The organism is Variovorax endophyticus (genome assembly GCF_025376855.1).
GTDB lineage: Bacteria > Pseudomonadota > Gammaproteobacteria > Burkholderiales > Burkholderiaceae_C > Variovorax.
Window position 1 is genome coordinate 1 of the sequence record NZ_JAHUTH010000014.1, and the last position, 56915, is coordinate 56915.

The following is a 56915-nucleotide window of genomic DNA, read 5'->3' on the forward strand; positions in this document are numbered from 1 at the left end:
CTACAGCACCATCGTGCGCAACTTCGAGGGCAACGGCATCCACAACATCGCCGTGCAGCGCCATGAACGGCTCAAGGCCATGCCCCAGGTCGGCACGACGGGCGAGCAGGGCTACGCGGAGATGGACGACAACGAGCAGCTCGTGACCCTGTCGGCGCCCGCGGGCACGCCGGCACCGGTGATCGCCAAGCTCGAGTCCGCGCTGCAGACCACGATGAAGGACCCCGAGATCGTGAAGAAGCTCAACGACCTCGACGTGCAGCCCACCTTCGTGGGCTCCGCCGAGGCGCGCAAGTGGCTCGAGAAGGACGTCACCAAGTTCAGCAAGGTGATCAAGGCAGCCGGCCTGGCCGTGCAGCAGTAACGAGGAAGGATGACGAGGCCGCATCCGATGCGGCCCCGAACGGACATGCAGCAAACGACCACCGACACCCCCTCGCAGGCCGACGCGCTCCTGCGGGTTCAGGTGAGCGCCATGCGCCTGGAATCGCCCGACGTGCTCAGCATGGAGCTGAGCGGCGTCGATGGCCTGGCACTCCCTCCGGCGTCACCGGGCTCCCACGTCGACGTGCGCCTGCGCGACGGACTGACCCGTCCTTACTCCGTCGTGCGTGGCGACGAAGGCATCTACGTGCTGGCCGTGAAGCGCGAGCCATCCGGCCAGGGTGGATCCGCCCATGTGCACGAGCGGCTTCGTGTCGGCGACGTGATCCGGGTCTCGGCGCCGCGCAATCATTTCGCCCTGGCCGACGACACGGGTCCCGCCGTGCTGATCGCGGGAGGCATCGGCATCACGCCGCTGCTTCCGATGGCGCGTGCGCTCGAGCGCGCGGGCCGTTCCTGGCGCCTGCACTATGCCGCGCGCGGTACCGCGGCGGCCCCTTTCGTGCGCGAGCTTCGACAACTGGGCGACCGGGTCTGCCTGCACGACAGCGAGACCGCCGGACGCCTCGACCTGGCCGCGCTCGTGGCGAAGGCGGAGCCCGGAGCGCATTTCTATTGCTGCGGTCCCGCGGGCATGCTGGATGCCTTCGCCGAGGCGACGCGGGATCTCGATCCGGCGCGCGTGCATATGGAACGCTTCGGCGCCGCCGCACCGCCCGCGGATGCGGGCAGCTTCGAGGTCCGGCTCGCGAAGAGCAATCGACGCGTGCTCGTGAAACCGGACATGAGCACCCTCGACGCATTGCTCGAGGCCGGCGTGGACGTGGACTACTCCTGCCGACAGGGCATCTGCGGTGCCTGTGAAGTCCGCGTGCTGGAGGGCATCCCGGACCATCGGGACGAGATCCTGACCGAAGCAGAGCGGGCGAGCAACAGAACAATGATGGTCTGCTGCTCGCGAGCATGCAGTCCGACACTGGTACTCGACCTCTAACCGCCAGCCGTTTCGGCCGCCGTTACAACAAGCAGCTAGCCCACGCTGAATCACCTGTCGGTCTGATCACCGGTCGACGGAATCAAATTTGAACCAAAGGAACTGCAATGTCGATCGAGAGTCGGCGCTAGAAAAAGTCGAAGAAACGGCGCAGATCGGATCGGTCTGTCGAGGCCGGCCTCCTCGAAATACATCGTGATTTTTTGACCATTGGGGTCGGCCAGTAGTAGAAATCGATCATTGCCTGGTCCTAGGTTGAACGCGTTCGTTGCCTTCCAGCAGGGTCATCACCGGCCGCACCAGCCCTCGGAGCAGTTCCGGCTCGGGTCGGGAGCGCGCGAGAACGCGCAAGCCCATCAGCACGCTGAGCAACATGCGGGCAAGGTCCACTGCTGGCACGCCCGAATTGATCGTCCTTAGCGCCTGCCCCGCCCTCACGCAGCGAAGAAAGAAGCCCTCCATGTCGCGCAGGACGTCGGCCAGGACGGCCTGGAACTCCGGGTCGTGCGGTGCGAGTTCGAGCGCCGAATTCACGATCAGGCAGCCCTTTCGTTGCGGATCGGCGAGCGACAGCTCGATGATCTCGTCGTAGAAGGCGGCGATCGCGTCTAGCGGTGCGAGCTGCGACTCGAAGCGCCTCACACGGTCACAGAAGCCTCGCTCAACATAGTGATCGAGTGCGCGCCGATAGAGAGTGCGCTTGTCGCCGAATGCGTTGTAAAGGCTCGGACCGGAGATGCCCATCGCATCGGCCAAGTCGCGCACGGAGGTTGCTTCGTAGCCTCGCGACCAGAAGCACTGGATGGCCACGTCGAGCGCGGCGGATTCATCGAATTCGCGAGGACGTGCCATAAGCAAGCAGCAGGTTTCGTGTTCGTGATGGAAAGGTATGCGTCGAGGATCGGGCTTCGTAGGCGGCAAGCACCATGTCGCGCCGATGCCCTCACAGTGCGCTGTGATCCTTTACAGACTCCTCCAGCGCAGCCTTGAGCGAAAGAAACCGTGCGTCGACCGCTGCAGGGTCGTCGCGATTGAGCGCGATCATCTTCGCGCGGGCCTCGCCGCCTCGCACGACCTCGAGCGCGTTCGACATCATGCCCTCGACGATGGCGTCGGCCACGGCCGAGGCGGGTTCGCGCGAGAAGCCCAGCTCGGGACCTGCGCGGTTGGTCTTCATCATCGGTGTGTCGGTTCCGCCCGGGTAGGCCGTCAGAACGTGGATTCGTTCGCCCTTGAGTTCGCGCCGCATGGCTTCGCCGAAACGCGCCAAGCCGGATTTCACCGCTGCATAGGTGGCATAGAACGGCGCACCGACGAGTGCGATGCCCGAGGCGACGTTCACGACCATCGCGTCGCCGCTCGCGCGCAGCGCCGGCATCGCCGCGCGCGTGAGCAGGATGGGCGCCAGCAGGTCCACGGTGACCATCGCCTCGATGTCGGCCTCGGCGGTATTCTCCAGCCGTCCGGCACGAACGCCACCGGCGTTGTTCACGAGGATGTCCAGTCCACCGAGGGCTGCCAGCGCCTGGGCCAGCGTGGCCTCTCGCCCCTGGGGCGTGGCGACATCCGCGCATCCGCCGCTCGCCGAACCGAGGACGCCAAGTGCCTTGTCGAGCGCTTCGCGACGCCGGCCGGTGATGAATACACGAGCGCCCTGGGCAAGCAGCGCCTGCGAAAGGGCCAGGCCAATTCCGCTCGAACCGCCGGTGACGAGCACGCGCTTGTTCTTTAATTCCATTTCAATGCTCCGATGGTTCTTCAGGCGTTGGCCGGATAGTTGGACGGGAACAGTGCCCGCTTGGTCTCGTCGTCGTTCACGGACTTGAAGACATGGCTCTTGGACAGTGCACGCGCACGTGCCACCGCAGACCGGGCATCCACGCTCGCGAACCAGCGCTTGAGCGCGGGATAGGCCGCGAGCGGATCTTCCGGCGTCTTGAGGACGCGGGAAGCCCGGTCGATCCAGCCCCACGCTGAGATGTCCGCGATGGTGAAGCCGTTACCGACGATATAGTCGCGCCCCGCGAGATGGTCTTCCAGCACCTGGTAGTGCCGCTGTGCTTCGCGTCGATACCGGTTCACCGCGTAGTCCAGCCCCTCGGGCGCCGCATGCTGAAAGTGCACTGCCTGTCCCGAGAACGGTCCGAGTCCCGACGCGATGAACATCAGCCACGACAGCAATTCCGGCCGATCCTCGGGTGCACCAAGCAACTGGCCGCTCTTTTCTGCGAGGTAGATCAGGATCGCCGTCGAATCGAAGACGCGAGCCTCTCTGCCGCCGGGCCCTTGCGTATCGACGATCGCCGGCACCTTTCCATTCGGGTTGATGGCCCGGAAGGCCGCGGCATGCTGCTCGCCCTTGCTGGTGTCCACCGGGATCGCCTCGTAGGCAAGGCCGGTCTCCTCGAGAAGGAGCGCGACTTTCGCGGGATTGGGAGTGGGATGGAAGTAGAAACGGATCATGCGGGACGGTCTCCTTGGATGGGTGTGGCGGGTGGGGGGCCCAGAGAAGCCGGGGCATTCGAACGCGCTGGGCGAGCGGCCAGGAAGACGCCTGCAACCACCGCAGCCATCGCAATGCATTCCGCGATCGAAGGAAGCTCCCCGAGGACGGGGATGCCGAGCAGCAGTGCCGACACCGGTATCAGGGCGATGAGCGCCGTGGCGGCGGAGGGACCGAGCAGCGCCACGGAGCGGTTGAAGGACACGAGCGCCACGCCGCTCATGAGGATGCCCTGGTAGAAGGCCTGAAGCGCGATCTCGGGCCACGAGGCCAGCGCCAGCCGGCTGAGGCCGCACAGCAGATACACAGGAATGAAGACGAGCGCGGACCACACGCAGATCAGCGCCGCCGACTGGACCGCAGAAAGGCTGCTGCGGCGGAAAAGCACCGTATAGATGGCCCACATCGAGGCAGCGCACACCAGCGCGACGATACCGGCCGGACTGGGCGCGCCGGAGGCCGTGCCCCCGAAAGCCAGCATACAGGCAAGGCCCGCCACGATCGACGCGTAGCCCCAAAGGCGGACTTGGTCCGGCTTTTCCTTCAAGAACGACCACGCCAGCAAGCCGGCGAACACCGGCATGAGAGTCGGCGCGACCGCAGCCGCCTGCGCCGCCGATGTTTGCTGCAGGCCGAGAGCGACTAGCAACACGAAAGGCACACCCCACAGGAAGGCGTACAGAAGACCCTCGCGCCATCGGGCAGCCGGCAACTGTCGTCCACGCAGCAAAAGCGAAGGCGCCAGCACGAGCGCGCCGATGCCGTACCGCAAGGCGGTGACATCCCACAGGCGGAGTTCGCGCGTCACGCTGAATCGCGTCACGACGAACCAGCCGGAGAAAATCGCGACCGTCAGAGCCGCCCACATCAAACCCATCAACAGTGGTCGCGACGCGCGTGTCGACACTGCATCTGTTGACCCTGTTCGCGGCAACAGGGCCTGATTGTCTGGCTTGCCATTCACTTTGACCGCACCCCTCGCAGCGAGTTCGTGAGGTATTCGGAAGTGAGACGATGTCGATAGCCGATACCTACCAAGGCCATCGCGATCCGCCGGCCGCCCGCGACGACGTAAGTGGCCGGCAAAGGCAACTCCCAGCCTTCATCGCTCTTGATGTCCGACAACGCCTTGTTGCTGGGGCGCAGAGCATCATGCAAGAGCTCGGAAAGCGTACGAACAATTGCAACGCTTCGTGCGACAGCATTGCCGATGTCGCTCAACACGTCGAACCCGATCGCGTTGCACCAGCCCGCCGACAAAGAGCCATCGAGGCGTTGAGGCGAGATGGCTAGCAAGCGCGCGCCGAAAAGCAGCAGGTTAGGCGGCCGCACTCGGAGTGCGCGCAACTGCCGCTTGCAGTTGGGACAACATCCGCGGCGGTAGAAGGTAACCACGGCGGGATCGCTCTGGAGGACTTCGACCAACCAGATTAATCGACCACCATGATTCGCGAGCGTGACTTTCGGCGCCCGAACACTCTCACCGAGCATGGCGTCATACGTGAAGCTCGCGCGCAGTTGCTCGATGCTGGCTTCATAGAGCGCAGCGCGCCCTGGGGGCGCGCTCCACGAGAACGCCTCTCGACGTGCGCGGGGCTGGAGTTCGGTGGCGAACATGAGTACTTGCTGGCATCGCTACCTGAGGGAGCGCATGCGTGAATGCAGAGCGAAGATTTTGTATCGAGTGCTCTAATACTACTCGAAAAGCTCACCAATGCAAATCGGTATACCTTGGAGCGCGACTTGTTGATTTCCATGGAGTCCTGCCCCCAACTGGCGGATGATCGGGCATATGCGGCCCAAGTTGGCCAGCGTCGCGCGCAGAGCAACCTTTCAGGCGTGTGCACCGAGTGGGTCAAAGCGCAAGTGGACTGCTCCCGGTCCGGTAGACAAACCCCTGCCTCAAGCCGAGGCGCGTTCGAACGCCTCGGGGCTGATGCCGCCCAGATGGCTGTGGCGGCGGGTTCGGTTGTAGAACGCCTCGATGTAGTCGAAGACATCGGCGCGCGCTAGATCCCGGGTCTTGTAGATGCGCTCCTTTTTCAGGCTGCTGAAGAAGGACTCGGCGATGGCATTGTCCCAGCAGTTGCCCCGTCGGCTCATGCTCGGCTCGAGGTTGTGGGCTGCGCAGAAGCGCTTGAAGTCGTCGCTTCCATATTGGCTGCCCTGGTCGCTATGCACCAGGACCCGTTGCTGCGGTTTGCGGCGCCACACAGCCATCAGCAATGCGTCCAGTGCCAGCTCCCTGCCCAGCGTCGGCTTCATGGACCATCCCACGACCTTTCGGGCGTAGAGGTCCAGCACCACCGCCAGATACAGCCAGCCTTGCCAGGTCCGGATGTAGGTGATGTCGGTGACCCGCACCTTGTTGGGCACATCGACCATGAACTCGCGCTGCAGATGGTTGAGCGCGATGATGGACGGGCGACCGGCAATGGCGCGGGGCTTTTTGTAGCCTCGTATGGCTTTGATTTTGTGGCGCTGCATGAGTCGCTCCACACGATGCAGGCCACAGCTCTCACCGGCTTCGCGGAGGTCGCCAAAGACGCGACGAGCACCATAGACACCATGGCTGGCGGCGTATGAGTGGCGGATGAGTTCCAGCAGCCGCTTATCGTCCTTGGCCCGGTCAGACACGGGGCATTGCAACCACGCATAAAAACCAGCCCGTGCCACCTGCAGAACCCGGCACATCATGGCCAGCGGGTATTCATGACGGTGCTAGTTCATGAAGCGGTACTTCACTCGGGCTCCCTGGCAAAGTACCGCGCGGCTTTTTTTAGCAGGTCACGCTCCTCTTCGACTCGACGCATTTTGCGCGCGTAGCCGAAGGATCTCGCTCTTGGGTTCCAGCAGTTCCTTGGACTGTTGTTCAGATTTATCCGGCGCAACCGCCTTGACCCACTTGTACAGGCTATGGGCCGAGACGCCTAAGCGCGCTGCGACATCTGGCACTGAGGACCCGCGCTCGATGAACTGCTTGACCGCCTCTTCCTTGAATTCCGGCGTAACCTCTGGGTGCTCATGGCACTCCCTCCTATGCTCAAAGGATAGGCGGGGTTTGTCTATCGGACCAGGGGCAGTCCAGTCTTTGAAACCGGCAGCAGCCCAACCCCTTGTGCTGTACTCGGAGGCACGCGCAAACCGAAGCGCGAGCCTTGGATTCCCTCAGGACTCGCCTACGCCAAAAGCGGTCGTGGCGAACCGCCCCGGCGCCAGCAGCGCCGTGGGAGCGCGCTACGTCGCTCAGGCCAAGACCTGCCCGAACTGGCGAAGCTGTCGCACGAAAGGCCCGACAGCCTGAGCTTCTGCACGACGGGCGTCAGCGGGCTGAACCACCTCCCGCTCGAGATGTTCAAGAGCCTGGTGGTCAAGATGAAGACCGGGACCGCGCTCAACGTGATCCACCTCCCCTACAACGGCGTGGCACAAGCCCTCACCGCGCTGAAGGCCGGCGAGGTGCAGGCCTGCGCGCTGCCCTACAGCACCTTTGAACTGCATCTTCTTTCATCCGGAAGTCCTTTTCGTTTGCTCACAAGTGAGTGGGAGGTGAACGGCAATGGTTGCCCAGACATGCGCGAAGGATCGCAAACACCGCAGCAGGGCCTCGCGGCGCAGTGACATTTGGGAACGTTCTTCACCGTCGCGATGTGCGCAGTATCGGGTCGCCGTCCGTTGGAAGCGCATCAGGGCGATCCCCGCCCTCTGGAGTTGACAAAATGATTCTCTCGCGAGCCGTCTTCAAGCTTGCCGCCGCAGGCCTTGTTGCCGCCGGCGCCCTGACCGTCGCCGCAACGGCCAACGCCGGCACCAGTTGGTCCGTTGGCATCAACGTCCCCGGCGTGGTCGTGAGCGAGCCGGCCCCCGCCTATACCTATCCGGCGCCGACCTACTACCAGGCTCCGCGGCCGGTCTACTCTGTTCCGCCGCCCGTCTACTACGACCCGGCCGCGCGCTGGGAGGAACGTCGCGCCGAACGCTGGGAAGAGCGCCGTGCCGAGCGTCGCGAATGGCGCCGCCGCCAGTGGGAGCGCGAGCAGTACCGCCGCTACTACGAGGATCGCGACTGAGGCCGGCGGCCTCGCGTGCAGGGCCGCATCCTCGGCACCTGCGCTTCAGCCCTGCGCGGGCAACGGCTTCGTGAGCGCTGCGGGCGCAACCTGTCGACCGACCAGCCCGCCCACCGCCAGCAGCGCGAGCACGTAGGGCAAGGCGATCAGCAAGGCGCTGGGCACCTCGATGCCCATCGCAGGAAGCTGGAACTGCAGCGCAGTGGCGGCTCCGAAGAGACAGCAGGCCATCACGGTCCGGCCGAGGCGCCAGTTGCCGAAGATCACCGCCGCGATCGCCAGGTAGCCGGCGCCGCCGGTCATGCCTTCCGTGAAGGTGTGGATGTCACCGATCGACAGGAAGCAGCCCGCCAGCGCGGACATGAAGCCGGTGAACAGCACAGCGCCGTACCGGATGCGGCTCACCTTCAACCCCGAATGGCTCGCCGCCTGCGGCGACGTGCCCGCAGCATGGATCGCCAGGCCGAGCGCAGTGGCGCGCATCACCCAGCCCACCAACACGATCAGCACGATGGCGGCATAGAGCAGCCATGCCTGCCGGAAGACCTGCTCGCCCAGGTGCGGGATCTCCGACAGGCCGGGTGGCGCCCACTTGTCCAGGCCCGGGATCTCGGCGCGCGAGCGGCTGCCGAAGATCGCCCGGTAACCCAGGGTGGTCGCGCCGAGCACCAGGATGTTGATGCCGATGCCGGTGACGATCTGGTTGGCGCGCAGCGTGATGCTCAGAAAGGCCTGCAGCCACGCGATGGGCAGCACGCACAGCACGCCGCAGAGCAGGCCGAGCAACGGCGAGCCGGTGGCCCACGAGGCGGTGGCGCCTGCAAAGGCGCCGGCCAGCATGAGGCCCTCCACGCTCATGTTGAGCACGCCGGCCCGTTCGCTCACGAGCTCTCCGGTGGCGGCGAGCAGCAGCGGCGCGGCGAGCCGGATGCTCGAGCCGACGAAGACGGCGGCCAGTTCGGGATCGATCATTTGCGTCGCGCCTCCATGCGCTGGATGCCGATGGCTGCCCCGGCGAGCGTCACGATGATGAGACCCTGGATCACCACGACCAGGGCGGTGGGCACTTGCGCCACCATTTCCATGTTGATCCCGCCCGAACGCAGGAAGCCGAAGAGCAGCGAGCCCGCAACCACGCCGGTCGCGCTGCCGCGTGCGAGCAGGCCCACCACCAGGCCGTCGAAGCCGTAGCCCGACGAGAAACCGGCCTTGAGCGTGTACTGCTCGCCCTGCAGCATGAAGGCGCCGGCAAGTCCGCCGAAGGCGCCGGCTGCGCAGAGCGCGCCGATGGCGAGGCGGTCGATGGGCATGCCGGCGCGGCGAGCCGCGCGCGGGTTCAGGCCGGTCGCGCGCAGCTGCAGTCCCGTCACCGTGCGGTTGAGCAGCAGCGCCACCGCCACCGCCAGCACCACCCCGATCACCAGGCCGACATGCAGCGGCGTGCCTGCATCGCCGGTGAGCAGCGGCAGCTGGGTCGCCACCGGAATCTCCAGCGACTCGGGCAGCGTCGCGCTGCTCGTCATCGGCCGGCGCAGCAGGTGCTCGGACTGCACGCTGCCGTACACCATCCAGATGGCGATGAAGGAAAGCAGCAAGGTCGCGATGACCTCGTTGGTGCCCATCTTGACGCGCAGGACGCCGGCGATGCCGCCCCAGAACGCGCCCGCCGCGCAGGCGCCGAGCATCGGAACGATGAAGGCCAGCCCCCACGGCAGCTGCGCCACTGGTGGCCACAGCGCGAGCGCCGTGGCCGTGATGCCGCCGACGGCAATCTGCCCTTCTCCGCCCACGTTCGTGAGGTTCGCGCGCTCGGCCAGGATGAAACCCAAGCCGACCAGCATGAGCACCAGCGCACGGTTGATCGAGGCGGCCAGCGCATAGGAAGAGCCCCAGGCGCCGTCCGCGAACGCGGCGAGCGCATCGCCCACGGGCACGCCGAGCGCGGCGATCAGCAAGGCACCGACGCCAAAGGCCAGCAGCACGGCGGCTGCCGAAACCTGCAGCGCAGGGGTCGGCCTGAGCCGCGACCAAGCAAGTACAGGACCGCTCATGAGGCGACCTCCTCTGCAACATCTTCCTTGTCACGGTGCCCGGCCATCCAGGCACCGATGCGCGCGCGGTCCGCGTCCGCCGTGGGGCATGCGCCCATCACCCGGCCCCGGTAGAGCACCAGCACGCGGTCGGCGACGCTCAGCAGTTCGTCGAGCTCCGACGAGATGAGCAGCACGCCGACCCCGCGGTCCGCGGCGGCCCGGATGTGGCCGTAGACGGCCTCGACCGCGCCGACATCCAGGCCGCGCGTGGGCTGCGCCGCCAGCAGGAAGCGCAGGCCCTCGAGCGTGAGCTCGCGCGCGAGCACCGCCTTCTGCTGGTTGCCGCCCGAAAGGCCTCCGAACGGCACGTCGGGGCTGGCAGCGCGCACGTCGTAGCGCTGCATGAGGTCGAGCGCCTCGCGGCGCATGGCCGCGCGGTCGAGGAGGCCGAAGCGCCGGAACCGGTCCAGGCGGTCGAGCATGATGTTCTCTGCGACGTTCATGCCTGTCACGCAGGCCAGCGCATGCCGGTCTTCGGGCACCACGCCGCAGCCCGCAGCGCTGAGCTGGCGCGGCGTGACGCGCGTCATGTCCTCGCCGCAGACGAAATAGCGCCCTTCGGTGGGACGCAGCATTCCCGAAAGCACCGCGCCCAGCTCGCTCTGGCCATTGCCCTCGACGCCGGCGATGGCCACGATCTCGCCCGGCTCCACCAGCAGGGTAAAGTTGTCCAGGCGCACCACGCCATCGGCGTCGCGCACGGAGAGGCCGTCGGCCAGCAGCGCCGCCTCGCGCGCCGGGCTGCCCGGTGCCGGCCGGAATGCACGAGACCCCCGTACCGGCGTGGCGGCAGGCGCCTGCAGGTCGCGCTGGATCATCGCGCGCACCAGCGCGTCGATGTCCTGTGCGGGCGCGTCCGAGCGCGCCACCACGCGGCCGCCGCGCAGGACGGTCGCACGCCGCGCAACGCGCTGGATCTCGGCCAGCTTGTGGGTGACCAGCACGACGCCGCAGCCCTGCTGCGCCACGCGCGTACACACCGAGAGCAATGCCTCGATCTCCTGCGGCAGCAACACGGCGGTCGGTTCGTCGAGCACCAGCAGGCGCGGCTCGCGCACCAGGCACTTCACGATTTCCACGCGCTGGCGCTCGCCCACCGACAGGTCCTGCACCTTCGCATGCGGATCGAGCGCGAGCCCGTAGCGCTCCCGCATCGCGGCGATACGCGCCGCGCCGGCCTTGCGGTCGAGCACGCCGCGCACCTGGCCGAGCAGCAGGTTGTCGAGCACCGTCATGTCGGGCACGAGGCTGAAGTGCTGGTGGACCATCGCGATGCCGTGCGAAAGGGCATCCGCCGGCGAGCGCGGGCGAAACGCTCCGCCGGCCAGCGTCATCTCGCCCGCGTCCGCGGCGTGCACGCCGAAGATGAGATTGCACAGCGTGGACTTGCCGGCGCCGTTCTCGCCCAGCAGGCAGTGGACCTCGCCGGGATGGAGCGCCAGCGAGACGTCCTGCAGCGCCTGCAGCGCGCCGAAGCGCTTGGACAGCCCCTCCAGCTTCAGCAGCGGCGCGGCGGCCGGCGTTGCGGCGAACCCCGGGCCGCCGTCGCTGATGCCGTCACCGAGGCCGATGGCGTGGCGCTCGCGCATCAACCCTCCAGCACCCTGATCTTGCCGGACAGGATGTCCTTCTTGATCTGCTCGAGCTTGGCCTTCTGTTCGTCGGTCGCCCCGCAGATGACCATGTCCGATGCGTTCGGCCCCATGGCCAGTCCGAAGGGCTTGTAGCCGGCCTTCCAGGTACCGCCGACGGCCTCCTTGATGGCGTACTGCACCTGATAGCCGACGCCGGTGATGCTGTAGGCGGGATAGAGCGGATCGGTGCCGCAGCGGTTGGTGTAGCTGCCGACGATCTTCGTGCCCTTCTCCTTGGCCGCCTGTTCCATGCCGCGCAGGCCGAGGTTCAGGATGTGATAGTGCACATCGGCGCCCTGCGCGATGGCCGCCAGCGTGGCTTCCTTGGCCTTGGCCACGTTGTCGAAGTCGCCGGTGTAGTTCTCGAAGTACTTGATGCCGGGCTTGATGTACCTGGCGCCGTTGCCGAACTCCTTGCCGGCGTTGACGATGGAAGGGATCTCCATGCCGCCCACGTAGCTCACGGCCCCGTTCTTCGAGAGCATCGCGGCGGCGGCGCCCGCGACGAAGGCGATCTCGGCCTGCTTCACGTCGTAGCCGGCCACGTTGGCCGTCTCCTCGGCCTTGTTGCCGCCGACGATCGAGAAGTGCGTCTTGGGGAAGCGCTTGGCCACCTTGAGCACGGCGGCCTGGGTCTGGCCGCCGACGCCGATCACGAGCGCGTTCTTGCTGGCCAGGTTGGTCAGCGCCTGCTCCATGTCGGCGTAGTTGATGTTCTCGATCATCTGCACCTTGATCCTGGCGCCGTACTCCTTCTGTGCGGCCACGAGGCCGTCGTAGCCGGACTCCATCCATCCCTTGTCCGACTTGGATCCGGGAATGAGGATGCCGACCGCGATCGGATCGGCGGCCGAGGCCGGCAGGCTCAGCACGAGGGCGGTGAGGGCGGTGAAGGCGCTGACGCCTGCGAGGACGGCGGCGCGGCGGGAGGGAGACGGAATCTGCATGGCATGCCTTTCGCTAGTTGGGGGGTTAAGTAACTAATCAATTACTTACCGACAACGCATCGCAATAACAGTGCCAGTGAATTCGCCGACTTTTTGCCGCATATCGGTGCGGCGACCGCAACGAATGCACCAGCCTGCGGCGATGCGCCCTTCGCCCGCACACCACCGGAGCCTTTGATGAAACGCCACCCCTATCTTCCCGATGCCCGGCCCGACGGCGCCCTGGGCCTGGGCCAGCAGTACTACTGGGTCGCCAGCGAGCGCGAGGTCGATATGTCCGTGGAGCCGCCCGCGCCGCTGCGCGCCCGGGTGCAGGCGCAGCCGCAGAACGTGGTGCTCGACCTGCGCCGCACGGCCATCGTCATCATCGACCTGCAGAACGACTTCTGCACCGAGGGCGGATGGGTCGACCACATCGGCGGCAACTATGCGGCGGACCGCACGCCGATCGCCCCGCTGCAGAAGCTGCTGCCCGGGCTGCGCCGCGCCGGCGTGCCGGTCGTCTGGGTCAACTGGGGCAACCGCCCGGACCTGGCCAACATGCCGCCCAACCAGATCCATCTGTACAAGAACAGCGGCACGGGCGTCGGCCTGGGCGACCCGCTGCCCGGCGGCAAGGGCCACGTGCTGCAGAAGGACTCGTGGGCCGCGGCCATCGTGGACGAGCTCGCACCGCACGAAGGCGACTTTCTGGTCGACAAGCACCGCATCAGCGGCTTCTGGGACACGCCGCTGGACAGCATCCTGCGCAACCTCGGGGTGCGCAGCATCCTCTTCGCGGGCTGCAACACCGACCAGTGCGTGCTGCACACGCTCACCGACGCCAACTTCCTGGGCTACGGCTGCGTGATGCTGAGCGACTGCTGCGCCACGAGCTCGCCGGACTTCTGCACCGAGGCGACGATCTGGAACGTCAAGAAGTGCTTCGGCTTCGTGACCGACTCGGCCGCCGTGCTCGCGGCGCTGCCCGCCTGATGCACACGGAGACAGCGCACGGATCAGGCGGCTGGATGCCCGGCCCCCGCTGCGAGCGGCCCGCCACCGGCGTTGGCGCGCTGAATGGGGTGCGCCTGGGCGTGAAGGACCTCATCGACATCGCAGGCGCCGTCACCGGCGGCGGTAACCCGGACTGGGCCACAAGCCACGCGCCGGCCGTGCACGACGCGCCCTGCGTGGCCGCGCTGCGCGGCGCAGGCGCGCAGGTCGTCGGCAAGACGATCAGCGACGAACTCGCCTTCAGCCTGGAGGGCGAGAACGCCCACTACGGCGCGCCGCGCCATCCGCGCGACCCCGATCGGCTGCCCGGTGGGTCGTCCAGCGGCAGCGCCGCCGCGGTCGCATGGGCGGAGGTCGACCTGGCGCTGGGCACCGACACAGGCGGCTCGGTGCGCGTACCGGCGGCGTTCTGCGGGGTCGCCGCGATGCGGCCCACGCACGGCCGGATCCCGCTCGACGGGGTCCTGCCCTTCGCACCGAGCTACGACACGGTGGGGTGGTTCGCGCGCGATGCCGACCTGCTGCGCCGCGCCGGCCATGCGCTGCTCGGCATCGAAGCCCGCATCGGCAGCGACCGACCCGCGCCGCCCCTGCGCCTGTGCGTAGCCACGGACGCGCTGGCGCTGGCGGAGCCCGCGGTGCGCGAGCCGCTGGCCGCGTGGGCCCGTCTGATGCGCATCGACAGCGAGCGCAGCGCCTATGGCGGCAGCGACTGGCGAGACTGGTTCGAAGCCTATGCCGTGCTCCAGGGCCTGGAGATCCAGGCCCACGTCGGCCCGTGGATCCGGCGACAGCGGCCGCGCTTCGGCGCCGCCATCGCGCCGCGTTTCGAGGCGGCGCTGGCGCTCGATGCCGCACAGGGAATGCGCTGGAGCGACTGGCGCGCGCAGGCCGCCGCGCGGCTGGCGCAGAGGATGGACCCCGACGAGGCGTGGCTGATTCCCGCTGCACCCTGCTTCGCGCTGTCGCGCCGGGCCGATGCGGCTCAGCGCGGGGCCTTCTACGAGCGCGCACTGGCGCTCGGCGCGGTGGCCGGCCATGCGGGGCTGCCGCAGGTGGTGTTTGCGCTGCCGGCTGCCGAGGGCCTGCCGCCTTGCGCATCCTTCATCTCGGCCAGGGGCAATGACGAACGGCTGCTCGAACTTGCCGCGACACTAGCGCCTGCATCCCCATCCACACGATGAGCAAACTTTCCCCACGGCAGGCGCCGGCCCAGGAGACGATCGCGCGGCGCGACGCCGCACTCACGCGCGCGAAGCTCCTGGAAGCGGCGATCGACGAGTTCTCGAACGAGGGCTACAGCGGCGCGCGCACCGAACGCATCGCACGGCTCGCCGGCACGAACATCCGCATGCTGTACCACTACTTCGGGAGCAAGGACGACCTGTACGTCGCCGTGCTCGAGGCGGTGATGGCCGACCTGCGGCACGAAGAACTCCGGCTGGACCCGGAGGCCGAGGAGCCGCTGACCGGCCTGCTGCACATCGCCGATTTCGTGGACCACCACTTCGCGACGCACCCGCAGCTGCGCAAACTGCTGGCCTTCGAGAACCTCAACGAGGCACGGCATCTCGCGCGCTCGAACCGGATCCCGGAGATGTCGTCGCCGGTGATCGCGCTGATCCGCCGCCTGCTGGTGCGCGGGGTGGCGGCAGGCGTCGTGCGCAGTGGCATCGATGCGCTGCACCTCTACGTAGCGATGGTGAGCCTGTCGTACTACGGCCGCGCCCATGCGTTCACGCTGTCACGCATCTTCAACAAGGACCTGCAGGCCGCGGCCTGGCAGAAGGCGCACCAGAAGATGACCCGCCAGATGGTGGCGGCCTTCCTGACGCAGGCGCCATGAACGAACTTCCGCATGACTGCTTCCATGTCCGCTGAGCCCACACACCAGCCCGCCGCACCTGCTTCGGCCACCTCCCGGCGAGGCCTGGTGACGAGCCCCCATCCGCTGGCCAGTGCGGCGGGCCTGGAGGTGCTGGCCGATGGCGGCAATGCCATCGAGGCCGCCATCGCCATGGCGGCCGTGCTGTGCGTCGTGTGCCCGCACTTCACCGGGCTCGGAGGCGACGGTTTCTGGCTCATCACGCAGCCCGGTGCGCCGGTGCGCGGCATCTCCGGCGTCGGGCAGGCCGCCGCAGCGCTCCCGCCGCTGTGGGGGCCAGTCCCGCTGCGCGGCGGCGCGTCGGCATTGACCACGGCCGCGGCGGTGGACAGCTGGGCCCGGGCCTTCGACATCTCGGCGCGCAACTGGCAGGGCCGCCAGCGCTGGGCGTCGCTGCTGTCTTGCGCGATCGAGCATGCGCAGGAGGGCTTCGCCGTGTCGGCCTCGCAGCGCTTCTGGCACGAGATGCGGGCTGCGGAGGCGCAGCACTGGCACGGCTTCGACGCGGCGTTTCCCGTCGGGCCTTCGCACCAGCGCCAGCCCGGGCTGGCGCACACGCTGTCGCGGCTCGCGGCGCAGGGCCCGCGCGAGTTCTACGAAGGCGAAGTCGCGCACCGCCTCGCGGCCGGCCTGCAGGCTGCGGGTTCGCCGCTCACGCTGGACGACATGCGCAGCACCCGTGCCCGGGAAGTGACGCCGCTGGCCGTGCCCTACCGCGGCGGCACGCTGCTGAGCCTGCCGCCGCCGACGCAGGGCTTCGCCACGCTGGAAGCCATGGGCATCCTCGGCGAGCAGGATTTCTCCGGTATCGCGGAAGGCAGCGCCGAGCACTTCCACCGGATGGTCGAGGCGATCAAGCTGGCCTTCGTCGACCGCGACCGCTTCCTGGCCGACCCCGATTTCACCGAGGTGCCCGTGCAGCGGCTGCTCGACGCCGCCTACATCCAACAGCAGGCGGCGCGGGCGCAAGCCGGCGCACGGGCGATGCCCTGGCCCCAACGATTCCGCCACGGCGACACCGTGTTCTTCGCGGCCGCGGACGCCTCGGGCCGTGGTGCGGGCGTGCTCCAGAGCATCTACTACGACTGGGGCAGCGGTGTCGTGGCTGGCGACACCGGTGTGCTGTGGCACAACCGCGGCGCGGCCTTCCACCACGATGCGAGCCATCCCAACGGGCTGCGCGGCGGCAAGCGGCCCTTCCATACGCTGAACCCTGTCGCCTTCATGCGCGACGGTCGGCCCGAGCTGCTGCTGGGCACGCAGGGCGCGGACGGGCAGCCGCAGACCCTGGTGGCGCTGCTCACCCGGCTGATCGACTTCGGCCTGGACCCCGCGCAGGCACTGGCAAGGCCGCGCTTTTTGCTCGGACGGACCTTCTCCGACAGCCGCGACAGCCTGAAGCTGGAGCAAGACGTGGGGCCCGAGGTGATGGCATCGTTGATCGCGCGCGGCCACGAGGTCGCGCCCATCGCCGCGCACAGCCCACTGGCAGGGCTGCCCGGCGTGATCCGCTTCGAAGCCGACGGTAGCCTGGCGGGCGCGCACGACCCTCGCGGTGACGGGGTCGCACTGGGTCTTTGAATGCCGGGCTGCCGGCGGCCCGGCACTCAGGCCTTCTTCGCCCAGGCGCTGCACCACCCCTGGCGTTGACCTGCTTGCCGGAGAACAGCGCGCAGTTACCCTGCGGGTCGGTCGGCTTCGATTGCCACAGTGCGCAGCCGTTGCACAGCTGGGCGTTGTCGTGCTTCGGGATTTCTTCGTATCGGCCCTGGCCGAATCTGCGACATAGCCGAGCGCCACGGCTTGCGGCTCTTTCTCGTTGAGCTGGGCCTGCGCGAACGCATCGGAGGCGCAGGCGGCAGCGCCCGTCGGGGCGAGGGTCAGGATGAAGATGCGGCGGCTGGATGTCATCGCAACGCGCCTGCAACACCGATCAACAACAACGCCCGGTCGCGCGCCGCGCTCAACCGGCTTCTGTAGGTTGACCAGAACCAACATCTCCAGAAGGTCTGCCTTCACTAGCTGTGAAGTGTCAAGAGGTTCTTTCGAGACATCGAGAGACGTGAGACGGGCACGGCGAGGTTGATGCCGTAGTGCGGCCGATGCCAGTTGTAGAAGTGGTTCCACACAGGCAGGGCCTCGCAGCGCTGGTCTGAGTTCGCGTAGGCGTGCCCGTAGGCCCACTCGCGCAGAGCCGACTGGATGAAGCGCTCGGCCTTGCCGTTGGTCTGCGGGCGATACGCCCTGGTGAACTTCTGCCCGATGCCCAGCTCGAGGCACGCTTCGGCGAACAGCCCAGAGCGAAACGACATGCCGTTGTCGGTCAACACCCGCTGGATCTGCACACCCATGCTTGCGAAGTAGCCCACCGCGGCCCGCAGGAATGCTTCGGCGCTGAACTCGGTCTCGTCGGGATGCACCTGCGTAAAGGCCAAGCGGCTGTGGTCCTCTCCGTCGCTTCGCAGACTCCGCCACCCATCGATACCCTCCGGACTTGTCATGCCACCTCTCTCACCATCGCAAACATGGTCGATCGCGCCCAAGGCAAGGTTGATCCCCGCCGCCACTCATCGGCTCGAACTCATCGAGGCCCTGCGTGGCTTTGCGCTGTTCGGCGTGCTGCTGGTGAACCTGCGCAGTTTCTCGCTCTTCGAATTCATGGGCAGCGCCGACGGCGCCCTGCTGCCGACGGCCGAGCGCCGCGATGGACCGTTTTCGCGCGCGTTGCAGCCGATGCGGCTCCTGCCCCGCAGACTCCTAGGCATCGCCCGCGGCGTTGCACGCCCGCCACCGGGATGCGGTACAGCCGAAGGACTGCTGGAACCAGCGGCTGAAAGTGCTGAGGCTCTCGAAGCCGGTCTCGTCCGCGATCATCGACAGCGGTGAATCGGAGCCGGCCAGGGCGCGGCAGGCGACTTCCATCCGGATGCGTTGCAGGATGCCGGAGAACGTCTCCCCATCGTTCGCCAGCCTGCGGCTCAAGGTCCGGCGATCGATCTGGAAGTAGTCCGCCACGGACTGCGAATCGTAGTTCCCATCGTCGAGCAGGGTCCGCAGCAGGCGCTCGACCCGCGTCGAGAATCCGCCCGGCGAGCGCTTGATCAGAGGCTCGAGCTGCTGCCGCGCGAGCTTTCGCAGGAAGGGCGCCGATGTGACGGGCCGCCGTTGCAACACGCTTCGGTTAAGCACCAATCCGGATATGAGCTGCCTGAACTGGACCGGGCATTTGAAGAAGCGCTCGACCGTCGGCATTCTTTGAGGCTTGGCGAACGAAAAGGACACCAGATCCGGCTGAAAGGCCTCCCCGATCAGCCATCGAATCTGCATGGTGATTCCCACCAGGCAGAACTGGGTGGCCTGGAAGGACTCCTCCCTGGTCCGGGCCTGGAGCTCCGTGACGATCAGCGGCGACTGGAATCGCTGGTCCAGCTGGATCAGCGTTCCATCGGCATGCAAGGCAAGGTGCGTGGTGTAGAAATGGATGGCCTCTTCCACCGTTTCCGCCTCGCGCATCAGCAGGCTGACCGCCCCCAGGTTGGGCACGCCACGCTCGATGGCGGCGCGCATGCCGAAGTCGGGACAGTTCCCCAGTCGAGCCGACTCGGACAGCAGGCGCCAGAAGGAATCCAGCGAGATCTGCGTCTCGAGATCGTCCATGCAGGAAGGGTCCAATCCCACACGGCACAGCATCCGTTCGGGATCGAGCCCCGCCGCGCGAGCCGCCTCGAAGTAACCGATGAGCGTCGCGCTCCGGATCGATCTGGGTGCTGGCTTCCCTCTCATGGGCTGCGATCTCCAATGGACATGGGCAGAAGGCTCGTGCGTGCCTACTTCAGCGTCTCGAATGCGGTTTCCCTGATCGCGAGCGTGAAGAGGCCCGAAAGTATCGCGCCGAAGATCAGGTAGTAGACCGGTGCGATCGGGTTCTGGAACGTCTGGATCAACCACACCGCGATGAATGGCGCGAAGCCGCCGAACACCGAAGCGGTCAACCCGTAGCCTATGCTCATCCAGGTCGTCCGGTTGCGCGTGGGAAACATCTCCACGATGGTCGTGGGCTGCACTCCATAGATCGACGCGAGGATGATCGCAAAAATGCACTGGACCAGGACGACGTCCTTCAAGGTCGCCGATTCGAGTGCGAGAAGATGGCCGAAGGCCGGGTAGGCCACGAGAAGAACGGCCGCGCACGAGAACAGTAGCACCTTCTTCCTGCCGATCAGGTCTGAGAGAAGACCGAAGCAGGGCGTGAGCACGAAAACGCAGACGAGGCCGACGGTGTTCGCCCACAGCGCATCGGCCATGGACAGCTTCAGGTTCGTCGTGACCCATGTCGGCATGTACAGCAACATCACATAGAAGCTGATGTTGGAGAGCACGGAGACACCCCCGGCCTTGATCGCCAGCTTGCTGCCCTCCTTGTCCTCGAGCATGGGAATGGGCGCCACGCGTTCGGCCACGGCTTTCTCGAACGCCGGTGTTTCGGCCACCGCGCGCCGCATCCACAGGGCGACGGGGCCGATCAGGCAACCGATGACGAAAGGCACTCGCCAGCCCCAATCCGCCATCTCCTGCGCGCTCAGCACCGAGTTGACGAGCGCAGCCACGCCCGACCCCAGCAGGAACCCGCCGATCACGCCGAACACATGCAGGCTGCCGAACAGCCCCCGCCGGCGCTCTGGCGACCATTCGACGATGTAACTGACCGATCCACCCCACTCTCCGCCGGCCGAGAAGCCTTGCAGCAGGCGCGCGACCACGAGCAGGGCCGGGGCGATGACCCCCGCCGTCGCGTAGGTTGGCAGGATTGCAAGCAGCAGCGTGCCTCCCGTCATCAGGTACATCGTGAGCAGCAAGGCGCTCCTTCGGCCACGCACATCGCCGATGCGGCCGATCACGAGGCTGCCCAGGGGACGTGCCAGAAAGCCGACGCCAAACACCGCGAACGAACTCAACAGCGCCGTTGCGGGCGCCGAGGTCGGAAAGAAGTTCTTGGCGATGTATGCCGCGATGAAAGCGTAGACGGCGAAGTCATACCACTCGAGAACGTTTCCCATCAGCGGCGCGGCCACTGCTCTGAACCTCGCCAGCCTGGAGCGGGGCCCTTTCGCGGGAAGCGAATGCCCTGGCGCGGCAACTGCAATGAAGGGGGGCGTGGACATCTTGTCTTTCCGCCAGATTGAATCTGGTCATGCTTGTGGTGGGTCGGGACGAGCGCCTCTTGCAAGGCGGTCGCCGTCTCTTGTCTCGACATCGAAGCGGCCGATCGGCCGATCGACAGCAGCGAGATTGCTCGCTTTGCCAGCTTTCGATTGACCTTTTGGGGCGCCGATTTTGCCGAATGGGGCATGTCCGGGGAACCTTCGACGCGCGGCGCCATGCGATCGCACGCCGCATCCGCCGCCATCGCCAGCGAGATCGGCTCATTGTTGGCGAAGAAAAAGCGCCACGCCCCAAAGCGCACATTCGCCGCCTCAAATGGCCAAGCATCGCCAGTGCGACTGGCTACCTTCCGTGTACCCCCAGCAGCGTCACACGCAAAGGAAGCAGACATGCCAATCGATCAGGAAAAGATGCAGCCATGGCAATGGCCGGAAGAGGAATGGCGCCGCCGCGTTTATCGCGTGCGCGCCGGCCGGCGACTTCGCCCCCGCGCATGGAAGGACGGTGCCAGGTTCGCCGTGGCGCTGGCTTTCGATTCCGACCACGAGACCAACGAACTGCGCGATGGCGCCAAGTCGGTCAACCGACTGGCGTGGGGCCAGTATGGCAACCGTGTCGGCGTGCCGCGCATCCTGTCGATGCTCGAGCGGCATGGCGTCCCCGCGAGCTTCTATGTGCCGGCCGTCAGCGCGCTCCTCTATCCGGACGAGCAACGAACCATCGTGAAGGCGGGACACGAAATCGGTGTGCACGGCTGGATTCACGAACTCAATTCCGGCCTTGCCTTGCCGGACGAGCGCGATCTGATTCGGCGCTCGCTCGATGCCCTCGAGGGCATCACGGGCGTTCGACCCACGGGCTACCGCTCGCCGTCGGGAGACTTCTCCCCGAACACGCTGCAGTTGCTGCGCGAGCTCGGGTTCGCCTACGACTCGTCGATGGCCGCGGACGACGATTGCTACGAACTCATGATGGACGGCGAACCGACCGGGCTGGTCGAGCTGCCGTTCGATTGGGTGCGCGACGACGCGGTCTACTTTCTGATGCACCGCTTCCAGGGCCTGCGTCCGTACACCCCGCCCTCGGATGTCTTCGACATCTTCAGGCGTGAACTCGAGGGAGCGCACGCCGAAGGCGGCCTCTTCGAACTCACCATGCACCCGCACGTGATCACCAACCGTTCCCGGCTCTGGATCGTGGAAGAGATCATCAAGCATGCCAGGACACTTCCCGGCGGCGTGTGGTTCGCCCGGCATGACGAGATCGCGCGCTTCGCGTTGGAACACACCGGCACGGAGGCCGAATGACAACCGCCGAATCCGATCCCGCACGGCGCGGCGTGGCCCGGCTCTTCTGCACCGAGTCCGGCACAGGCTCGAATGTCTTGCTCCTGCACGGATGGACTTGCGACTCCCACGACTGGAGCTGGCAATTGCCCGCGCTCGAAGCCCGGCATCGGGTCGTCGCCGTGGACCTGCGGGGACACGGCCGGTCCGACGTACCGGCCTCCGGCGGCTACAGCCCCGACCACTACCTGAGCGACCTGGAATCCTTGCTCGCCACGCGCCATGCCGGCCAGACCTTCGTGGTGATCGGCCACTCGATGGGCGCGCAGATCGCGGCGCGGCTTGCCGCGAAGAGACCCGACCTGGTCACCGCCGTGGTGTCCGTCGATGGCGCGCTCGGTTTCTCGCCGGAAGCGGCGTCCTTCTTCCTGAAGACGGCCGAAGCACTGGAGGCTGGAGATCCCGCGACTGTCGTGCCTGCGCTATTCGAAACAGCCTACCACCCGTCGACCGCGCCCGCTTTCAGACGATGGCACGCCAGACGCGTGCAAGGAATGGCCGCGCATGTCATCCGGGAGTCGTTCGCGCCGCTCTTCTTCGGCGCGGGCCAGGTCGGCGCGGGCGATGCGAGCGAGATCTTCCTGCGCGGTATCCGCCAGCCTTTCTTTCACCTCTGCCGAGACCCCGAGCAGGGATCGCGCATGAGCTCGTGGTTCTCGAACCCCAGGTCCAGGGTCGAGACCTGGCCGGAGGTCGGCCACTGGATCATGCAGGACCGCCCGGACGCCTTGAACGCCGCAATCACCGACTGGATCGCCGCGCTCTAGCGTCCTCTCGCCGCGACAGGCGGGTGCCTCGCCTTCTTTTCCCTTTTCCCCCTTCCCTACGGAACCCTCTCGTGAGTCATCTTTTTTCTCCTTGGCAGGTCGGACAGCTCGATCTGGACAACCGGGTCGTCATCGCGCCCATGGCCCAGTACGCGGCCAGGGACGGCAGCGCTGGCGACTGGCATGCCCTGCATCTGGGCCGGCTCGCGCTGGCGGGCGCGGGCCTCCTGATACTGGAGGCCACCGCGGTGCTGCCGGAGGGCCGCGTCACCCCGGCGGACCTTGGCCTCTACTGCGACGACAACGAAGCAGCGCTGGGCCGCGTGCTCAAGATGGCGCGCGCCTATTCGCCGGTCAAGGTTGCCATCCAGCTGGGACATGGCGGGCGCAAGGCGTCGAGCCAGGTGCCCTGGCAGGGCGGCCAACAGATTCGGTCGAACCAGCCCGAAGGCTGGCGCGGCGTGGCGCCCTCGCCCTTGCCGCACGGGCCTGAAGAAGAAGCTCCGATCGAGCTGGACAGCCAGGGCATGGCCCGTGTGATCGACGGTTTCGTCGCGGCGGCCCGGCGCGCGGCTCGTCTCGGCATCGATGGCATCGAGATTCACGCGGCGCATGGCTACCTGCTGCATGAGTACCTGTCCCCGCTGGCGAACCAGCGCACCGATGCGTACGGAGGCAGCCTGGAGAATCGGATGCGCTTCCCGCTCGAAGTCTTCGATGCCGTGCGCGCTGGGTTCCCCGAGGAGCGGCCGGTCTGGGTCCGCGTTTCGGCCACGGACTGGGTCGATGGCGGCTGGAACATCGAATCCACGATTCGATTCGCCCAGGCCCTGAAGGCACGCGGTTGCGCCGCCATTCATGTCTCCACGGGCGGCGTGTCGCCCTTGCAGAAGATCGCGCCCGCCCCGGGCTACCAGGTCGGGTTCGCCGAGAAGATCCGGGCCGAGTCGGGCTTGCCGACCATTGCCGTCGGGCTGATCACCGAGCCCGAACAGGCCGAGGCCATCGTGGCCCAGGGACAGGCCGATGCGGTGGCACTGGGCCGCGGCGTGCTCTACGACCCGCACTGGCCGTGGCACGCGGCGGCCGTCCTCGGTGCCCAGGTCGACGCACCGCCCCAGTACTGGCGCTCCCAGCCATCGCGCTACAAGGCCCTCTTCCGGGGCGCCCGAATCGGCATGCGCTGACAAGCCCACGCTACCGCCCCACATCTTCACCTCGACTCGAGACCCAACCATGACCCGTCCCTACGCACCCATAAATCCCGAACTCTTCGACCAAGGGCTTGCCACGCGCCGCGCCGTCCTCGGGGCCGACTATGTCGACACGTCCCTCCAGAACGCCACCGACTTCAACATCGACATGCAGGAGCTGGTCACCCAATACTGCTGGGGCGATGTCTGGAACCGGCCCGGGCTGGACCGCCGCACGCGTTCGCTTCTCAACCTCGCGATGATCACGGCACTCAACAGACCGCACGAGCTGCGGCTCCATGTGCGAGGCGCGATCAACAACGGCTTGAGCAGGAACGAGATCAAGGAAGTCTTCCTGCAAGCGGCCATCTATTGCGGCGTTCCGGCCGCGATCGATTCCTTCCGCGTCGCCGCCGATGTCTTCAAGGACATGGAAAGCTCGGGGCAGCAGCCATGACGCGCGTGGGATTCATCGGCCTCGGCATGATGGGCACACCGATGGCCCAGCGCCTTCTCGCCGCCGGCTGCTCGTTGACGATCCAGGATGCGAACCCGGTACGAGAAGAGGCCTTGCTCGCGCTGCAGCCCGCCGTTCGACGCGCGGACAGTCCGGGCGATTTCTCCGGATGTTCCTGCATCTTCACGATGCTCCCCGACTCGGACATCGTCGATCGGGTCGTCCTGGCGTTGCTGCCACACCTCGCACCGGGGTCGACGGTGGTCGACATGAGTTCCGCCGATCCAGCCCGAACACGGCTTCTCGGCGAAAGGCTGAAAGACGCGCACGTCGATCTGCTCGACGCACCGGTCTCCGGAGGCGTGAAGAAGGCCGCGGTCGGCAAGCTCGCGATCATGGTCGGAGGAGCAGCCGATGTGCTGGCGCGCGTGAAGCCCTTGCTGAAGGCAATGGGCGAAGCCATCACGCACGTGGGCCCGATCGGCGCCGGGCATGCCGCCAAGGCGCTGAACAACTATGTGTCGGCCGCCGCGCTCATTGCCACCGCGGAGGCCATCCATGTCGCCGCCGCATTCGGCATCGATCGCGAAGTCCTGGTCGAAGTCCTCGACGCATCGACAGGCAGGAACAACACCACACAGAACAAGGCGCGCCAGTTCATGCTGAACGGTGCCTTCGACTCGGGGTTCTCGCTGGCCTTGCAGGCCAAGGACGTGGCCATCGCGGCATCGCTCGGGCGCCGGCTGGAGATGCCGATGCGCCTGGCGGAACAGGTCGACGAGATCACCCGGGCCGCGGCCCGGAGCCTGGGGCCGACCGCGGACCACACCGAGCTCTATCGCCATCTCGGCCAGCGATAAGGACCCTCATGGGCCTCGGATTCATCCTCTCTTCGGACCACCCGGTCCATCCGTCCTCATCGGGAACTTGAAAGAAAGCCATGCGCGTACTGTCAGCAGGGTTCAAGCACGAAACCAACAGCTTCGCCTCTCACCGCGCCGATTGGCCGGCGTTCGAGCGCGGTGACGCCTTCCCGAAGGCCGTTCGGGGCAAGGCGATGCTGGACATGATTTCCTCGGTGGACGTGTCCGCCACCGGTTTCGCGAGCTACGCCAGAAAGAAGGGGTGGGAACTCGTTCCAAGCCTGTGGTGCGGGGCGGTTCCGTCGTCGTATGTGACGGACGACGCCTTCGAGAAGATCTGCGAAGCCATCACCGCCGATGCGCGCAAGCTCGATTTCGATGCGATCTATCTCGAACTGCACGGGGCGGCCATGTCCGAAAGCTGCGACGACGCGGAAGGCGAACTGCTCGCGCGGCTGCGCACGATCGTCGGACCGTCGATGCCGATCGTCGCGAGCCTCGATCTCCATGCCAACGTCACGCGCGCCATGCTGGCCCATGCGGATGGGTTGGTCGCCTTTCGGACCTATCCGCATATTGACTACGTAAAGACCGGCGAACGCGCCGCGGTCCTGCTCGACCGATTGCTGCAGGGTGGAGGAAGGGAGCCACAGGCTTCGAGCCGCCTACCGTTCCTCATCTCGATCAACGTTCAGGGCACGGCAAGCGAGCCGGCCAGGGGGTGCTACAGGCTGATCGAAGAAGTCGATGCGCGTCTTGGCACGGTCTCCAGTTTCTGCATGGGATTTCCGGCCTCGGACTTCGAGGAATGCGGACCGGTCGTGTGGTCTCATGGAGCGCGCGCGCGGGAGGCCGTCTCGTTCCTCGTCGATTCGATCGCCGAACCTTCGCAGTGGCGGCTGTCCGCCAGATCGGCGCGCGAGACGGTGGACACGGCATTGACCCGGGCGACGTCGAGCCAACGGGCCATCGTCATCGCGGACACGCAAGACAACCCCGGCGTCGGTGGAACGAGTTCCACGACTGGCGTGCTGCACGCCTTGCTTCAAGCTGGCGCGGGGCGCGCTTTTCCCGAACGGGTGGCGCTGGGCGTGCTCTATGACCCAAAGGCCGCGGCATCCGCGCACCGCGCGGGTGTCGGGAAAACCATCCGATCCACCCTCGGCGAGTCGGTGCAAACGCCCAAGGGTCCCAGCGAACCGCCTGTCGTCGGCGACTTCAAGGTTCTTGCCCTGTCCGACGGCATCACCACCTTCAAGGGCCCGAAGATGACGGGCTTTCAGACCCGTCTCGGTCCCACCGCATGCCTCAAGGTCGATGGCGTCCTGGTCGTCGTCGCCAGTGCCAGGATCGGCGCTCAGGATCGCGAGCTCTTCCGGATGGTTGGTATCGATCCGGAGACCATGAAGATCATCGTCGTCAAGAGCTCGCACCACTTCCGCGCGGATTTCGAGTGTGTCGTGGAGAGCCCCGAAGAAGACATTCTTTTCGCGATCGCACCGGGCATGTTCCCCATCGATCCGGCCGATCTTCCGTGGAAGAAGTTGGCCGCTGCCACCCGGCTTTCTCCCTGAAGATCGATGGCTGCCACACGCTCTCGCCGGCGCCGAAGGATGGATGGTGTTCCCGTGCGAAGGGGGCGGCATCCCGCGCCCTGGGTTAACGGCTGGCTATCTGAACGCACTCAAGGCCTTCGAGGCCGCGGCGCCCCACCAGAGGTTTGAAGGCCGGCGCGGGGCGCGTGGAGTTTGGAGGCCGTGACATCGGCGCGCTTTCCGTGGAGCAGATCGTCGCATCGGGCATTGCCTGCGTGCCCCATCGGCGGCGGATCTTCTCGACACTGAGCGTCAAGGAGAACTTGGAGGTCGGCGCTTATGTGCGTCGGCGCGACAAGGGCGCGGTCAGCGCCACGCTGGACGAGATCTACGAGCTGTTCCCGGTGCTTAAGCACAAGGCTGGGGAAATGGGCGGCGTGCTGTCCGGCGGCGAACAGCAGATGCTGGCGATCGCACGCGGCCTGATGGCCGGTCCCCGCATCCTGCTGCTGGACGAACCGTCGATGGGCCTGTCGCCCAAACTCACGACCGAGATGTTCCTCGACATCCGCCGCATCGCGCGCGCCGGGCGCACTGTCGTGATCGTCGAGCAGAACGCATTCGCTGCGCTGAGCGTTGCCGACCACGGCTATGTGCTCGAAGGCGGGCGAATCGCACTCGAAGGCTCCGCCGCGCAGCTGCTGCACGACGACCATGTGCGGGACGCTTACCTCGGGGCCTGACGCGACCACCCACAACAGACCATGGCCTTCCACCAGACACTTGCCCAGACCGCTGCCGCGGTCGAATCCCTCATGCCCGAGTTCCGGGCGATCTTTGAAAATCGCGCCGTCACGTCCGCGGCGGTACGCGCACACCACAGCCATGGTGAGGGCCTACCGGACCCCGGCCAGCCCGACGTGGTCCTGTTCCCCCTGAACAACGAGGAAGTGGCGGCCGCCCTGAAGCTGTGCCACCGTGAGGCGGTCCCGGTCATCGCTTTCGGCAGCGGCACATCGATGGAGGGCCACGTCGCGGCGATTCACGGCGGCGTCTGCATCGACGTCTCGCGCATGGACCGCGTGCTCGAAGTCTCCACCGAATCGATGGACTGCCGAGTGCAGGCGGGCGTGACGCGCGAGCAGCTCAACGAGCACCTGCGCGCCAGCGGACCTTTCTTCGCGGTGGACCCCGGCGCCAACGCATCGCTGGGCGGCATGGCCTCGACGCGGGCCTCCGGCACTGCCGCGGTGCGCTACGGCACCATGCGTGAAACCGTCATCGGCCTGACGGTAGTCACACCCGACGGACGCATCGTGCGTACCGGCACGCGCGCGCGCAAGTCGGCATCGGGCCTCGACCTGACACGGCTGTACGTCGGAAGCGAAGGATTGCTGGGAATCATCACCGAGGTGCAGCTGCGCCTTTTCGGCCTGCCGGAGCACGTCACAGCGGCCGTGTGCCAGTTCGACAGCCTGCGCGCCGCCATGGACACCGTGATCGCCACGCTGCAGCTGGGCGTGCCGGTCGCGCGCATCGAGCTTCTCAACGAAGTACAGATGGACGCCTGCATCCGCTACTCGAAGCTCGACGAATTCGAGCCCCGCCCCACCCTGTTCATCGAGTTCCACGGCAGCGAAAGCGCCGTGACGGAACAGGTCGCGACAGTGGAATCACTTGCGCTCAACAATGGCGGCAGCGGGTTTCGTTACGCCCACCGACCCGAAGACCGCTCCAGGCTGTGGAAGGCGCGGCACTCCTGCTACCACGCCAACCTCGCGATGCACCCCGGCTGGAGCTCCATGGGTACGGACGCATGCGTACCTATCTCTGCGCTGGTGGAATGCATCACCGAAACCGAGGTCGCCATCCGTGAGAGCGGCCTGTACGCGCCCATCGTCGGTCACGTGGGCGATGGCAACTTCCATCTGGGCATCATTTACGACGACACCGATCCTGCGGCACGGGGCAAGGCAGAGGCCCTGGCCGAGGACGTGGCGCTGCGCGCGATCCGCCTTGGCGGCACCCGCACCGGCGAGCACGGCGTCGGCCTGCACCGCATCGGGCAAATCGAGATCGAGCATGGCGACGCCATCGACCTCATGCGCGACATCAAGCGCGCACTCGATCCGCTCGGCATCATGAACCCGGGGAAGATGCTGAGGATGTAGCCACCTTGAACGCCCAACCGCGGCTAGTGTGCTCTCCCTCTGGTAGGCCAGCAAAGTCGAGGCGGTTTCTCAAGGATCGAGTCACCTGTGGCAGTCCATGCAAAGGGCCCGGTCGATGCGGCGCAGGATGGTTTCTCGGTAGCACATGGAACGCGCATTTCCTCTGCGTACACGCTTGATGGATCACGCATGATCGGTACGCGATCACCCGTAGTTTGGCTCACCACCGACCATGATCGCAAGCTGAGGCCGTTCTTGCTGCCTGAGGACTGCCGAGATGCCGGGCGCTGAGCAAGCTTCCGCCTGGCGTGTGCAATAGCACACTGTAATAACTCACCCTGCACATGGTCTGGTAGCAACCACACGCCGCGGCCGCGCAGCAGATCTTCGCCACTCTCGGACTTTGGGCGGTCGAATTCCAGCCAGCGCTGAGTTCGTGGCAAGCTATCTGGTCGCTCACGCAGAGATTCCTAAGCCGGGTGCTGATGATCGGCTGGGGCGTCGCAGGCGGGATCGGGGCAGTCGCGGGCCTGCTGGCCGCACCGGTGGTTTTCCTCCCGCAGATGATGGCCGGCATCATGATCTACCGCTTCGCCGCCGCGGTCGTGGGCGATGTCGACAGCCCGCCCGGCGCCATCCTGGGAGGCCTCGTGCTGGGGATCGGCGAGAACCTGCTGGGTGCCTACGTGACCGGCAATGAGCGCAAGCTGACGATCGCGCTGGTACTGATGTTTGCCATCCTTGTCGTGCGGCCCCAAGGCCTGCTCGGCGGAAAGGCGATTCAGCGTGTCTGAATCCACCCACATCTCTTCCACGCCGAGCGTGCGACCCCTGCGCCTACCTGATGCGCCGGCAACGACATGGGTGGCCGTGCTCGCCGATGCCTCCGTGGCAGTCGCTTTGCTGCTCCCCAGCTATTGGGCCTTCAAGCTATCGAGCGCGCTGATCCTGGCGCTGGCCGTGCGCAACTGCTGATCTGTTCCAGAGGGCAAATCTCGCTGGGCCACGGCGCGTTCTTTGCCGTCGGCGCTGACACCGCGGGCGTCTTGCTCTCCCATCAGTGGCTGCCTTTCTATGTCACCGTGCCCGCGGCTATGGCAGGCTGCGGCCTCTTCGGCTTCCTCTTCGGTCTGCCAACGACCCGACTGGCGGGCCCCTATCTCGCCTTGGCCACCGCCACACTCGCTGTCGCACTGCCGCAGCTTCTGAAGCATCCGCTGCTGGAGCCCTGGACTGGCGGCGTCAGTGGGCTGAGCCTGGACCCGCCGGCTGCACCTTTTGGCATCGAGTTCCTGCAACCCGATGCGTGGAACCTGCTCGTGACGGCTGCCTGGACCGCACTGATTTACGGCGTGCTGCGTCGACTGCTCAACGGCCCGGCGGGCCTTGCCTGGATCACCTTGCGCGACCATCCGACAGCCGCCTTGGCCGTCGGCGTCGACGTCCGCAAGTGGCGAGCGACCGCGTTCGCGGTCAGTGCTGCCACCGTCGGTGCGGCCGGCGCACTCAACACGGGCCTGACTCACTTCGTCTCCCCGGACAGCTTCCCGATCTTCCTCTCACTGAGCCTGCTGGTCGGCGTGGCGCTTGCTGGTCCGAGCTCGAGCGTGGGTACCTTTGTGGCCGCGGTCTTTCTCTCCTTCGTGCCCGACGTCGCCGAAAGGCTGTCGCAAGAGTTCACGGGCGTTCTCTAAGGCGCCGTGATGCTCGGGGCCGTGTTTGTGCTGTCGCTGCTTTCCAAGTGGCACGGACGCATGGCTGCGTCCGATCGTGCTGCGGCACCACCCCTGAATCCCATCGATATGAAGGAGAAATGAAACATGCTGAATCGCAACAGGCCACTCGAAGGCCAGGTGACCGTGGTGACGGGCGCAACGCGAGGCGTCGGTAAGGGCATCGCGCTGGCACTCGGTGAAGCGGGTGCGTTGGTCTACGCGACCGGGCGCACACTCGAGGCCGGCGCGTCGAACTGGCCAGGGTCCCTTCAAGAAACCGCCGGTGAAATCGCCCAGCGTGGCGGCCGATGCATCCCGATCGTCTGCGACCATGGCGACGACGCCAGTGTGAAGCGCGTCTTCGAGCGTGTGCACGATGAGCAGAACGCAGCGATCGACACCCTGGTGAACAACGTGTTTGCGGCCCCGTCTCATATGCCGGTCAACGTACCCTTCTGGGAGCTCGAAGACGGTCTCTGGGAAGACCTTCTGCGCGTAGGGCTGCGCTCGCACTACATCGCCAGCCGCTGCGCGGCGCCGAAGATGGTTGCCCGCCGCAAGGGACTGATCGTCAAAACTTCCTCGGGCGGCGCTGTGCGCTACACCTTCAACGTGCCTTTTGGTGTCCAGAAGGCCGGCGTCGACAAGATGGCCAAGGACATGGCTCACGACCTCAAGCCCTTCAGCGTGGCCGCGGTCGTGATCTGGCCAGGCTTTATCAAGAGCGAGAAGTTCCTCGCTCAGCCGGACCGGATCCCACCACCACTCGCCAAGCGGATCATGGAAAGCGGGGAGTCGTCCGAGTTCGCGGGGCGGGCGGTGGTTGGCTTGGCGGCCGATCCAGCGATCATGGAAAAGATCGGTCGACGGCATCTGGTTGCGGAACTGGCACAAGAGTACGGGTTCACAGACATCGATGGCAGGATACCCGCTGCCCCATCGCGGGTCTGATTACCGAGGGAGGCATGATGGGCGGCTCGGGTTGGGGCAAGCCACAGAAAGCCTTCGAGGGCCGATCAGGCCAGATTTCCGGGGCGGGCTTGGCTGTCTTTTGGCTGAGCACAGGACCGCGCAGCGCTGAGGTGGACGGCGGCGGAAATCGGCACGAGTCTCGCTCATCCGAAAGATTTAAGAGGGTGGGTTCCATCGGACCGACGATCAGGCGGTCATCGGGGAGCGTGAGCGATGAGCAGTCAAGCCACGCTGGCGTCGGGACTTTGGTGTGATGCTGTGGCCCGCCTCATAGGACTTTCAGCTCGCGACTGCCTGGAGCCTGCGGGCCGCAGTCCAGCCGTGCTACGGCCCTCTCACCATCCGCGCCAGAGATGCCGACCGCTGGCAACCTAGTGGGCGGATAGATCGTGCGGAAAAGCTATGGTCCGCCGGCCCGTCCTTTGGCAGGATCGTAGCTCGATCAACCACGGAGAAAACACTTTGCGTCTCATCCTCGCCATTCTTCTTCCCTTCGTCGCCTTTTTCACGATCGGACGCCCGATCGCGGGCATCATCTGTTTGATTTTGCAGGTCACCCTCATTGGCTGGCTTCCGGCTGCGATCTGGGCCGTGTATGCGCTCAGTCAGTACAAGACGGATCGCAAGATCGAGAAGGCGCTGAGCGCTCGCAGGAGCACCTGAGCATCACACGTGAGGATCATGCGGATCCATCGCTAGAAGGGCGTTCTCCGCGACGCCAGATCCCTCGATCATCAGACCTCAAACCGAGTAGGAGTTCGAGACGGCCCGAACATGCTACATCCTCCACTGTCTGGCGAGCCCAGCTCGCCGCTGGGCAGCCACCACCGCTGCCTGACACGGCAGTTCGGCATGCCGAACTCCTCGGCCACGTAACACTCGTGGCTCGCGCGTGATTTCAAATTTTTCGATTGATACTCGGCATTCAGACTACGACCAAGACCGGCGCACAAAAACGGCGGCATGCGGCGCTGAGCGGAGATGTGACGTGTGCTCACCGTTGCCGGCAAGTTTGGCCCCGTTGACTGGCACCAACAGGTGAACTGCACCGATCCAGGGCGACTGCGTTTAGTTTTAGTCTCATTCGGACTTCATCCAGACGAGCGCCGTGACTCACCTCCCCGCACATTCGCCGAATAAATTAACGACGTGCTGCCTTGGCGCGTCTCGAAAACGTCGAACTGCCTCTTCTCCTTGGAAGTTTGGCGCAAGGCGGCGAGTGAGCTCAAATTCAGTCGCGCAGCGCCAGCACCACAGACAGGTACGAAACCGGCTGATGCTGGAACGCCTCGATCCCGTGCTGCACATTGGCATCGAACAAGACTGAGTCCCCTGCCCTTACCGAAACCGCCTTGCTGCCATAGCGATACGTGACCTCGCCAGAGAGGAAGTACAGAAACTTCACACCAGGGTGCTGGGAGGTCACGAAGGGCTCGGCGCTAGGCAAAACTGTGACCAGATGCGGTTCCACTAGGATGTGGCCCGAAAGTAGGTGACCCAGCAGCTCATGACGATAGTCCAACGCCGCGCCGCCTCGGTCGACCACTAGGCCCTGCCCAGCGCGCACATGGCAAAAATCAGCCTCACTGCCTTTTTCCGCGAAAAGACGAGACACCGGCACCCGCAGGCTGACAGCGAGCCGGTCCAAGGTGTCCACTGACGGCGACACTAATCCCCGTTCGATGCGCGAGAGCAGCGAGGCTGAAATGCCTGAAATTTGAGCGAGCTTCGAGCCTGAGATATGCGTTGCCATCCGGAGCGAGCGGACCTGTGCGCCGACGCGTGATGCGCACGAGTTGCGCTTTGGTACGGCTTCACGGGGTGTTGAACGCTCCAATGAAACGGGGAGTTGAAAGGAACGAGCTGTCGGGAGTGGCGAAGCAACTTTTTGATTAGACATCTGGACCGCACGAGCAACTGTCAAAATTTGATAAGCATCACAACTGCGAGCTCCAAGGAGCCAACATCGGCCATCCAAGCAAGATGGTGCTAGATGATTATGTACCATACAAGCGGGTGCATAAAAGAGTGCATGCGGCGAAATTCGCGGCATGCGATCGGCACAAGATCCCGCGTTGTTGAAAGCTTTCGCGTCTGAGCTCAAAGCCCGGCGGTCAGCGCTCGGGTTTAATCAAGAGGATTTAGGTTTTGCATCCGGCCTCAATCGCACGTTTATCGCAAAGCTGGAGACGGCCACAACCAGCCCTTCACTGACGAGTCTAGTTGCGCTATGCAAGGGGCTCGCAGTGGAACCATCGGAGCTCATGCAATCTTTGATGAAGCGCTACAAGAAAGAGATTCGAGCCAATCCCACGTAGGGACAAGTTCTTGGACCCCGGCGGCTCTTAAGACAAAAACAGTTGGCCAGTCTTTGCGAGGTTTCTTTCTGCCTCTCGCATCGTAGCTTTCGATTTGCACCGCCTGGTGCCAGTTCAATCGAGCGCAGCGATTAGTGCTTGATATGAGCGCTGACCGCCGAAAACTAACTGTTATCGGTGGTTGGTGCAGCGGTGCTCGTCAAGCTCACCCTGCTGTCGGACCAAGACACCCCCAAGCAATCTCCGGCATGCCCGCGGCGTGCCGCCCTTCCCCGCATGAGTTCCAAGCAGTCAGGCGACAAGCCAAACAGGCTCACCACACGCTGGCAACCCTCACGCCAGGCGAAGCGCGGATTCGTCGCCGGACAACGCGCCTTCGACCACAGTGCTGTACCAAACCGCCACCTGCGTGTGCCGCGGCAACCCGGAGAACACGTCCATCACTGTGGATTCCACGTCCTCAAGTGTCCGCTGGTAGAGCAGTGACGGGGTGGCCGCTTCCGCACCAATCTCCATCCACCGAGGCTCGCCTTCGTCTGCGCGCAACCCAAATGAATCCTCGGCCTTCAGCCGCTCGACCGTCGGCGCGACCAGGTCGACCGAGGATGCGATTTGTTCCGAAAGGTGCGTGGCGACATCGCGAAAGAAGCGAATCCGCGAGAGGTGTTCATGCTTCAGCCAGTCCTCTTGGGTCTCGTGGGCATCCTCCTGGATGCGTCGCATCATGTCGAACGCAGCCGGCTCGAAGATTCCGAGGGTATCTTGCAAAGTCACCATCCGGTCGGTTTGAAGTACCGTTCGCAGGACGTCGCCCGGATACTCTTCAAGAGGCCAATCGCTGAAGTCGTAGCCATCCCCCCGGTCTTGAGTGACTGGCATCGCAGGTGTCGCCCTATCAGAGGAGTCCTTGCTACGACGAGCCACCAGTCTGAACCTCCACGAGGGCGGCGGTTCACCAGCTGCACTCCCAATACGGAGTCGTTGATGCAGTTCGTGTAGTGCATCCGAAGCGCGGGAAGGATATCAATGGGTGTGCCAGGAATCCAGTCGCTGGGCCTCTATCCAGGCAACATGCATCGCTCAAAATTCAAAGGAATGTTCCTGTCTTGATGGAGGGGTTTGGGGGTTGGCGTAGCTCACTATGGCGCCGCAGCTGAACGCGCTCGCAGCGATTCGTACAACTGTGCTGGGCCCAGCAGGATGTCCTTGAGGCCGTCACGCACGCGCTCCGACCCCAAGGCCTGGGAGCTCATGGCCTGGTGGGCTTCGAAGGCGTCGATGATGGCGTCCATCAGCGCTTTGCCCAAGTCGGGGGAGTTGGCGAACTGCTCCTTGCTGTTGCTGGCCGCCTGCTGCATCAGGGTTTCGTTCTCCAGCAGCTTGCCCTTCAGCACGCCATTCACGTAGACGAGTTGGTCATCGTCGGTAAGCTGGCCCTCGAACAGGCCGTTGACCTTTTCGATGATTTCAGCCAGGTAGGCCTGCTGCTTCTCCTGCACGCTGCCGCTGCCCACTGCATCCATCGGCGGGAGCTTGTAGCTGCCGTCGGCGTTCAATCCCATGGGCTGCTTGCCCCGGCTCTTCAGCGTGTGATGGGTCAGCACCACCTTTGACAGGTCTACCGTGTCGCGCTCGCGGCCGAAGTCCAGTAGCGGGATGAGGCGCTTGTAGAACAGGAACCGCTTTTCGATGTCGGTGTTCCCGTAATCAAAGATTTGGCTCAGGAATGCGTAGAGGCGCACATAGGCGCCCATGTCGTTCTTGAACAGCAGCAACGCGTCCAGTTGGTCCTTGGCCGCTTGGGCGGCTTTGTCATCGTGCTTTTCCTCGGCCGCAGCCATATCCTGCTGCGCGGCCTTGTAGCGCTTGAGCAGCCGGTCGGCCACCGGCGCGATGGCGACATCGAGCTGCCTCTGCGTGCCCTTCGGGTCCAAGTCGACTTTGGCCACGCGGTCCACCTCGTACTCGTCGTAGTAGCCGCTGGCGTCCAGTTTTGCGCGCAGGTCGTAAACCTGATGCGGGTCGGTCACGGCTTCCAGTTCGGCGGTCTCGTAGTAGGTCTTGAAGGCCTTGAGTACCTCGGCCGGTTCGTTGACGAAGTCCAGTACATATGTCGTGTCCTTGCCTGGGTGGGCACGGTTCAGGCGCGAGAGCGTCTGCACCGCCTGGATGCCGCCCAGCATCTTGTCCACGTACATGCCGCACAGCAGCGGTTGGTCGAAGCCGGTCTGGAACTTGTTGGCCACGAGGAGTAGGTGGTAGTCGGGCCCCTTGAACACCTCGCGGATGTCGCGGCCACGCAGCCCCGGATTCAGGACGTCGCTGGTCTCGGTGACGGCATCGGGGAAGCTCTCCGTGTCGTTCACCTCGCCCGAGAAGGCGACCAGCACGCCCAGCGGATAGTTCTGCCGTGCGATATAGGCGCGGATGGCCTTCTGCCAGCGCACGGCCTCCTTGCGGCTGCCGACGACCACCATGGCCTTTGCTCTGCCCTCCAGCAGCGGCTGAACATTCTCGCGGTAGTGCTCCACGACGATTTGAACCTTGCTCGCGATGTTGTAGGGATGCAGGCGCACCCACTGCATCAGGCCCTTCATCGCCGTGTTGCGTTCGACCTGCTTGTCGTCCCATTCCTGCCCGTCGTGGGCCAGCCTGAAGGCGAGCTTGTAGCTGGTGTAGTTCTTCAGCACGTCAAGGATGAAGCTCTCCTCGATGGCCTGGCGCATCGAGTAGACGTGGAAGGCCTGCGGCAGTCCATCCGGCCCCTTGCGGCCGAACAGTTCCAGCGTCTTGGCCTTGGGCGTGGCGGTGAAGGCCACGTAGGTGAGGCCCTTCACCCCTGCGCGTGCTTCCATCTGCGCGGCCAGCAGCGCCTCGGTGTCCACCTCGCCGCCGTCCTGCAACTCGGCCCACTCCTGTGCCGACAAGAGCTGTTTGAGCTTGGCTGCTGCATCGCCGGTCTGCGAGCTGTGCGCTTCGTCGGCAATCACCGCGAAGCGCTTGCCCTCGGTCGCCGCCAGTTCCTGCACGGCTTGCAACGCGAACGGGAAGGTCTGGATGGTACAGACGATAATTTTCTTGCCGTCCTTCAGTGCTTGGCCGAGTTGAGCACTCTTGCTGCCGTGCTCGTTGGTGATGCTGGCGACCACGCCGGTGGTGCGCTCGAAGTCGAAGATGGCCTCCTGCAACTGCGCGTCGAGTACGGTGCGGTCGCTGACTACCAGCACGCTGTCGAAGAGCTTTTGGTGCTGCGCATCGTGCAGGTCGGCGAGGAAGTGCGCCGTCCAGGCAATCGAGTTCGTCTTCCCCGAGCCAGCCGAATGCTGAATCAGGTAGCGCTCGCCCGGGCCCTTCTCGAGCACATCGGCCACCAGGGCGCGCGTCGCGTCGAGCTGGTGGTAACGCGGAAAGATGATGTCCTGCGGCTGCTTCTTATCGTTGCGCTTGCAGATGAGGTAGCGGTGCAGGATGTCTAGCCAGCTTTCGCGTGCCCAGACCTCTTCCCATAGGTAGGCCGTGGCGAAGCCATCCGGGTTTGGCTCATTGCCGGCGCCGCCGTCGTTGCCGCGGTTGAACGGCAAGAAGGTCGTCGCCGGTCCCGCCAGCCGCGTGGTCATCATCACCTCGCTCTGACTCACCGCGAAGTGCACCAGCGCGCCACCCGGGAAGCCCAGTAGCGGCTCCAGCATTCCGCCCTTGGGCTGCGGGTGGCGGTCGAAGCGGTACTGGTCCACAGCGTCCTGCACGCTTTGCGTGAAGTCGCTTTTAAGCTCCACCGTGGCCACGGCGATGCCGTTGAGGAACAGGACCAGGTCTAGCTCGTCCTTGGGGTTGTTGGGCGAGTGGCAGACCTGCCGGACCACGCGCAGCCGGTTGGCGGCGTACTTGGCCTGGATTGCCGGATTGATGGCCAGAGCGGGCTTGAACTGGGCTAGCTCCAGCGGCTCCTTGAGTCCCAACATCTCCACGCCTCGGCGCAGCACGTCCAGCGTGCCGCGTTCGTTCATGTTCTTGCGCACGCGCTCGGCCAGCTGCTGGGGTAGGGCGGAGCCATGGGTCTCGGAAAGGCGCTGCCAGCTGTCGGACTGCGTCGCTTCCACCCAGGCCAGTAAGTCGGGCAGGAACAGACCACTCGCGCGGTCGAACCGCGCGGCGTCGCCTTGGGCATATAGCCAGCCGTTGGCAGCGAGGTGGGCGCAAATTTCCTGCTCGAAATGGATTTCGCGATGCAGCGACATGCTCAGACCTCCGAGCGGCCTGTCGCCGGCCGAGTACCAGGCAGGTTGTCTTGCCAAGCCGCGTAGGTAATGGTGCTACCCTTGAGCCGCCAGGTGTTGCGGCCGTTGTCAGTGCGCCCCAACACAGTCGCCGAGGCAGCACTCGGACTCTTGAACGGCGTGTCAGCAGCGAACACCAGATGCGTCCCATCCTCGGATGGTTTCAGCGCACCGGCATTGCGCAGGTCGTCACGCAACTGCTGATAGGAATGCGGTTGACCGGACCAGTCGAGCTTGGCCTGCGACCCCGCGAGCACGGTGAACACTTTGCCGTCCTCCTGGGCTGCGGCAGCAAGGCCGTGACGAGAGCTCTCAAGCTCGAACAGTGCAGCGTCACCCGCACCTTCTAGTTCGGCGAGCAGGGCCTCGGCGAGTGCAGTTTTGCTCTGGCGGTCTTGCAGACGCCAATGCTCCTCCAACTTGGCCAGCATTGCGTCTTGGCGCCGTTGCATCACTTCTGCTGTCCAGTCGGCGAACTGCAGCACCTGAGTGGTCAGCGCGAAAGCCGTGCTACCGCCCTTCGTAAAGTAGGCCGATTTCTTCCAGTCGAAATCGCGGTTGCTCGCCGAGCTGTTCTTCTTGCGGCTCAGCAGGGCCAGATTGCCTAGCCGATGCACCCACAGTTGATGCACTGCCTTGTCGGGTACCCAGTTCGCCCACTGGCTATTAGGGGCCGGCTGCTGGGGCATGACATGCTCGACCGACACCACCTCATGCTGATAACTAGCACTGCCGTCGGACATCAAATGGTCCAGGCGCAACAGCAGCAATGCGAGCGCGCGGGGCGAATGCGTTTCGTATAGCGGGCCGCTCAGAGCCGCATAGGTCTGGTACTGCTCTTCTGGGGAGAGTTGCAGCGGCGACGAAGCGGCAGACAGGTCGCTGCCTGCTTCGACAGCCCCAGTCAACGCGGAGAAGCGCTCGATGCGTTCGTTGACGCCGGCCCTGCGGGCCAACATCGAATAGCCGAGCCGCTCCAGGTCTCGAAAGAAGTCCAATACAGCCTCGGGTTGCTGCCGATACCGCACGAAGAAGGTCAGGGCCGGTGGGACCCAGTCCTTGAATTCCAGCCGGTTCAGCCAGCGAAGGTGCTCGTTCACCAGTTCGGCGTGGTGCGTGCTGGCGTAGTCCGCATCGCGCAATTCGCAGAACGCCTGTGCCATCGGCAGCAGCACTTCATCCACAAAGCTGCGGGGTTGCCGCGCCGGCACCACATGCTCCTTGAATTCCTTAAGCAGCGTACCCTGTGGCTTGGCCTTGCGGTAGACCATGCGGATGTGGCTGAACAGGTCGCCGAACTCGTCCCTGCCGAGGTCTTCCTCTTCGTCTTCCCATTTCTTCGTGTAAGCGTCACGCAGCGTAGGCTCGATGCCGCCAATGATTTCGGCCTTGAGGATGTCCGTTGCGCTTAGGTCCAAGCCACGGCTGTTGAGGACGCCGAAGATGCGGTAGGCAGAATCCAGGTCTGGCGTCGCCACTGTCACAAGATAGCAGCGGGTGATGACGAACTGCACCAGCCGTGTCAGCTCGGGCTGCTGCAGCTTGGCGAGCCCATCCATGAATACTTGGGCGTTGGCGCGCAGGCGCGCTTGCGCGTCAGGCAGCACCGTGTTGAGCTGGGCCAAAGCCTGTAGGCCATTCTCGTGCTGCACGTACTGGCGGAAGAAGTCACGGTCGCGCTCGCGAAGCAAGAGGCGATAGCGGGCCTGCGTACCTTTGACGAGGCTGCCTTTCTCGTAGATGCAGCCGGTGATGTCCTTCTGCAATTCGTCGTCGCCGACAGTGGCACGAATGGCCGACAGCAGCAGCGTCAGCGTCGTCAGGCGCTGCTGGCCGTCCACGACCGTCGCTTCGGGCAAGGCCTCGGCCTTGATGAGCACGATGCTGCCGAGGAAGTACGGTGCAGCGTCGCTGAGCTGCGCGGGGGCAGAGGCAAGTGCTCCCAGCAGGTCGTCCAGCAGCTCCTGCGCCTGGTCGCGGCCCCAGGCATAGGGACGCTGATAACCGGGAATCGTGAAGACGTAGTCGTCGCTGAAGATTTTGGCGAGCGATTGTTCCTTGGCGGTGAGCGTGTGGGTCATGGTTCCTTCTTGTTGCTGTTCTTCAGACGTTGCGGACGTCGATTTGACCGGTGACGGCGGAGGCGATGAGGGCGCGGCGACGTTCATTAAGCAGACCGATCGCCTGCTCGGACTCGGTCCGCAGCGCATCCAGCTTTGCGGTCTCCCGAGAGATGAACTCGATCAACTGAACCTGTTCTTCGAGTGGCGGAATCGGCAACTGCATAGACGTCCACGCATCCATGCGCAGCGCTTTTGTCCCGTGACCTGCTTCGTCTAGCCGCTGCAGTGACTCGTCTGCACTGCCCCTGAGCAGCCACGCAAGAAACGACGCATTTAGGCCGTTTCGTGGCAAGACTGCCTTCAGGTCTTGGTTGATTGTCATCGGCACAAGTGTCTCAACCACGGGGAACATGCGGGCCAGAATCATCCCTCTGACGACTACGAGAACAGCACCGGCGCGTACTAGGCTTGCAGCGCCGTCTTCAACCGCCTGTTGCGTGATGCGGTCGATAGTGCCTCCCAGCTTTTCGACCTTCAGGTCCTTCGCCGACGCCCACGGAATATCCCCATCCCAATAATCTAGCCTGTCCTTGCTAGGCGTGCCCCCGCTCCGTAGCTCAACCAGGTACTTGAGCGGCACGACGTCCCAGTGCGCCGGCACCTCGCGCATCCATGCCACCCCGGAATCCTTCATCGGGGCGCTGGGGTTGAGGCCTTTGGTGACGGCGCGGGAAATGGTGGCCTGGCGCTTCTCGGCTAGTAGGGCGATGAGCTTTACCTGCTCCGCAATCAGCGCGTCGATTTTGGAGGTTTCGCCGTCGAGGAAGGCGACGATGGCGGATTGTTCGGCAGTTGTTGGAACCGGCAGGAGGAGGCCGGCGACGTCGTCCAGGCTCAATTGAACTTTGGTTCCACCGTAGCCCCGTGTCTCCAGATAAGTCTTTCCCAGTTCAGATGCTGCGACGTAGGCAACCCAAGAAGGCAAGACCTTTCCAGCCCTGAGCCTGGCTAGCGCAACGTGTTGGCTAACAAACGCTCTTTCCAGGCAATCCGGCACCACAGCGACTGAACCCAAATATGCGGTGATGGAAAAAAGGACGTCGCCCGGCTGCACCTTCGTCCGCTCGCCCTCAGCCCCGCTGGGAATCTCGACCCGTTGAATATCAGAAAGGTCGAGCTTGATGCTGTCGCGGGTCAGGTTGCCGATGCGAATAAACAGCGCGCCATCGTCAGAGTAGTGTTCAGCCCATCCGCGAGACCCACTCGTCAGGAACGTCAGTTCCCGCTTCAACGGGTAGACGTCCCAATGCAGCGGTATCGACCCTACCCACGGCAGCCCGCTGTTTTTGTACTGTCCATATCTCGGCAAGCTCATTCCGCCAACTCCTCCAGCATCTTCATGATGTTGGCCGAGACGGCCTTCAGCTCCTCGTCGATGGCGTGCAGGCTGCGTGGCGGCTCGAAGACGTAGAAGTGGCGATTGAAGGGGATTTCGTAGCCGACCTTGCTCTTCTCCTCGTCAATCCAGGCATCTGGTGCGTGGGGCAGTACCTCGCGCTGGAAGTAGGCCTGAATGTCCTCGGCCAACGGCACGTTCTCTGTATCGCGCAGCGCGCTGTCGGGCTGGGGCTTGCCTTTCTGCTTGCCCTTCACACCGAGCACCGCCTTGCCCGCCTCGTCCTTTAGCGGGCGCTCGACGGTGATGGTGGTGTAGCCGAAGTCTTCGTTACTGAAGATGCGCGAAATGGGTACGCGCTTGAGCTTGCCGCCCTCAGGGACGGCAGGCGCCCTGTCGGTACCGGTGATGAACTGCGGTTCGCCCTGCGCCTGACCGGCGGCGTCGAAGACGGTGACCTGCTCGGCCTCGGTGAAGTCGCCGAACAGGCGCGTGACGGTGGCGATGTGCGCTTCGCTCATTTCCTTGCGCTTTGACCCGAGGCTCTTGCGCATCTTCTGCCAGAAGCCGCTGGCGTCGATGAGCTGTACCTTACCCTTGCGGTCGGCGGGCTTCTTGTTGGACAGAATCCAGACGTAAGTGGCGATGCCGGTGTTGTAGAACATGTCGGTTGGCAGGCCGACGATGGCTTCCACCAGGTCGTTCTCCAACACGTAGCGACGGATTTCGCTCTCACCGCTGCCGGCGCCCCCGGTAAACAGTGGTGAGCCGTTGAGCACGATGCCGAAGCGGCTGCCGCCCTCGCCATTGACGACCGGCGACATCTTCGAGAGCAGGTGCATCAGGAACAGCATGGAGCCGTCGCTGACGCGCGGCAGGCCAGGCCCGAAGCGGCCGTCGAAGCCCTTAGTCTCATGCTCTTGGCGAACGGCCTTCTCGACCTTCTTCCACTCGACGCCGAAAGGCGGGTTGGAGAGCATGTAGTCGAACTTGCGGTTGCCATGGCCATCGTCGCTGAGCGTGTTGCCGGCCACGATGTTGGCCACGTCCTGACCCTTGATAAGCATGTCGGCCTTGCAGATGGCGTAGGACTCGTCGTTGAGCTCCTGCCCGTACATGGTCAGCCGTGCCTGTGGGTTGTGCTCCAAGAGGTGCTCGCCGGCTATCGAGAGCATGCCGCCGGTGCCCGCCGTCGGGTCGTAGATGGTGCGGACCACGGCGGTGCCGGGAGTGAGCACATCGTCGTCCTCGATAAACAGCAGGTTCACCATTAAGCGGATGACCTCGCGCGGCGTGAAGTGCTCGCCCGCCGTCTCGTTGGAGATTTCGGCAAACTTGCGAATAAGCTCCTCGAAAACCAGGCCCATCTGCTCGTTGTTCACGGCCGCGGGGTGCAGGTCGATATTGGCGAACTTCTCGGTGACCAAGTACAGGAGGTTGGCCTTGGCGAGGCGTTCGACCTGCGTGAAGAAATCGAAGCGCTCGAAGATATCGCGCGCCTCCGGCGAGAAGGCCTGGATGTAGTCGTACAGGTGACGGCGAATGTTGTCCTGGTCACCCAGCAACTTGACCAGGTCCAGCGGGGAAGTGTTGTAGAAGCTCAGGTTCCCGGCAGCGCGGCGCAGGAACGGGTCGGGGTTCAGTCCGGCCTGCTTCTTGGCTTCGAACTGCTTGAGGACGGCAGGCTTGGTGACTTCCAACACGCAGTCCAGGCGGCGCAGCACGGTGAAGGGGAGGATTACGCGGCCGTATTCGCTTTGCTTGTAGTCGCCGCGGAGGAGGTCGGCGACGGACCAGATGAAGGACGACAGCGCTTGATGGTTCATTGAGGGATTCGGAGCTTGAAACGGTGCGGGCGAAGAGCTTGTGTGCCCACCCCCGAAGCTTACCGTCCCGACGTCCCGCCAGGACCCCTGCTCGGGTTCAGGGATACCGCCCCAAGCGGATGAAGAAAGCCGGGCCTGTGCCCGGCTTGACGCTCTGGACCGAAACCCTCGGTGCCCGAGGGCGTCGGGTGAAATCAGCGAACTGCACTCCTCAGTCGTTGGCTAGCGCTGTTGGTTTCCTTCTTGGTGAGCCCGTACCGGCGCAGGGGAGCTACCAACAGTGACCCTGTCCCAGGTTTCCGTACCGTTCAGTAACAGAACGACCGGCATGATGAAGGCCCGAATCGGGTCAGGAGCATGTCGTGAAGAAGAGCAAGTTCACTGAGGATCAGATTGCCTTTGCGCTCAAGCAGGCGGAACTGGGCACCAGCGTCGAGGAGGTGTGCCGCAGGATGGGCATAAGCGATGCGACCTTCTATGTGTGGCGCAAGAAGTATGCAGGCGTGGGGCCATCGGAGCTGCGTCGGCTGCGCCAACTTGAAGAAGAGAACCGCAAGCTCAAGCAGATCGTGGCCGACCTGAGCCTGGACAAGGCGATGCTGCAGGCGGTGGTCGCAAAAAAGCTCTGAGGCCTTCGCAGCGCCGGGCGTTGGTGCCCGAATTGATGCAGCGTTTTGGATGCAGCCAGCGCAATGCCCTGCGCGTGGTGAAGATGTCGGCCCCGACCTACCTGTACAAGCCTGTCAAGAAGGACGAGTCGGCGCTGAAGATGCGCATCAAGGAGATCACCGACACGCGAGTGCACTACGGCGACCGCCGGGTGCACGTTCTGCTGCGCCGCGAAGGCCATACCGACAACGTCAAGCGGATCTATCGCTTGTACAGGGAAGAAGGGCTGTCGCTGCGGCTGAAGCGCCCGCGGCGCAACAAGGCCGCCAAGCTGCGCCAGCCCAAGCAATTGGCTCACGCCATCAACGAGATCTGGAGCATGGATTTCGTGGCCGACGCGCTGTTCGACGGGCGCAAGCTGCGCATGTTGACGGTGGTGGATCTGTTCACGCGCGAGTGCCTGGCCATCGAGGTCGGGCAGGGCCTCAAGGGAGAAGACGTCGTGCGCACGCTCAATGGCATCACTGCGCAGCGCGGCCTGCCGTGCACGATCAAAACTGACAACGGCAGCGAGTTCATCTCCAAGGTGATGGACAAATGGGCCTATGAGCGCGGTGTGGAACTCGACTTCGGCCGGCCAGGCAAGCCCACCGACAACGCCGCCGTGGAGAGCTTCAATGGCCGACTGCGCCAGGAGTGCCTGAACGCGCACTGGTTCTTGTCATTGGCCGACGCGCAGGCCAAGATCGGGGCTTGGCGCCAGGACTACAACGAGAGTCGCCCCCACTCTGCGCTGGGGTGGGCGACACCTGCCGATTTCGCCCGCCGTTGCTGCCTGCAGGTAGCAACGGCGATGTCAGAGGAGCCGGAAGTTTCTACTTCAGGGCGGTACTGATTCGGGTACAGGGTCACAGCAATTCCGAGGCAGTATCTATTCTGGGTCCTGAGTAGTTACATCAGCAGGCCGCGGCTCACAACGCGTGCAATAGCGGCTACCTTGTTGGCTACGGACAGTTTCTCGATCACTTTTTTCATGTGAAACTTGATCGTGTTTGGAGAGACCTCGAGCAAGATGCCAGCTTCTTCGGATGTCTTGCCATCCGCTGTCCAGCGCAATACCTCGAGCTCTCGGTCGGACAGGAGGGGAAAGTCGTCAGGCTCGTCCCTGCGAACCTGAGCCGACAAGTACCGATGCGCGGCATCGGCGAGCAAGTGAAGTTGGTAGCTGAGGATTGCAAGCTCCGAGGACGTTAGCTTTTCGTGGGAGCGAGCGACTGTCAGCATGCCCACGGATCCATCTGGATCGAAGAACGATTGAGCCCATCCGTAGCGCAAGCCGCTTCCGCGTGCCTCGTCCCAGAACCAAGGGGCGCTCTTGAAGAGTTCGGTGCTCCAGACTAGCGATGCATGGGATCGCAAGCCGTGCGCCACGCTTGGATCGATAGCAAGGTAGCCCGCTTCCTGGTAGCGCTGCTGCCAAGCCGCGCTGTAGTTGTTGATCATGCGCGTCTTAGGGCGCGTGAACGAGTCAAAAATTCTGATGCCGTAGGCGCAACGTTCGAAACCAAGCCGTCGCGCGTACCGCGCGATCACGTCGAACTTGGCCTGTAGGTTGTTGGCGCGGACCAGCGCCATTTCCATGTTCAGGAAAAATTCGAAAGGTGAGGCGACGTCCTCATTCCCTCGAGGCTTGTAGAGCCGAAGGCTGCCGCCTGGGCGTCGCTCAAGAAACGGCGCATTCCTTTTCTTTCGCATGGATCGGTTCCCTTAATCGAATGTGATGCCGGGCTTTTTGGGACGTGCTGCAGTGAGCCCGTTGCTTTCTCGGTTTACTCGAGCGCAGTCTAGAAAGGGCGTTCTCGCAACACAGCGACAAAACTTCCACCCTTTCCGCCAATGCTTAAGCGCGGGCCACGCGTCGAAGAGTTGCGCTGCGCACGATGAATACCTTTGTGCGGCTGACGATGAGGAAGTAGGCAGAAAAGCCGATATCGACGTGGCAGAAAAGCTCTCGCCACGGCGGACCGCGCGAAGCAGGCGTATCACGCCATGCTTTTCTCAGGGCTCGACCACGCGGGGACTGCACGAGCCCGAGCAACAAACGCGCAGGATCAGCCGGGTCGAGCAAACGATGCCTAAGCCAGTTCACATGGGGAACACTCGGTATGTAAATGCGCTAACGCCGTTCGTACTCACAGACTCATCACGTTGTACGCCGCGTCATGCCTGAAACCAGCGAAGGTTCACCAACTCGTGCAGCACCTTTCACCATGCTGAGCACGGCCATTCGTGCATGACATCCAGAGGCTCGGAAATGTTTTGAGCGACTCGTACGTTCCGCGCACGTACACACGCCGCTGTTTCCTGCCCTACATCCTCAAGGGAGGAAGTTCGCTCTACAAGCCCGAAACAATGGCGTGATGTCGAGCCAGGTATGGCGAACGAGTCAGGCAACGCGATCACAGCCGTCGGCGCTCTCACTACTGCTGAGGCCAAGTAGCGCAGGAGTCAGCACCGATGTGTTGCTTTGCCTGGCACTCTGCGGTCGCACCGAGTGCCCGCTGGACTCCGTGTCTCGAATGCCATCCACTGGACAGTGGCACGGCCCTCGGCTCGTCGGTTTCCGCCATGGGCCGCGGTGGAAGCTCAGCCTTCTTCCGAGAATTCGACTTCTCGCTGTTGACCTGCCTCGGCCGCCTCGGGCTCGGTCGGCGCCGGTGCCGCGTCGATGAGATGTACGGGGATGAGTTCGACCATCTCTCGGGCCTCCTGCGGTGAGCAGGTGAGCCAGCGGTCGATGTCGTGCTCCTCGATGGCGACGACCGAGCGCTTGTCTTGCACCTCAAGTGGCCTCTTCGTCGCCTTGTCGACCTCTGGCTTGTGCATCCTGGCCATGATCGGGTGCAGGTTGGCATTGATCGTGATCATGGTGAAGCTCTCCCACAACTCACCGGTCTCGCGGTCCAGCCATGGGCTCCACAAGCCCGCGAGCGCCCAAGGGCGGCCATCCGTGCGCTTGAAGCGCCACCACACGTTGGCGCCAGTTTCCCAGCAAGGTTCATCGAAGCTATCGGCCAGGATCACGCACCGCCGGCTGTGGGCCCATGCATCCTTGAAGGTCGGCTTCTTCTCGATTCCGTCGAATCGGGCGTTGTAGGTCGACAGCCGTTTTGACTTTGTCTCGCCCCTGCGCGGCTTGTTTTGGGGGATATGGCTCGGCGAATGCGCTGGGATCAGCCCCCACTGCCCTGCCACCAACTCACGCGCGTACTCGGTCCGCTCGCGATCACGGCGGATGAAGACGCCGGTGGCAAGCGGCCGCATGCTGCGCATCCAGCGCTCAGCGCTGCGCGCGCCGATGTACCAGGCAGCTTCGATCTCGCGGTCTTCGGGGGTGATGTAGCGGGTGCACATGGCTCGGCTGAATTCTGCGCTCGGAGACCCATTGACGGTCAGGTTGTGGCGGGTTGATACTGTATTTTTATACAGTTATTGGAGATTATCCATGGACATCCCCCCGCCCCTGCCCGGCGCCGAGTCGGCGCCCGACGGCCCCGTTTCCAATGAGGAGTTCATCCGCCTTGCGACGCGACGTGACGCCAAGCGCGACTGGACCCGGCGCTTCAGCGACGAGTACCAGCGCCTGCATCAGGGCCGCGTCGACATCGAATACCTGACGCTGGAAGCCCATGCGGTGTATCCCTTCCTGAGCCATCGGCCTCCCGAGGAGTGTGCGCGTCAGCGCTTCGGCTTCGACACGGGCGCGGATCGCTTCGAAGTTCAAGCGGAGCAGAAATTCCGAACCCTGGCGGGCAATATCGGCCTGATCGACCACGGCCAGCCGCTTCCGGAAGATCTCAAGGAATTCGCCCACGGCGTGGCGGAGTTGTGCGCAGCCTCCGCGGAGCAGTACCGCCATCCGCGAGACGGCAGCGCTGGCGATCACATTCGGGCGACCTTCTGTGCGCTGCCCTTTTGATGGACAGGTTGGCGCCTTCTCCGTGTCTCCGAACCCGACGCCTGGCCTGAAGGGTTGCGTCGTTCCAAGGAGTCCGCACTCGCCACCGCTTGGCGGGTGTTCCTCTCAACGCGAGCGATCCGTCGTTTGCCGCTGGCGCGCGGCGCGGCGCGAGCGGGCGGGCGTCGTTGCTTCGCGATCGCAGTGAGGGCCTCATTCCTCCCGCGGACTGCCGTGTTGACCTCAACCTTCTTCATCGACAACCGGACCACACAGAAGGCACAAAGCCTTGACTGGATGCGCCATGAACAACACTGAACTTTTTGAGGTCGAGGCGGCAGTCGACGCGCCGCTGAATTTCGACATCCTGCTGCAGCCGCACCGCGTTGCCTTCATTGCCAAGCTCCTGGACTACCCGCACGCCACGGCCGATGTCGTGCGTATATCCGAGCAGCGCTTCACGCGTGAGCTCGAGCGCCAGCTCGGCGAGGATGTGGTGCCGGCGCTGCGTGCCTACCAAAACGCCTATGAGTCCAGCGGCGCGGACCTCACGAAGGACGAGCTGGCGCTGGCGCAGCGCTGGGCCAAGGCCTATGACGCTGCGCGAACCGCAGGCTTCCGAGATCTCGGGGACACCGACGAGGCGTTCTTCGAAGTCCGGCCGGTTTGAAGTGGACATCCAGGCCGAGTACGCGGCCATGGCCAGACGGGCCGGCGAGCTGGCGCCGGACGAGCCGCTGCGCCCTACCCTCCTTGAATTTGCCGAGCTCGTGGTCGGCATGTGTGCCGAAATCGGCCAACACTATGGTGACTGGGACCGCAACGCTGGCGATCACATCCGGGCGGTCATGTACGACATGCCCGGTCTTCTCCCCCCACCTCGACAATTGCCGGATGAGCCAAGCTGATTTTTTCCTGTCTGAGACCTCCGTGCTGGTCACACCCGTCTGGTACAGCGAAAAGGTGCAAGACACGCGCGAACTGCCGATGGCGCCGGGCGACTACAAGGTGACGCCTGGTGCGCGTTGGTCTGTCACGTCGCTCAAGGACGGTGCGACGGTTTACGAGGGCATCGGTCGTGTGGTGATCCGACGCGCCAACGGCGCGTGATCCCATTGAGCCGATGCGTCTCTCTTGATTGAGACACTTGTTGCACAGGATTCAAGCTAACGGCCTTCGTCCTTAGCCGCAGGCTTCGCTCAGGAAGCGGCCGCGAGCCGCGGCTGCCACCCACGCTGCACTGGCCAGGTTGCATCTAGCATATCGATGCATTCTTGCCCGAAAGGGTCGTCAGGCGACAGCGGCCCCTCCGCGCTCGACCTTGGCCTTGCCGGCAGGACGAGTCTGCCGCTTGCGCGCAACGCCAGACGCGCGCGTACGACGCGGCGCCGACGGTTTGGCAAGGGAGCTCAGACTATCGAGCATGATCACAGTGCCCGTTTCAGTTCTGACAGCTACGGCCAGTTCTCCGCCCATTGCTTCTATGTACTTGCGCAATGTAGAGAGCAGCAGGTCCGAACGCTTCTCCAGCTGAGCCACAGCGTTTTGTCTGACATTGAGAACGCGCGCCACTTCCTCCTGGGTCTTGACCAACGCAGCGCGGACCTCCGCCAATGAATCCGCATGACGAACCATCTCCTCTGCCAAGACGGTCGCTTTGCTCTGGATGAGCTTCTGATCCTCGACGGAAAACTCTTCGATGATGCTTCGCAGCGTGGTGCTCATGTTGATTCCTTCTTGTCCTTGGCGAGTTTCTTCAGGTGGGCGTCGAACCTCTTGTCGGCCGTGTTGATCAGCGCCTTGTAGAACGCCGCCTCGTCCTGCCCCTGCTTGTCGCCGGCTACCAGCACATACGCTTTTCGCTGCGGATCGAAGGCGAAGGCCGCCCGCCAGATCTCCGAGCCGTTGTGAGCCTTGAAGCGCAGCTCCTTCATGTTGGCATGCTTCGATCCATTGAGCGTGTCGACATGGGGTCGTCCCGTCTTCGGTCCCGCCAACTCGATGGCCTTGGCAGCGGCGGTCAGTTCGAGACGCACATCCGGATCGAACGCACGGAACTCCGGCAAGAATTCTTCATGAAAGAAGACTTCCCACTGCTTTGAAGAGGTCTGTGCAGCAATCGCGACGTTAGAGGACGATTTCTTGAATTTTCCCGCCATACAATTTTAACGTGATATCACTTTAAAATTATCCTCGGGCCTGAGTATGGCTGGCAAGGTCGTGCCGTTAGCCCAGTCCTGCTCGCGGGCTGGGCGGCTCGAACCGTAGGCCTCCCTGGCTGGGCGCGACATTCTGGAGAAGCAAATCGAAATGCCGCTAGTCAGCGGGCACGGGCTCGGCCGTGCGAAATTGGTGTAGGAGCCGGCCAGACCATCCAAGCACCGGACGAACCTCTCGTTGCGCAGGTGGCCAAAGTCTTCTTTTTTTTCGCACGCTCAAGTCGCCATCGATAGTGGGCTGCGCCGAATCTGCTCCGCGATTTCTACCAAGTAGGCAACGGTTGGACGTACACAGCGAAACCTGCGGTTGGACTGGGTGAGCCTTGGCGTTCCCCCTTTGGTCCAGAGTTGCTGCCTTCTGCCCAACGGAACGACATGGTCGGACAGCGCTCCAGCGCTGCGGGTCGAAGTGGCGTCCGAATCTCATGTTGGCATCGCCCCTTCTAGCGCTGACCTGCCTATGCCCTTGGGCTCATGACGTCAGTACTCACTCTTCTACGTTCCTGAGGAAGACGGCGGCGAGCATCGCCGCGGCTCGCCCGTCGCCCGCGAGGTCCTCAACGGACAGGCGGGGTTCATCGTCGTGCGAGAGATCGCGGACTTCAGCAACGTACTTCAGCACCAGGTCTTGGTCGGTCATGGCATCGCCGCTTTTCCCGAGGAGCCACCGGTTCACCTCTTCCCGGGAAGCCACGCGGAACACGGCACGGACCGGACGTGACACGCGCACGCGGTCGTCCAACTGCCTTGTCAACTCGAAAACCTGCGAGATGGTGTCTGTCATGAGCAACCTCACCGCAGGGCGTTGCCGGCCGGTCCAAACGGTCACGCACCTGAGGCGCACTTCTCCCTCCACTCCCAGCCTGCGCGCCGAGACAATGTAATCATTTGGTTGCAATGCTAAGCCCAATGAAACAAAATGCAATCAAATCACAGGTGCTGCGCCTCGCGACCGGCATCAAGGGAAGAAAAGCGCGCCATGTGTGATGCGCCTCACCATGGCCACGACAAGCGAGGGATCCGTCACGCTTGTCGGCAACGATGGACGCAACTCTTCTCTTTGCGAACATGTCTTTCTTCTCCGCCTGCGACTGCACTGCAAATCACCTGGGACGCGTAGAGCGACGGGGGTGGATGCGCTTGTTCTCTCAGCGTCGCCTGTATCAGTGCTCGAGCTGCCGAAAGCTGCAGCTGCTGCCCGAAGAGGCAGTCAACCGGGCCAAGGCGGAGTACGCCTCGCGCGAAGCCATGCCGAATCGACGTCCGCGTTCCGCGGCGGCTTGATCGTCAAGGCTGGCGGGTCTTGCCCGCGTCCCGCTGAGGGTGAGTGCTCACCGGCCATGACCCTCGCATGTGCGTGCTGGTGCTTTGCGACACAGCGCGTTTCGAGTTGCACTGAACGCCGGTGACTGTCCTGGCGTTACCTCGACGGGTCTTGGGCAGAACTTCGAGTCTTTCAGGCACAGGCTGTTCGCTCCGGATGTTCTTTGCACCTCCCGGCGTCGAGTTGGGAGTGGTCTCTTCTGGCGGCGGGCTGGGTCATTGCACCGAGGCTCCTACACGGGCGGCAACCTCGGGCGCGTAGGCTTACGACTGGCCGGCCGTGACTTTCAGGGCAGGCGCCACTGACGATATGGAGTGCCTTCGATGAGATCCGAGAAGCAGAAGATGCTGGCTGGCGAGCTTTACGACGCAGGCGATGCCGAGCTCCAGGGCGACCTGGCGGCGACCCGGGAATGGCTGGTTCGCTTCAACGCCGCGCTGGGCATGGCCACTGCCGATCGACGTGTGCTGCTGGCCGAGCGGCTGGGCTCGGTGGGCGATGGCTCAACGATCCGGCCGCCCTTTCATTGCGACTACGGCTTCAACATCCATCTGGGGTCGGGCGCGTTCCTCAATTTCGGCTGTGTCATCCTGGATGTGGTGGAGGTCCATATCGGGGACAAGACCCAAATCGGGCCGAACGTGCAGATCCTGACGGCGGACCACCCGCGCACCGCAGCAGAACGAGAGACCGGGCTCGAGTTCGGGCGCCCTATCCGGATCGGGCGCAACGTGTGGATCGGGGGCGGCGCCATTCTGTTGCCCGGCATCACGGTAGGCGATGACGCGGTCATCGGAGCCGGGAGCGTGGTCACGCGTGACGTGCCGCAAGGCGCGACGGTGTTCGGTAACCCAGCGCGCGTCAAAGCCCAAGCCTCGCCCTCTCGCTCATAGCCCTTTCGGGCATTCGGCAACCTAGTGCCGTCGCGCCCGGAGCGTGGCTTTCCGCAAAGCCAGGACGGCCGCGGGTGGACGTCGTCTTTACAGCGCACGCCGCCGCTATGGAACGACACTTGTCCTTGGCCCACCGTCATCGGTCTTTTCGTCAGCCCGTGCGATAGCTCGTCCCTGGGCACTCCGTCGTGCCGCCTGGCTGCGGGAAGAATGACCAAGAGACAGAATCTGCCAGAGGCGGTCCTTCGACGTCGCCACGCAGGCATTTTTGGGTTGGCCAGGAGAAGTGCGCCGCACGGACAACCGACAACGGGGCTCGTCGCCACCGGCACCCAGGTTGCCGGGCGCGTCCATCGTGCATTTATCGGCCAGGGTCTCTTGCACCAACGAGATCGCGCACGGCAATGGCCAGCAGCAACAGCGCCAAGCCGGCGGCAGTCAGGGTTGCCGTCGTGTAGAACCCAATCAGGGCCCAGTACACGACGGGCTGCTCGGCGGCAAGGACGTCAGGTCCTTTGCGGTTGTTGAGTACCCCGGTGCGCAGGCTTTCCATCACCTCGATCGCGCCCATAAGGCACCCCCAGCCGATCAAGGCCGCGACAACGAGGCCCGCTATCGACTGTAGCCGCGGCCGTCGACGGCCCGGAGCATCCGGACGGGCGGTCACGTGCTCACTGCGTCGGCAAAGGTTAAGCGAGCCCGAAAGGAATGTCGCGCGGTCATCCCACGCGTGTCCCCAGATAGAAAGCAGATCGGTTGGGGCAATGTCTTCGGCATGGCAGTTCGTTGATGCTGGCGGGCAAAACGACTGTACTCGAACGTCCTCTTGCGGATTTGGCGATCGGCAGCTTCGTGCCCAGCGCGAGCGGTCGCGATCCCACAGGCGGATCTGATGGCGAGAAACAAGATTCGCGCGGGTTCGACGGCGCGCTGCGCGAAGGTCGGACGGCGCGAGCGGTGAAATGATTGGTGGTCCCCGGTGTACCAGCCGCCAAGGTTCGCCGGCTGTCCGGCAACTACTGCTCGGCGCTGATCGCTGAGCTCGGACAGAGCCGATCCCGCCACTGGCGGCTGACTTGAGAAAGAAGGCGCGGTCTCAGACGGTCTGGTTTCTTTGCAGCTGCATGGTCGCCTGAACGACGGATGTCGACCATGCGGTCGCTCCACTCGTATGCGCGCGAGCGCTGTCAGGGGCGTGTTCGCCCAGCCTCGACAACTGCCCCGAACGCCTAGGCCGTGTCTTCTCTCCTCATTCGCGCTGCACATCGCGCTCAATAATCATCCATGTGATTTTTCGGTGCACAAACCCCTCATGCAAAAGCAGGTTTGCTGAATCTTTATAAAAATCAACGACTTAGCGCCTACTTTTGATGCCGACGAGTGGAGGCTCACTTTGCCCTCATCCCACGTCGACGCCGCATCGAGTCTCCCTTGGAGGCCTTTAGAACTACTTCTCTAGACTGCTGTACCGCCAGCTTTTCTGGCTTTACCGATGGGAATGTGCGACCCGCCGTAGTCCGCTTCCCCGGCTTTTGGCCAGGTCGTTGCGGCCAGGTCGGGAGCCTCGCTGACTGCCATAAGGCAAAGCGCAGGGACCAAGTGGATCCGGCAATAATCTTTCGAATCTCCTATCGCACTAAGACGAAGTTTCAATATAAAGTGTGCGCATACTTCCATTCGGATCGGAGCTGTTGGCTTTAACAGCATGTGCTGGGGTTGACCCTTCGCCTTCATACTTGCGATCGGCGATGCACGATGCGACCTGAGCTTCCAGGGTAAGAAACCGAGCGCTTTTCGACAAGCTGGATTGGCGAAAAGTGCCACCACTGTCCATTCCGCAGCTCTAGCTTGGTGGGTTCAGGATGGGCGTACGGCGGCGAAGCCGATATCCGTCGCGAGGGACGGGGGCTTAGGCCTAGCCTCAACCCACTGGCTCCAGCGGGCCCCCAACAACAAGCCTGCGCTGTGAAGAAAGGCTTGCGGTGCGTGCTGAAGCAGAGGTGCCCGACGATGCGTTCTCGAGCCCACGAGCAGCAGGCGCGGCTCCGCCGACCCAGCCATCTGGGAAGCGAGCAAAGCACGGACAGTTTGGTTTCGCAGGGCTCCTCAAAATCGGTGCCGAGCTTTTCAATTGGATTCTCGGGTTACGGCCCAGACGGTATGAATAGCTCAACCTCCCTCACGGCGGGGATCGATCTTGGAGATGTTTCCCCCTGCGATGCCACTCGCCCCAAAATCACCCATGAAATGCTTCTAGGTTTGGGGTGTGGTTCCGAACCACACCCGGCCGAGGCACTTTCAGCAGCCATACGGATAGTTCCGGACGCTCCCAAAAGGAGAAGTGATTTCCGAGGCGTCCCCCTCATGGAAACTGCAAATCGCTTCTATCGTCATCCGACCTGAGAATGGGTTGGGGCGGCGTGGTTCGGGACCACCCCCTTTCTATGTTCCTTGCGGCAGCTCGGACGGCTGACAAGGTTTTGGGAATAGCGCGGGTCACCGGTGTCGTCGTTTCAGGCACTCACCCTGATCGAGGCACCGGTCGGATCTGCGTCGGCTGACGCGTTTGTCAGCCGGACGGTGTCGCAGGCGTGTTGATTCTGATTGCCCGCCGGCCGGATGGCTTCCGAGTCGCGTTTGCAAAGACGATACGGTCGTCCCACGCCCTTTTCCTGATGGGCTGAGTTTCTTCGCTGCGCCCTTGTGGAGAGAGTCGAGCAACTCGCTCTCGATCACTTTAGTTGGCATCGACCAGCTTCTGTGTAACCTGCGCGGCCTTTACGAAGTCGCGTCGATATTGCCGGTCCATTGGGTTGAAAAAAGGGGTGTGGTTCGAAACCACACCTGTTCGCTTTCGCGCCCGCCTCCTCCATCCAATCCTCGAGGTTCAGCTCGCGTCAGAGAAAGCTGGTCAGGGCGATTGCCAGAATCTCCTCAGCGGATCTCCTGTAGCCGGTGGTCCTCTTCCGCGGGGCCGGTACGGTCTAGCGGCGTCGGAGGAAAGGCGCTGATCAGCGGCCATCCCACGTCGCTGGTGACAAGGGGCTTTTCTTTGATCCTTTTTCGCCCCTTCCGAGGGTAGAGCCAACATCAATCGCTCGTACTCAGTCGGCGCGAGGAGAGAGTTGCAAGCAAAGGGGTGTGGTTCCGAACCACACCCCCTGCGATTTACGTGCCCAAGAAGGGAGCAAGAGAAAAGCCGCGGCAAACTGACGCCTCGCACTCTGACCCGCTCGGCACGGACTCGTGCGAAGGCCCCAACCAAAGCTGATCCGGGCAGCATCCGCGGGGACGGACAACGCCTGGCGTGGGATTTGCGCGCAGCGCCCTGCCCCCGGGCGACTCCTTCCTCAGAGACTGGCGCTACTTTCTCCTCGTTCGGATTACCTATCTAACGAGCAGGCGCGTGTTCCATCCAGATATTGTTTGGGCTCGGCTCGACAAGCCCAGCGAACAGGCCAAGAAAAAAGGGGTGTGGTTCCGAACCACACCCCTCTTTCGTCACTGCACTACTGCCGCTCGGCAGTCTGCTCACTCGTTATGCAGGAACTCCGCCAACAGCTTCTCCAGTGACGCGCGGCGCTCAACAGACAGCGGCACGTGGATGCGCACATTCGCCCGGCCGTCCGCATCGAAGCTCAACGTTGCTGCCTTCTTGTTCTTGACCGTCAGCGTGTGGGGTTTCGCATCGACCTGAAGTTCGGTATCGGCGACCAGAAGCTTGGCCAGCACTTCCTTGGCGGCCGGTCGCGCCGGTTGGGTCAACAGCTTTTCGGCACGGGCACGAACGCCTTCCGCGTCCGACTCGAGCGCGCGATTGAGCAAGGGCGCCCAGCGCAGTTGGATCTCAAGTGGCGACCGGAAGGCAGCGACTACTTCGTCCGGAAGCCGCGCCAACGCGAGCGACTTGCCCACGTTGCTGTGATCGATGCCCAGCGCCGTGGCCAAGGCACGGTTCGAGGTGAAGAGACCCAGGTCCAGCGCGCGCCGGTACATCATCCCCTGCTCCCACGGCGACAGATCCTGGCGCTCACGGTTCTCGCGCTCCATCTCGACGAAGAGCGACCGATCATCGAGGTTGTCGATGACGGCCAGCACGGGAAGACCGAGCTGCGTGCACGCCTCGAGACGGCGATGGCCGAAGACCACTTCGTAGTCGAACTCGCCGCCCGGCTTGCTGGCCGGACGAACCTTGATCGGCTGCACATTGCCGCCCGACTCCTGGATCTCGCGCTTGAGCCGTTCGAAATCCTCACCCACAAAACTGCTCTCATGCCGGTTCGCGTACCGGCTACGTCCAATGCGCTTGGGGTCCAGGTGACGCGTCGCCCGAGCGCCCTCCCA

General features: G+C 64.2%; 52 protein-coding genes and 3 pseudogenes (1 of these 55 running past the window's edge). 28 read left to right on the forward strand and 27 right to left on the reverse strand.

The window, feature by feature from the left end; translation table 11 throughout:
• Both KV106_RS18940 and KV106_RS18945 read left to right on the forward strand, forming a co-directional pair.
• Positions 1-364: tripartite tricarboxylate transporter substrate-binding protein (locus tag KV106_RS18940; RefSeq protein WP_261211668.1), on the forward strand; the 364-nt coding region annotated here is incomplete at its 5' end.
• Between the two features lie 45 nt (positions 365-409).
• The gene (locus KV106_RS18945; RefSeq protein WP_261211669.1) at positions 410-1378 is read left to right on the forward strand and encodes a PDR/VanB family oxidoreductase; all 969 of its coding nucleotides are present in this window, start codon (positions 410-412) and stop codon (positions 1376-1378) included.
• 237 nt (positions 1379-1615) lie between these two features.
• Here the strand turns inward: KV106_RS18945 and KV106_RS18950 are convergent, their stop codons facing one another.
• The 6 genes and pseudogenes from KV106_RS18950 to KV106_RS18975 all read right to left on the reverse strand — a co-directional run bounded on the left by KV106_RS18950 (position 1616) and on the right by KV106_RS18975 (position 6950).
• Entirely contained in the window at positions 1616-2230 is a 615-nt protein-coding gene (locus KV106_RS18950) for a TetR/AcrR family transcriptional regulator (protein WP_261211670.1), read from the reverse strand.
• Between the two features lie 91 nt (positions 2231-2321).
• Positions 2322-3116, reverse strand: coding sequence for an SDR family NAD(P)-dependent oxidoreductase (locus KV106_RS18955; protein ID WP_261211672.1), 795 nt, complete (start codon positions 3114-3116; stop codon positions 2322-2324).
• 20 nt (positions 3117-3136) lie between these two features.
• Positions 3137-3841: a glutathione S-transferase family protein gene (locus tag KV106_RS18960; protein ID WP_261211674.1), complete on the reverse strand. Its 705-nt coding sequence runs from the start codon at positions 3839-3841 to the stop codon at positions 3137-3139.
• The gene (locus tag KV106_RS18965) at positions 3838-4749 is read right to left on the reverse strand and encodes a DMT family transporter (RefSeq protein WP_261211676.1); all 912 of its coding nucleotides are present in this window, start codon (positions 4747-4749) and stop codon (positions 3838-3840) included. Before KV106_RS18965 ends, KV106_RS18960 begins: the two co-directional genes overlap by 4 nt.
• Positions 4750-4841: 92 nt before the next feature.
• Positions 4842-5498, reverse strand: a complete 657-nt coding sequence (locus tag KV106_RS18970; protein WP_261211678.1) for a peroxiredoxin-like family protein — start codon at positions 5496-5498, stop codon at positions 4842-4844.
• Between the two features lie 285 nt (positions 5499-5783).
• A pseudogene (locus tag KV106_RS18975) lies at positions 5784-6950 on the reverse strand (IS3 family transposase).
• 198 nt (positions 6951-7148) lie between these two features.
• On the opposite strand from KV106_RS18975, the gene KV106_RS18980 reads away from it, so the two are divergent.
• The gene (locus tag KV106_RS18980) at positions 7149-7502 is read left to right on the forward strand and encodes a tripartite tricarboxylate transporter substrate-binding protein (protein WP_409976541.1); all 354 of its coding nucleotides are present in this window, start codon (positions 7149-7151) and stop codon (positions 7500-7502) included.
• A 98-nt stretch (positions 7503-7600) separates the two neighbouring features.
• Positions 7601-7951, forward strand: coding sequence for a hypothetical protein (locus KV106_RS18985; protein WP_261211680.1), 351 nt, complete (start codon positions 7601-7603; stop codon positions 7949-7951).
• A gap of 45 nt (positions 7952-7996) precedes the next feature.
• Here the strand turns inward: KV106_RS18985 and KV106_RS18990 are convergent, their stop codons facing one another.
• From KV106_RS18990 to KV106_RS19005, 4 genes are read right to left on the reverse strand one after another with little or no spacing between them, the layout of a single operon-like run.
• A complete protein-coding gene (locus tag KV106_RS18990; RefSeq protein WP_186475809.1) occupies positions 7997-8923 on the reverse strand; it encodes an ABC transporter permease in 927 nt (308 codons plus the stop codon).
• Complete coding sequence (locus KV106_RS18995; RefSeq protein WP_261211683.1) at positions 8920-10002, reverse strand: ABC transporter permease; 1083 nt, start codon at positions 10000-10002, stop codon at positions 8920-8922. Before KV106_RS18995 ends, KV106_RS18990 begins: the two co-directional genes overlap by 4 nt.
• Complete coding sequence (locus KV106_RS19000; RefSeq protein ID WP_261211684.1) at positions 9999-11633, reverse strand: ABC transporter ATP-binding protein; 1635 nt, start codon at positions 11631-11633, stop codon at positions 9999-10001. The genes KV106_RS18995 and KV106_RS19000 overlap by 4 nt, the downstream gene beginning before the upstream one ends.
• The gene (locus KV106_RS19005) at positions 11633-12625 is read right to left on the reverse strand and encodes a BMP family protein (RefSeq protein WP_261211686.1); all 993 of its coding nucleotides are present in this window, start codon (positions 12623-12625) and stop codon (positions 11633-11635) included. The genes KV106_RS19000 and KV106_RS19005 overlap by 1 nt, the downstream gene beginning before the upstream one ends.
• A 177-nt stretch (positions 12626-12802) precedes the next feature.
• Between KV106_RS19005 and KV106_RS19010 the strand changes: the two genes are divergently transcribed.
• From KV106_RS19010 to KV106_RS19025, 4 genes are all read left to right on the forward strand, one after another.
• Positions 12803-13600, forward strand: coding sequence for a cysteine hydrolase family protein (locus tag KV106_RS19010; protein ID WP_019657322.1), 798 nt, complete (start codon positions 12803-12805; stop codon positions 13598-13600).
• Positions 13601-13635: 35 nt separating this feature from the next.
• Positions 13636-14805 (forward strand): amidase, encoded by a 1170-nt coding sequence (locus tag KV106_RS19015; RefSeq protein WP_261211690.1) that lies wholly within the window; start codon positions 13636-13638, stop codon positions 14803-14805.
• The gene (locus KV106_RS19020) at positions 14802-15467 is read left to right on the forward strand and encodes a TetR family transcriptional regulator (protein ID WP_261211692.1); all 666 of its coding nucleotides are present in this window, start codon (positions 14802-14804) and stop codon (positions 15465-15467) included. Before KV106_RS19015 ends, KV106_RS19020 begins: the two co-directional genes overlap by 4 nt.
• 87 nt (positions 15468-15554) lie before the next feature.
• Entirely contained in the window at positions 15555-17087 is a 1533-nt protein-coding gene (locus tag KV106_RS19025) for a gamma-glutamyltransferase family protein (protein WP_261211693.1), read from the forward strand.
• Between the two features lie 112 nt (positions 17088-17199).
• On the opposite strand, the pseudogene KV106_RS40100 reads toward KV106_RS19025, so the two are convergent.
• The 4 genes and pseudogenes from KV106_RS40100 to KV106_RS19045 all read right to left on the reverse strand — a co-directional run.
• Positions 17200-17436 (reverse strand): annotated as a pseudogene (locus tag KV106_RS40100) (hypothetical protein); the annotation flags it as partial.
• 88 nt (positions 17437-17524) lie between these two features.
• A pseudogene (locus KV106_RS19035) lies at positions 17525-17983 on the reverse strand (integrase core domain-containing protein); the annotation flags it as partial.
• 280 nt (positions 17984-18263) lie between these two features.
• Positions 18264-19289 carry an AraC family transcriptional regulator gene (locus KV106_RS19040; RefSeq protein ID WP_261211695.1) on the reverse strand — a complete coding sequence of 342 codons (1026 nt, stop codon included), beginning with the start codon at positions 19287-19289 and terminating at the stop codon, positions 18264-18266.
• Between the two features lie 44 nt (positions 19290-19333).
• A complete protein-coding gene (locus KV106_RS19045) occupies positions 19334-20578 on the reverse strand; it encodes an MFS transporter (protein WP_261211696.1) in 1245 nt (414 codons plus the stop codon).
• A 480-nt stretch (positions 20579-21058) separates the two neighbouring features.
• Between KV106_RS19045 and KV106_RS19050 the strand changes: the two genes are divergently transcribed.
• The 13 genes from KV106_RS19050 (at position 21059) to KV106_RS19110 (ending at position 32351) form a co-directional block, all read left to right on the forward strand.
• A complete protein-coding gene (locus KV106_RS19050) occupies positions 21059-21976 on the forward strand; it encodes a polysaccharide deacetylase family protein (RefSeq protein WP_261211698.1) in 918 nt (305 codons plus the stop codon).
• A complete protein-coding gene (locus tag KV106_RS19055; protein WP_261211700.1) occupies positions 21973-22782 on the forward strand; it encodes an alpha/beta fold hydrolase in 810 nt (269 codons plus the stop codon). The genes KV106_RS19050 and KV106_RS19055 overlap by 4 nt, the downstream gene beginning before the upstream one ends.
• Before the next feature lie 71 nt (positions 22783-22853).
• Positions 22854-23969: an NADH:flavin oxidoreductase/NADH oxidase gene (locus KV106_RS19060; protein WP_261211702.1), complete on the forward strand. Its 1116-nt coding sequence runs from the start codon at positions 22854-22856 to the stop codon at positions 23967-23969.
• Positions 23970-24018: 49 nt separating this feature from the next.
• Positions 24019-24432 (forward strand): 4-carboxymuconolactone decarboxylase, encoded by a 414-nt coding sequence (gene pcaC, locus KV106_RS19065; RefSeq protein WP_261211704.1) that lies wholly within the window; start codon positions 24019-24021, stop codon positions 24430-24432.
• On the forward strand, positions 24429-25292 hold the full coding sequence (locus KV106_RS19070; RefSeq protein WP_261211706.1) for an NAD(P)-dependent oxidoreductase: 864 nt from the start codon (positions 24429-24431) through the stop codon (positions 25290-25292). The genes pcaC and KV106_RS19070 overlap by 4 nt, the downstream gene beginning before the upstream one ends.
• Before the next feature lie 80 nt (positions 25293-25372).
• Positions 25373-26869: a M81 family metallopeptidase gene (locus KV106_RS19075; RefSeq protein ID WP_261211708.1), complete on the forward strand. Its 1497-nt coding sequence runs from the start codon at positions 25373-25375 to the stop codon at positions 26867-26869.
• 146 nt (positions 26870-27015) lie between these two features.
• On the forward strand, positions 27016-27573 hold the full coding sequence (locus KV106_RS19080) for an ABC transporter ATP-binding protein (protein ID WP_261211710.1): 558 nt from the start codon (positions 27016-27018) through the stop codon (positions 27571-27573).
• 21 nt (positions 27574-27594) lie between these two features.
• Positions 27595-29001, forward strand: coding sequence for an FAD-binding oxidoreductase (locus tag KV106_RS19085; RefSeq protein ID WP_261211712.1), 1407 nt, complete (start codon positions 27595-27597; stop codon positions 28999-29001).
• A gap of 485 nt (positions 29002-29486) precedes the next feature.
• Positions 29487-29795: an ABC transporter permease gene (locus KV106_RS19090; RefSeq protein WP_261211713.1), complete on the forward strand. Its 309-nt coding sequence runs from the start codon at positions 29487-29489 to the stop codon at positions 29793-29795.
• Entirely contained in the window at positions 29788-29976 is a 189-nt protein-coding gene (locus KV106_RS19095) for a hypothetical protein (protein WP_261211920.1), read from the forward strand. The genes KV106_RS19090 and KV106_RS19095 overlap by 8 nt, the downstream gene beginning before the upstream one ends.
• The gene (locus KV106_RS19100) at positions 29919-30695 is read left to right on the forward strand and encodes a branched-chain amino acid ABC transporter permease (RefSeq protein ID WP_261211716.1); all 777 of its coding nucleotides are present in this window, start codon (positions 29919-29921) and stop codon (positions 30693-30695) included. The genes KV106_RS19095 and KV106_RS19100 overlap by 58 nt, the downstream gene beginning before the upstream one ends.
• Positions 30696-30821: 126 nt before the next feature.
• Entirely contained in the window at positions 30822-31667 is an 846-nt protein-coding gene (locus KV106_RS19105) for an SDR family NAD(P)-dependent oxidoreductase (RefSeq protein WP_261211717.1), read from the forward strand.
• A gap of 483 nt (positions 31668-32150) precedes the next feature.
• Positions 32151-32351 carry a YqaE/Pmp3 family membrane protein gene (locus tag KV106_RS19110; RefSeq protein WP_261211719.1) on the forward strand — a complete coding sequence of 67 codons (201 nt, stop codon included), beginning with the start codon at positions 32151-32153 and terminating at the stop codon, positions 32349-32351.
• A 568-nt stretch (positions 32352-32919) separates the two neighbouring features.
• On the opposite strand, the gene KV106_RS19115 is transcribed toward KV106_RS19110, so the two are convergent.
• Positions 32920-33588: a helix-turn-helix domain-containing protein gene (locus tag KV106_RS19115; RefSeq protein ID WP_261211721.1), complete on the reverse strand. Its 669-nt coding sequence runs from the start codon at positions 33586-33588 to the stop codon at positions 32920-32922.
• Positions 33589-33739: 151 nt separating this feature from the next.
• Here KV106_RS19115 and KV106_RS19120 point away from each other — a divergent pair, with 151 nt between their 5' ends.
• Positions 33740-34006 (forward strand): helix-turn-helix domain-containing protein, encoded by a 267-nt coding sequence (locus KV106_RS19120; RefSeq protein WP_261211723.1) that lies wholly within the window; start codon positions 33740-33742, stop codon positions 34004-34006.
• 333 nt (positions 34007-34339) lie between these two features.
• Here KV106_RS19120 and KV106_RS19125 read toward each other — a convergent pair whose 3' ends face one another.
• The 5 genes from KV106_RS19125 to KV106_RS19145 all read right to left on the reverse strand — a co-directional run bounded on the left by KV106_RS19125 (position 34340) and on the right by KV106_RS19145 (position 43568).
• Positions 34340-34885 carry a hypothetical protein gene (locus KV106_RS19125; RefSeq protein WP_261211724.1) on the reverse strand — a complete coding sequence of 182 codons (546 nt, stop codon included), beginning with the start codon at positions 34883-34885 and terminating at the stop codon, positions 34340-34342.
• 260 nt (positions 34886-35145) lie between these two features.
• Positions 35146-38244, reverse strand: coding sequence for a type I restriction endonuclease subunit R (locus KV106_RS19130; protein WP_261211725.1), 3099 nt, complete (start codon positions 38242-38244; stop codon positions 35146-35148).
• 2 nt (positions 38245-38246) lie between these two features.
• A complete protein-coding gene (locus KV106_RS19135) occupies positions 38247-40364 on the reverse strand; it encodes a DUF4357 domain-containing protein (RefSeq protein ID WP_261211727.1) in 2118 nt (705 codons plus the stop codon).
• 22 nt (positions 40365-40386) lie between these two features.
• Complete coding sequence (locus KV106_RS19140) at positions 40387-41721, reverse strand: restriction endonuclease subunit S (RefSeq protein ID WP_261211728.1); 1335 nt, start codon at positions 41719-41721, stop codon at positions 40387-40389.
• Positions 41718-43568 (reverse strand): type I restriction-modification system subunit M, encoded by a 1851-nt coding sequence (locus KV106_RS19145; protein ID WP_261211729.1) that lies wholly within the window; start codon positions 43566-43568, stop codon positions 41718-41720. Before KV106_RS19145 ends, KV106_RS19140 begins: the two co-directional genes overlap by 4 nt.
• Positions 43569-43930: 362 nt before the next feature.
• Between KV106_RS19145 and KV106_RS19150 the strand changes: the two genes are divergently transcribed.
• Positions 43931-45072, forward strand: a protein-coding gene (locus KV106_RS19150; RefSeq protein ID WP_409976538.1) for an IS3 family transposase whose coding sequence is annotated in 2 segments (ribosomal slippage) — positions 43931-44183 and positions 44183-45072 — 1143 coding nt in all. Because the reading frame shifts where the segments join, the coding sequence is not laid out codon by codon here.
• Positions 45073-45128: 56 nt separating this feature from the next.
• Here KV106_RS19150 and KV106_RS19155 read toward each other — a convergent pair.
• Together KV106_RS19155 and KV106_RS19160 are read right to left on the reverse strand one after the other, a co-directional pair.
• Positions 45129-45932: a LuxR family transcriptional regulator gene (locus KV106_RS19155; protein WP_261211731.1), complete on the reverse strand. Its 804-nt coding sequence runs from the start codon at positions 45930-45932 to the stop codon at positions 45129-45131.
• Between the two features lie 891 nt (positions 45933-46823).
• Positions 46824-47591, reverse strand: a complete 768-nt coding sequence (locus tag KV106_RS19160; RefSeq protein WP_261211733.1) for an SOS response-associated peptidase — start codon at positions 47589-47591, stop codon at positions 46824-46826.
• Positions 47592-47682: 91 nt separating this feature from the next.
• On the opposite strand from KV106_RS19160, the gene KV106_RS19165 reads away from it, so the two are divergent.
• The 4 genes from KV106_RS19165 to KV106_RS19180 all read left to right on the forward strand — a co-directional run bounded on the left by KV106_RS19165 (position 47683) and on the right by KV106_RS19180 (position 49245).
• Positions 47683-48156: a hypothetical protein gene (locus KV106_RS19165; protein WP_261211735.1), complete on the forward strand. Its 474-nt coding sequence runs from the start codon at positions 47683-47685 to the stop codon at positions 48154-48156.
• Positions 48157-48439: 283 nt separating this feature from the next.
• Positions 48440-48805 (forward strand): hypothetical protein, encoded by a 366-nt coding sequence (locus tag KV106_RS19170; RefSeq protein WP_261211737.1) that lies wholly within the window; start codon positions 48440-48442, stop codon positions 48803-48805.
• Between the two features lies 1 nt (position 48806).
• Positions 48807-49043 (forward strand): hypothetical protein, encoded by a 237-nt coding sequence (locus KV106_RS19175; protein WP_261211739.1) that lies wholly within the window; start codon positions 48807-48809, stop codon positions 49041-49043.
• Positions 49030-49245 carry a hypothetical protein gene (locus KV106_RS19180; protein WP_261211741.1) on the forward strand — a complete coding sequence of 72 codons (216 nt, stop codon included), beginning with the start codon at positions 49030-49032 and terminating at the stop codon, positions 49243-49245. The genes KV106_RS19175 and KV106_RS19180 overlap by 14 nt, the downstream gene beginning before the upstream one ends.
• Positions 49246-49425: 180 nt before the next feature.
• On the opposite strand, the gene KV106_RS19185 is transcribed toward KV106_RS19180, so the two are convergent.
• The 3 genes from KV106_RS19185 to KV106_RS19195 all read right to left on the reverse strand — a co-directional run bounded on the left by KV106_RS19185 (position 49426) and on the right by KV106_RS19195 (position 51138).
• Positions 49426-49860, reverse strand: coding sequence for a helix-turn-helix domain-containing protein (locus KV106_RS19185; protein WP_261211743.1), 435 nt, complete (start codon positions 49858-49860; stop codon positions 49426-49428).
• A complete protein-coding gene (locus KV106_RS19190; protein WP_261211745.1) occupies positions 49857-50294 on the reverse strand; it encodes a type II toxin-antitoxin system RelE/ParE family toxin in 438 nt (145 codons plus the stop codon). Before KV106_RS19190 ends, KV106_RS19185 begins: the two co-directional genes overlap by 4 nt.
• Before the next feature lie 547 nt (positions 50295-50841).
• Positions 50842-51138: a hypothetical protein gene (locus tag KV106_RS19195; protein ID WP_261211747.1), complete on the reverse strand. Its 297-nt coding sequence runs from the start codon at positions 51136-51138 to the stop codon at positions 50842-50844.
• An 863-nt stretch (positions 51139-52001) separates the two neighbouring features.
• Between KV106_RS19195 and KV106_RS19200 the strand changes: the two genes are divergently transcribed.
• The gene (locus tag KV106_RS19200; protein WP_261211749.1) at positions 52002-52571 is read left to right on the forward strand and encodes a sugar O-acetyltransferase; all 570 of its coding nucleotides are present in this window, start codon (positions 52002-52004) and stop codon (positions 52569-52571) included.
• A gap of 361 nt (positions 52572-52932) precedes the next feature.
• Here KV106_RS19200 and KV106_RS19205 read toward each other — a convergent pair whose 3' ends face one another.
• The gene (locus tag KV106_RS19205; protein WP_261211750.1) at positions 52933-53142 is read right to left on the reverse strand and encodes a hypothetical protein; all 210 of its coding nucleotides are present in this window, start codon (positions 53140-53142) and stop codon (positions 52933-52935) included.
• Positions 53143-56102: 2960 nt separating this feature from the next.
• Positions 56103-56915, reverse strand: the 3' portion of a protein-coding gene (locus KV106_RS19210) for a ParB/RepB/Spo0J family partition protein (protein ID WP_261211751.1). The gene runs 228 nt beyond the window's last position; the window shows 813 of its 1041 coding nt (coding positions 229-1041); the start codon falls outside the window, past its right edge; its stop codon occupies positions 56103-56105.

Bases quoted from the DNA above. Each gene is read 5' to 3' on its own strand.
- KV106_RS18945 (WP_261211669.1), top strand. From the start codon at position 410: ATGCAGCAAACGACCACCGACACCCCCTCGCAGGCCGACGCGCTCCTG.
- KV106_RS18950 (WP_261211670.1), bottom strand. From the start codon at position 2,230: ATGGCACGTCCTCGCGAATTCGATGAATCCGCCGCGCTCGACGTGGCC.
- KV106_RS18955 (WP_261211672.1), bottom strand. From the start codon at position 3,116: ATGGAATTAAAGAACAAGCGCGTGCTCGTCACCGGCGGTTCGAGCGGA.
- KV106_RS18960 (WP_261211674.1), bottom strand. From the start codon at position 3,841: ATGATCCGTTTCTACTTCCATCCCACTCCCAATCCCGCGAAAGTCGCG.
- KV106_RS18965 (WP_261211676.1), bottom strand. From the start codon at position 4,749: ATGTGGGCGGCTCTGACGGTCGCGATTTTCTCCGGCTGGTTCGTCGTG.
- KV106_RS18970 (WP_261211678.1), bottom strand. From the start codon at position 5,498: ATGTTCGCCACCGAACTCCAGCCCCGCGCACGTCGAGAGGCGTTCTCG.
- KV106_RS18985 (WP_261211680.1), top strand. From the start codon at position 7,601: ATGATTCTCTCGCGAGCCGTCTTCAAGCTTGCCGCCGCAGGCCTTGTT.
- KV106_RS18990 (WP_186475809.1), bottom strand. From the start codon at position 8,923: ATGATCGATCCCGAACTGGCCGCCGTCTTCGTCGGCTCGAGCATCCGG.
- KV106_RS18995 (WP_261211683.1), bottom strand. From the start codon at position 10,002: ATGAGCGGTCCTGTACTTGCTTGGTCGCGGCTCAGGCCGACCCCTGCG.
- KV106_RS19000 (WP_261211684.1), bottom strand. From the start codon at position 11,633: ATGCGCGAGCGCCACGCCATCGGCCTCGGTGACGGCATCAGCGACGGC.
- KV106_RS19005 (WP_261211686.1), bottom strand. From the start codon at position 12,625: ATGCAGATTCCGTCTCCCTCCCGCCGCGCCGCCGTCCTCGCAGGCGTC.
- KV106_RS19010 (WP_019657322.1), top strand. From the start codon at position 12,803: ATGAAACGCCACCCCTATCTTCCCGATGCCCGGCCCGACGGCGCCCTG.
- KV106_RS19015 (WP_261211690.1), top strand. From the start codon at position 13,636: ATGCCCGGCCCCCGCTGCGAGCGGCCCGCCACCGGCGTTGGCGCGCTG.
- KV106_RS19020 (WP_261211692.1), top strand. From the start codon at position 14,802: ATGAGCAAACTTTCCCCACGGCAGGCGCCGGCCCAGGAGACGATCGCG.
- KV106_RS19040 (WP_261211695.1), bottom strand. From the start codon at position 19,289: ATGAGAGGGAAGCCAGCACCCAGATCGATCCGGAGCGCGACGCTCATC.
- KV106_RS19050 (WP_261211698.1), top strand. From the start codon at position 21,059: ATGCCAATCGATCAGGAAAAGATGCAGCCATGGCAATGGCCGGAAGAG.
- KV106_RS19055 (WP_261211700.1), top strand. From the start codon at position 21,973: ATGACAACCGCCGAATCCGATCCCGCACGGCGCGGCGTGGCCCGGCTC.
- pcaC (WP_261211704.1), top strand. From the start codon at position 24,019: ATGACCCGTCCCTACGCACCCATAAATCCCGAACTCTTCGACCAAGGG.
- KV106_RS19070 (WP_261211706.1), top strand. From the start codon at position 24,429: ATGACGCGCGTGGGATTCATCGGCCTCGGCATGATGGGCACACCGATG.
- KV106_RS19075 (WP_261211708.1), top strand. From the start codon at position 25,373: ATGCGCGTACTGTCAGCAGGGTTCAAGCACGAAACCAACAGCTTCGCC.
- KV106_RS19085 (WP_261211712.1), top strand. From the start codon at position 27,595: ATGGCCTTCCACCAGACACTTGCCCAGACCGCTGCCGCGGTCGAATCC.
- KV106_RS19090 (WP_261211713.1), top strand. From the start codon at position 29,487: ATGATCGGCTGGGGCGTCGCAGGCGGGATCGGGGCAGTCGCGGGCCTG.
- KV106_RS19105 (WP_261211717.1), top strand. From the start codon at position 30,822: ATGCTGAATCGCAACAGGCCACTCGAAGGCCAGGTGACCGTGGTGACG.
- KV106_RS19115 (WP_261211721.1), bottom strand. From the start codon at position 33,588: ATGTCTAATCAAAAAGTTGCTTCGCCACTCCCGACAGCTCGTTCCTTT.
- KV106_RS19120 (WP_261211723.1), top strand. From the start codon at position 33,740: ATGCGATCGGCACAAGATCCCGCGTTGTTGAAAGCTTTCGCGTCTGAG.
- KV106_RS19125 (WP_261211724.1), bottom strand. From the start codon at position 34,885: ATGCCAGTCACTCAAGACCGGGGGGATGGCTACGACTTCAGCGATTGG.
- KV106_RS19130 (WP_261211725.1), bottom strand. From the start codon at position 38,244: ATGTCGCTGCATCGCGAAATCCATTTCGAGCAGGAAATTTGCGCCCAC.
- KV106_RS19135 (WP_261211727.1), bottom strand. From the start codon at position 40,364: ATGACCCACACGCTCACCGCCAAGGAACAATCGCTCGCCAAAATCTTC.
- KV106_RS19140 (WP_261211728.1), bottom strand. From the start codon at position 41,721: ATGAGCTTGCCGAGATATGGACAGTACAAAAACAGCGGGCTGCCGTGG.
- KV106_RS19145 (WP_261211729.1), bottom strand. From the start codon at position 43,568: ATGAACCATCAAGCGCTGTCGTCCTTCATCTGGTCCGTCGCCGACCTC.
- KV106_RS19155 (WP_261211731.1), bottom strand. From the start codon at position 45,932: ATGCGAAAGAAAAGGAATGCGCCGTTTCTTGAGCGACGCCCAGGCGGC.
- KV106_RS19160 (WP_261211733.1), bottom strand. From the start codon at position 47,591: ATGTGCACCCGCTACATCACCCCCGAAGACCGCGAGATCGAAGCTGCC.
- KV106_RS19165 (WP_261211735.1), top strand. From the start codon at position 47,683: ATGGACATCCCCCCGCCCCTGCCCGGCGCCGAGTCGGCGCCCGACGGC.
- KV106_RS19170 (WP_261211737.1), top strand. From the start codon at position 48,440: ATGAACAACACTGAACTTTTTGAGGTCGAGGCGGCAGTCGACGCGCCG.
- KV106_RS19180 (WP_261211741.1), top strand. From the start codon at position 49,030: ATGAGCCAAGCTGATTTTTTCCTGTCTGAGACCTCCGTGCTGGTCACA.
- KV106_RS19185 (WP_261211743.1), bottom strand. From the start codon at position 49,860: ATGAGCACCACGCTGCGAAGCATCATCGAAGAGTTTTCCGTCGAGGAT.
- KV106_RS19190 (WP_261211745.1), bottom strand. From the start codon at position 50,294: ATGGCGGGAAAATTCAAGAAATCGTCCTCTAACGTCGCGATTGCTGCA.
- KV106_RS19195 (WP_261211747.1), bottom strand. From the start codon at position 51,138: ATGACAGACACCATCTCGCAGGTTTTCGAGTTGACAAGGCAGTTGGAC.
- KV106_RS19200 (WP_261211749.1), top strand. From the start codon at position 52,002: ATGAGATCCGAGAAGCAGAAGATGCTGGCTGGCGAGCTTTACGACGCA.
- KV106_RS19205 (WP_261211750.1), bottom strand. From the start codon at position 53,142: ATGGGCGCGATCGAGGTGATGGAAAGCCTGCGCACCGGGGTACTCAAC.